We start from the raw sequence: 57,671 nt of genomic DNA on the forward strand, positions 1-57,671 counted from the left end.
TGCTCAATGTGTTCGGCTGAGATCGGAAATCAACCTCGGTGCGAATAATGATTATGAGAAATTATTCTCGTCTGAGAATATAGTTTCAAGCATGCCTACAGAATGCCGTCCCCTTGGGCGCAAATAAAAGGCGGAGCAGCCGTTCAGGTCGCTCCGCCGCAGGTAAACCGCTTAGTTGGTATGTCCGCCGCCCGCTGTCATCTGAGCCGCATGCTCCAGCTGGTCCGCTATGGCCTCCCAGCTTTCGCGAGCGGCCTTCGTAGAACCGGGAAAGTTTACGACAAGTGTATGACCTCGTTGCATGCAAATAGCGCGCGAGAGCATAGCGCGGTGCGTCTTGGTCATGGAGTAGGCACGGATCGCCTCTGCAATACCCGGCACATCGCGCTCGCAAACGGCACGCGTCGCCTCGGGCGTCACATCGCGCATCGAAAGCCCCGTGCCGCCGCAGGTGAGCACGACATTGGCGTGGCACTCATCGGCGGCTTCCACAATGGCATCACCGATCTCGCTGACGTCGTCGCGCACAACCACATGTGAGGCGACCGTCCAGCCCTGCGCCTCGATAAGTTCCTCGAGTGCGGCTCCGGCCTCATCCTGGGCAAGATCGCGCGTGTCCGAACACGTCACGATCGATATCTTCAGCTCCATAGTATTCCTCCTACAACACGGCGCCCTCAGGCAGGTCGACGCGAACAATGTCCACGACATCGCCCACCTTGAGGTCGCACGGTCCTTCGTCAACACGCAACAGGCAGTTAGCCCGCTGCATCGTGCCGAGCAGCGCCGAATTCTGCGTCTTGGCCTCGGTCACCAACAGCTCACCGGTCTCGGGGTCGCGCAAAACCGTGGCGCGATCGAAGAAGCGGCGATGCTGTCGCTTTTTCACGCCGTGCGTGAGCGTCGCCTGCTGCACGGGACGCGTACCCTCGGCAAAGCCGCGCATCTTGCGGATCGCGGGGCGGGCGAGCATCTCAAAGCCCACATACGCCGCCGCGGGATTGCCCGAAAGCCCCAAATACGGCTTGCCCCCAAGCAGGCCAAACGTGATGGCTTTGCCGGGACGCATCGAGATGCGGTCGAAGAGCACCTCGCCCTCGCGCCGGACGAGCGCCGTCACATAGTCGTAATCGCCCGCCGAGGCACCGCCGCTCGTAATGACAAAATCGCACTCCTGCACGGCGCGATGCACGAGCTCGGCGATTGCCTGCTCATCATCGGGAGCGATGCCAAAGAACACCGGCTCGGCGCCGGCATCGAGTGCCTCGGCCATCAACGCCGACGAGTTGGAGTCGCGAATCTGCCCGCGCGCCGGCAGCTCACCCGGCGCGACCAGCTCCGTGCCCAGCGAGATAATGCCCACACGCGGCGCGGCATGCACCTTCACGCTCGCATACCCGGCGCTCGCCAGCAGGCCAGCGCCGGCCGGGGCCACAACCTCGCCGGCGTGCATCACAACATCGCCGACATGGGCCTCCTCGGCGGCAGAGCGAACGTTCTCCCCTACCTTGGCAGGCGCCGAGAAGCTCACGTGCGAGCCCTCGTTGCCGTCGCCGTCAAGCACCTCGACGATCTCGTATTTCACCACGGCATCGGCACCTTCGGGTACCGGCGCGCCCGTCATGATGCGGACCGTCTCGCCCACGCCGACCACGCCCTCAAAGACATGGCCCGCGGCCTCGTGTCCGACAACGTCGAGCGTCACCGGCGCCTCGCCAGATGCCTGCGCCAAGTCCGCCGAGCGCACGGCATATCCGTCCATAGCGCTGTTGGCAAACGGCGAAATGTCGATATCGGCCACCGCGTCCTCTGCCAAGGGAAGACCGGCGGCCTGCCACACGGGAATCTCGACAACTTCGGTGCGATTCACGTGCGACAAGACGATCGCCTGCGCGTCCTCCAACGGAATGAGTTTCTCAACCATATACACCTCTAGCATGCTGCGGCGCGCAACAAAAGCGCCGATTCTTTATGTTTCTCTCAGTATAATCCCTCGACGCGCGACCGCGACTTGGCCTGTACCCGCAAATACATCTGTCGGCCGCAAGCCGCGAAACAAAACCAAAACCAACCCACCGGCTCGTCGCGTTTACCGCGTTTTATAATGCTCGTGTTGCAACCCAAAAGAGGAACGTATGACTTTTACCGACAAACCCGAAAGCGCAAACGAGGCGCAGGATCATTCCCAGCCGCTCGACGACGGCGGCCTTTTCTCCCTTAACGACGTCATCATGGCAGGCAGGCAACAGCTCACCCGCTCCGAGCATCTCTTGGCTGCCGACACGCGCCGCAACGCCCGCAACCTACTCGCGAGCGCCAAGCTGCTCGTGCTCGTAGTTATCGTCTCGCTCGCCATGGGCGTTGCCGCTTGGGCGTTTTTGGCCTCGCTGAATATCGCGACCGACTATCGCGAGCACCATGAGTGGATTTACGCGCTGCTCCCCGTTGTGGGCGTTGCCACCGCATGGGTGTACAAAAACCACGGCCTCGCCGCCAAGCGTGGCAACAACCTGGTCATCGACTCCGCTCTGGGCACACGCCTCATCCATATGCGCATGGCCGTCCTCACCTTCGTCTGTTCCACGCTCACGCACCTAACGGGCGGATCGGCCGGTCGCGAGGGAGCCGCGGTGCAGATTGGCGGCACCATCGCCAGCAACATCTCGAACCTCGCCCACCTCAAAAAGCATGACCACCACGACCTCATGCTCGCCGGCATCTCGTCGGCCTTTGGCGCCGTATTCGGTTCGCCCCTTGCCGGAGCTTTCTTTGGCATGGAGATGTGCTTTATCGGCAAGATCGACTACACCGCGGGCATCTACTGCCTGGTCGCCTCGTTTACCGGCTACTTTACATCACTCGCCCTGGGTACCGAGTACGAAGCGAATGTCATTGCCAACGTTCCCAACATGACGCCCAAAACGGTCGTTATCGTTGTTATCAGCGCAATTATCTTCGGCCTGACGGCACGCCTCTTTGCCTGGTCGGTTCGAACAGTCAAGAACCTGTACGGTCGCTTTATCACCAATTACCTCATTCGCGCACTTATAGGCGCACTCGTGGTTTTGGCCGCCTATGCCCTCCTCGACGCCTGGGACTACGCCGGCCTTTCCACGTGGCTTTCCGGCGCCGGATTTGCAGGCAACACCACCCTGGCGGACGCAGTCATCAAGTTGGTCGTCACAGCGCTTACCCTGGGCGCGGGCTTCCAAGGCGGCGAGGTCACGCCCCTGTTTGGCATCGGTGCGGCACTCGGTGGCTGGATCGGTTGCCTTACTGGGCTCGACCCCAGTTTTCTGGCGGCTCTCGGCATGCTCGGCGTGTTCTGCGCCGGCCTCAACGTGCCCATCACCACCTGCATGATGGCCATCGACCTGTTCCACGGCACAGCCGCCGGGTTCTTTGTCATCGTGGCCTTTATCAGCTACCTAACCGGCGGACACCGCGGCGTGTACCCCGCCCAGCGCATCATCTCACCCAAGCGCCGTTCGCTTATTGTGGATGAGGGCGGTACGGTAGCGGATGCTATCGAGCGCCACAACGACCTGATAGAGTAGACGTTAGTATTCGCCGTGCAGCCACAATCGGGGGCAATTCGACCTGAGCGCGACCGCACCGTCACGTCATACGCCAGGAGTCGCCCCATGCACGCAACTGATTTTGGTCGCACGCTCATCATCGCCAACCCCACCGCCCAGTCGGGTGCGGCGCGCGAAGTCGCTGAGCGCCTGCAGCGCTTTTTGGACATGACTGCACGCGCATCCCAGTTTGACCTGGTGCTGACCGAGCGCATGGGACACGCCAAGGAGCTGGCCGCCCAGGCTCAGGGCTATCGCACCGTTATCGCGCTTGGCGGTGACGGCGTAATCCACGAGGTCGTCAACGGGCTTATGACGCAAAAGGAGGACGCACGCCCCGCTCTTGCCGTCCTGCCCGTGGGCTCCGGCAACGATTTTGCCCAGACGCTCGGCATCGACGATTTCTCCGGCAAAGATTTTGGCGCGCTGCTCACCTGCGAGCTGCAGCGTCAGGACATCGGGCGCATTCGCTCGTGGAGCCCTGCGAGCGGCAGCGGCGAGGCTGCCGTTGAGTACTACGATCAGACGCTTTCGGTCGGCATCGATGCCGCCATTGGCCTGGGCACCACCGAGCTGCGCAAAAAGACCGGCTTGACGGGCGCTCCGCTCTACACCCTCTCGGGACTTGAGCAGTTTGGTCTGCGCTACCGCAACTACCCCATGACCATCAGCTTTGATGGCGCGCCCGCCGAGCGCGTGCGCGCGATTATCATGGCCATCCAGCTGGGACCCACCTATGGTTCGGGCTATCGCATCTGTCCCGACGCCGACCCCTGCGACGGCATGCTCGACGTCTGCTACGCCTGCGGCCCCGTCCCTCGCGCGGTAGCCCTGCCTATGTTCCTTTCGGCCAAGGACGGCCACCATACCAAGTTGCCGCCGGTTCGCATGCGTCGTTGCCGTCACGCCGCGCTCACCTTTGAGGAGCCCGACTACCCCATTCAGGCCGACGGCGAGCCCATCGTCGCCTCGCGCATCGAGGTCGACGTCCTCGGCGGAGCCCTCCACGTCTGGCGCCCCACCCACTAGCCATCCCTAAGTTGCGGTGAAATAGGGACTGTTTATGCAGCCGCACCCCCAAAACAGTCCCTATTTCACCGCAACGTATTGAGGGGATCATTCCTCCCCGCCCGGCTTGCGACGGTTGGCCTTTTTAATCGCGTTGAAGTGCTTGTCGTTAAGCCTGCGCTGGCGCGATCGCTGAGGCACCTTGGTCTTGACGCGTCGGCGCGGTGGACGCCCGCGACGCTCAAGCTCTGCCCTCAGCTTACGCAGACAGCAGCTGCGATTCTGAAACTGACTGCGGCTCTCACGCGCCGTCACGACAATCCCCGTGGGCCCATGCTTCATGCGTACCGCCGAGTCCGTCGTGTTCACGCCCTGTCCGCCCGGACCCGTCGCGCGAAACACCTGTACCGCGCAATCGCGTGCCAACTCCTCGACCGACATCTCGGCATAGCGCGCATACTCGCGCCATCCCATCTTGTTCTCATCCATATCAAAACCTCCCCTCATACAAAAAATGTGACAAAGGGACAGTCCCTTTGTCACATCGCATACCAATCGCTTGTGCTGCGCGCCTAGGCGAACGTGATCTCGCCGTTCTCGCAGTCCATTTCGGCGATACGGGCCAGGCTCTCAACGCGGAAGCCGCGCTCGCGGAGCTTATCGCCACCGCCCTGGAAGCCCTTCTCCACGGCAATGCCTATGCCGGCAACCTCGGCGCCCGCAGCCTCACAGATCTTGATGAGACCCTCAAGCGCGCAGCCGTTGGCCAAAAAGTCGTCGATAATCAGGACCTTGTCGCCCTCGGACAAGAAGCGCTTGCCCACGATAACCGGGTACTCCTTCTGCTTGGTAAAGGAGTAGATGGTCGTGGCATACTGCTCGCCGTCGAGGTTGATGGACTGTGCCTTCTTGGCAAAGACCACCGGCACGCCGCCAAAATGCTGAGCTGCGATGCAAGCCATGCCAATGCCCGAAGCCTCGATCGTCAGGATCTTGTTGATCTCGACACCCTCGAACAGACGGGCCCACTCGGCACCCATGTGGTCGAACAGCTCAACGTCGCACTGGTGGTTGAGGAAGGCATCAACCTTAAGGACATTACCGGCCTTTACGATGCCGTCATGGCGAATACGATCCTCAAGCTCCTGCATGGCGCAACCCCTTCTCGCGGCAACGATACCGCGCGATTAATAAACGTTGTTCGATAGTCTACCACGGACCGACCCCCGCCCGCCCCACAAGCCACATCGCACCATAAAGCTGCAAGACCAGTAGATAGGTCCGATTCGTGGCAAGCCTGCCACTACACGCTAATGACGGGCGCGCATCCTCACCAAACGTACCAATGTGAGCGCAAAGCCCACGGTAGCAACGGCCATCAGCACGTAGAATACCAAACGGAAGCCAAAGAGGAACACGTCCGGACGACCCGCCACATAGCTCGTGACCGTCTTGCCCATCGCCGCGCTCGTCTGTCCATACAGGATGCGCGACGCCGCCGTAATACCCAGCGCTATGCCCGCATAGCGCGCCAAGCTGCTCAAGCTGCCCGCAAAGCCAAGCGCCTCACGCGGAGCCGAACCCATATACAGCGAATTATTGGGACTCTGGAAGATCGACGTGCCGCACGACATAAACGCGACGCAGCACACAATCATCAAGACGGAAGAGTGCTCGTCAAGCGTGCTCACCGCAAAGAGACCGCACACGTACACGCCCAGGCCAACGGCCGTGGGCGCTTCACAACCAACACTGTCGGACACCGAGCCCGAAAGCGGGCCCACAAAGGCATTCACGACCGGCATCGCCAAAAACAACAGGCCGGAGATATCGGAGCTAAAGCCGTGGGCATCCTGAAAGTAGAACGGCAGCACAAACTCGGAGGCACCGATACCCACGAACACGATAAGCATGCAAGCCAGGTTAATCGTGAAAGCCGAGCTCGCAAAGCAGCGACGCGCCGCCTCTGTCAACGGCATAGGGCGTTCGCCAGCCTCCGGCTTCACATGCGGCAGCGTATAGAGTCCCACGATAAACGAGATTACGCCAATGGGCAGATTGATAAGGAAGATGCTCTCCCAGGGAAAGCTCGCCACCAGCACGCCGCCGAGCACGGGGCCGCACATCATGCCAAGAGCCACAAAGGTCGCCAGAATGCCCATGGCACGGCCGCGCTCACGCGCCGGAAACGACTCGGTGATGATGCCCATATTGTTGGCCATCGCGGCGGCACAGCCAATGCCCTGCACGAAACGCGCCAAGATAAGCACCTCGAGCGAAGCCGAAAGCCCGCAAAGCAACGAGCCACCCGTAAAGACGATTACACCAAGCTGGAACACATTCACCTTGCCGCGCACATCACCCAAGCGGCCAAACGGCAGCATGGCGACGCACGTCGCGAGCAGATACACCGAGCTCACGAGCTGAATGCGGTCGAGACCCACCCCCAGCTCCTTTTGCATCACTGGGAGCGCCACCGTCACGATGCTCGCATCCAGACACGCCATAAAGGTCATGACGAGCACGGTGAACAGAATCGCCCATTTATTCTTACCGTGGGTGTCGCCCTCTAGGGCAATGTGTTCGCGGCGCAGCTGCTCGGCAGTTTTCTCCATGTATATCCTTTCTATCGTGCAACGCAAAAACGGGACCCCAATCGCCTACAAACGGACACGATCGGGGTCCCGCCTACGGAATCGGAACTATGAGGACGTCGTCAGCCGAAAAGCCATCCCACGCCTCGCACGCACGCTAGCCTAGCACTGCTCGAGTGCCTGCTCAAGGTCGGCAATCAGATCGGCCGTGTCCTCGAGGCCGCACGACAAGCGCACCATGTCGGCGGAAATGCCACAGGCAATGAGTTCCTCATCGTTCATCTGGCGATGCGTGGCATTAGCGGGATGCAGGCAGCAAGTGCGGGCGTCGGCCACGTGCGTGGCGATCTGGGCGAGCTTGAGGCTCTTCATAAAGGTCTCGGCCGCCGCACGGCCACCGTTAAAGCCAAAGCTCACAACGCCGCAGGTACCGTTGGGCATGTACTTCTGAGCGAGATCATAGTACTTGTCGCCCTCCAGGCCCGGATAGCTCACGAAGCGTACCTTGGGATGACTCTGCAGGAACTTGGCAACGGCCAGGCCGTTCTCACAATGACGCGGCATGCGCACATGCAGGCTCTCGAGCGAGCTGTTCAAGAAAAACGCCGCATGCGGGTTCTGCATGGGACCAAGATCGCGCATAAGCTGAGCGGTTGCCTTGGTAATGAAGGCACCCTCGCGACCGAACTTCTCGGCATAGGTCACGCCGTGGTAGCTCTCATCGGGCGTGGTAAGACCCGGGAACTTGTCCGCATGGGCCATCCAGTCAAACTGGCCATGATCGACGATCACGCCACCCAGGTAGGCCGCATGGCCATCCATGTACTTAGTAGTGGAGTGCGTGACGATGTCGGCGCCCCACTCAAAGGGACGGCACATCACGGGCGTCGGGAAGGTGTTGTCGACCATCAGCGGTACGCCGTGGTCGTGCGCGGCCTTGGCAAAGCGCTCAATATCGAGCACGGCAAGGGCGGGGTTGGCGATCGTCTCGCCAAAGACGAGCTTAGTATTGGGTTCAAAGGCTGCCTCGAGCTCCTCGTCGGTGCAGTCGGGAGCAACAAACGTGCAGGTCAGACCCATGCGCTCCATAGTATGGGCGAGCAGGTTGTAGGTACCGCCGTAGATGGCAGAGCTCGCGACCACGTGATCGCCGGCACCGGCTACGTTAAAGATCGCGAGGAAATTCGCCGCCATGCCCGAGCTCGTGAGCATCGCGGCAGTGCCGCCCTCCATCTCGCAGATCTTGGCGGCAACCAAATCGCACGTAGGGTTCTGCAGACGGCTGTAGAAATAGCCCGACTCCTCTAGGTCAAACAGCTTGCCCATGTGCTCCGACGTGTCGTACTTCCACGTGGTGGACTGGTAGATGGGCACCTGGCGCGGCTCCGCATCTCCCGGGTGATAGCCGCCCTGAACACATGTGGTACCGATGGTCTGCTCGCTCATATCTTGCTCCCTTGCCTGGGTTACGTTTTATTCGGTTCACGATACCGCTACCCCGCACCCCTCTCAACCCATCCACAAGGTAGGTTATGGGACAAATTGATCCGGGGCATTTATCTCAAGCCTTGGACATTTGCTCGATAGATAAAAATGAGGCATCCATGAAGCTCTCGATGATTACACGCACCGTCACGGGTACCATAAGCGGGTACACCGTGACCAAGGAGACAACGATGAAGCAAATCGATACGGCCCAGCTCGACATCACCGCCTGTCAGGCTCAAGCTGCCGAATACCACGCCCGTGGCTTTAACTGCGCGCAGGCCGTCGCCTGCGCGCTCGCACCTGCCGTCGGACTCGACCCTCAGATCGCCTTTACCCTCACCGAGGGCTTTGGCGCCGGCATGGGCGGCATGACCGAAACCTGCGGCGCCATCTCGGGCGCCGTGGCCATCATGGGCTTCGTGATGAGCGACGGCATGGAAAACCCCAAGACCAAGGGCCAGACCTACAAGCTGTCGCGCGAAATCGCCAAGCGTTTTGGCGAGAAGAACACGACGACCGTCTGCGGCACGCTCAAGGGCATCGGATCGGATAAGGGTCCGCTCCGCAGCTGCCCCGGTTGCATCGACGATGCCATCGAGATCGCCTGCGATGTGCTAAAGCAGCTCGCCGAGTAGACGGCATCAACATAAAACGACGGCCGGCGCGCTTGGGATCCATCCAAAAGCACGCCGGCCGTCGCCGTCAGAACTCGGCAAATTCGGGAGCGCCGACCTCGATCTCCTCGCGTCCCGCCATAAGCTCGCGCATCTTGGCGCAAAATGGCTCCTGCTCCCCCGCCTTAAACACCAAGTGAAGTGTAACGGTATCCGCGTAATCGGTATCCGAAACCTTGGCACCCGAATCCTGGGCCAAGCGAAGCACCTGCTCATACTGTGGATAGGCCACATACACGTCAACCGGCACGACGCTTGTCATCTCGACGATCTGCCCGGCCTCCTGAGCCGCGGCCACCGCCGTCTGCGTCGCCGCGGTATAGGCGCGCACCAAGCCACCAGGCCCCAACAGCGTGCCACCAAAATAGCGCGTCACTACGCAGCAAACATTTTTGAGCCCCGCGCCACGCAGCACCTCGAGCGTCGGCATACCGCTCGTGCGGCTCGGCTCACCATCATCGCTCTGGCGCTCGCGTCCATCGACCAAAATCCACGCGGGAACATTATGCCGAGCGTCATAATGACGCTTGCGAACCATCTCGATAAAGGCATTCGCCTCATCCTCGGACTCAATATGGACCAGCTGGGCAATAAACCGGCTCTTGCGGTCAACGAACTCGCCCGTAGCCTCAATATTCGATTGCAAAGTAAAATAGCTGTCCAACAAAGCCCCTCAACAAAATAAAGCGCAGCAACAAACAGCCTCAATAATACGATAACCCTAGTAAAAAGAATGACAACGCCGATGATTCCGTCAACGAAAGCGAGAACCCGTCAGCGCGAGCAAGGTGCCTTGAAAGCCGAGGGCATTGACCTTATGGTCATGCCCGAAGGCTTGAAAGGCAGATTGCCGCGCTGACGGGTTCGCAGCGTCAACAAAGTGCCGAGTGGGCCGATAAGCCGGGTTCTGTCGTGAACGGTCATTTATCTTGTCTGCACGTTACCATGCAGCTCCACGCACGCTACCCGAACGCGGACCGGGCCGGCCCATAGCGTTCCTATTCGCGCTTGCTCCGGATGGGGCTTGCCAAGCCGCCGTGTTGCCACGACGCTGGTGGTCTCTTACACCACCGTTTCAGCTTTTCCCTTTACGCCTTGCGGCGCAGGTGGGAGTCTTCTTTTCTGCGGCGCTTTCCGTCGGATCACTCCGCCCGGCCGTTAGCCGGCATCCCGCCCTCTGGAGCCCGGACTTTCCTCACGCGTGCTGCAAGCAGCACATCGCGCGACCGTCTGGCCCACTCAGCAGTGCAAGAGTGTAGCACACCGTTGCCGCAGGCAATGGCACAACACAAGCGTTCGACACGATAAACCAAGAACCGCGCTATGCAGTACAATAGGGTTGTTGATGGGCAACGTCGTCAGTCGAGACGCGACCGCGCTCCGCACCCCTCCGTCTACTCGGTGCGTTCCCGCCTCCTCCCCGAGGCGGGATGTCGGCATTTTTCATGCACCGACAACCCAATAGTCTGCGAACAGCCAGGGCAGCATCGCGCACGGGCAGCATCGCGTACCTCAGCAACAAATGCAAAAAGGGACCCGTCCATTGCGGACGGATCCCTTAAAACAAGTGATCTTAAAACAAGTGATCGTCAAACCGATTTACTCGGCGTCGGTCTCCTCGTCCTTCTTCTCGGAAGGCAGCGGGGTAACCTCGATCTCGACGCCCAGAGTCTCAGCAGCAGACTTCATGGACAGGGAGATACGACGACGGTCGAGGTCGATCTCCATGACCTTGACCTGAACCTTGTCGCCCACATGGGTGACCTGAGAAGGCTGATCGACGTGCTTGTTGGCCATCTCGGAGATGTGCACCAGGCCCTCGATGCCCTCGCCCAGGTCGACGAAAGCGCCGAACGGGACAAGCTTGGTCACAGTGCCCTCGACGATAGCGCCGACGGGGTACTTCTTGACCAGTGCACGCCACGGATCCTCGGTGGTCTGCTTGAGACCCAGGGAGATGCGCTCGCGGTTGAGATCGACGTCGAGAACCTCGACCTCGACCTCCTGGCCGACCTTGACAACCTCGGAAGGATGGTTGACGTGGTTCCAGGAGAGCTCGGAGATGTGGATGAGGCCGTCGATACCGCCGAGGTCGACGAAGGCGCCGAAGTCGACGATGGAGGAAACGGTGCCCTGGAGACGCATGCCAGACTTGAGCTTGGACAGGATCTCGGAGCGCTCGGCCTTACGGGACTCCTCGAGCACGACGCGACGGGAGAGGACGACGTTGTTGCGGTTGCGGTCCATCTCGATGACGCGGGCCTCGATGCGGGTGCCCATGTAGGAGGTGAGGTCCTTGACACGACGGAGGTCGACGAGGGAAGCGGGCAGGAAGCCACGCAGGCCGATGTCGAGGATCAGGCCGCCCTTGACAACCTCGATAACCTCGCCCTCGACGTTCTCGCCGGAGTTGAACTTCTCCTCGATGCGGTTCCAAGCACGCTCGTACTCGGCACGCTTCTTGGACAGGACCAGACGGCCGTCCTTGTCCTCCTTCTGGAGAACCAGAGCCTCGATGGGATCACCGAGTGCAACGATGTCTGCAGGGTTAGCGTCCTTGCGGATGGACAGCTCGCGGACCGGGATAACGCCCTCGGACTTGAATCCGATGTCAACGAGCACCTCGTCATGCTCGATCTTAACGACAGTGCCGTTAACGAGATCGCCCTCATCAAAGTCGGTAATCGTACCGTCGATGAGGTTGTTCATCTCCTCCTCGTTGACATCGTCAAGAGAGAAAATGGACGAGTTCTGAATCTCACTCAAAGGTGGACCCCTTTCGAACTACGGGGCCCCGATTGCTAGGACCTACAGAAGGGTGCGACAAGCACACAACGTTTAGGAACACTCGGGAGCCGACAGATACTAATGTGACGCTTATGCAATCACGTTCGTATAGGTTACGGGGAAATCATTTCGATTTCAAGCGTGAACTGCGATTTTTTACTCGTGTGGAGACTTTTTCGTAATCTTATGAACACACGTCTCCGCAACTTGACGATAACCAGCCAGGCATTCGGCTTTGGGGTAAAGTATCCGGAGCCAACAACTCTAGATCGATTTTTCGAGAAAGGTGCCCGCGTGCTCAAAGCAGTCGTTTTCGATATGGACGAGACGCTTCTCAGCATCAACCTCAACGCGTTCATCCTTCGCTATTTTAAGGATGTCTCTTCGATGCTCGCGGATATCGGCCGCCGCAGCCGTGGTGGCACGATGGCACGCCTCGGCACCATCCTGGTCGACCTCAACGCCAACCGCCGAAGCGGCACGGACAACCGCACCAATCTTGAGTTTTACCGCACCGAGGTCGAGCGCCGATGCGGCATCTGCCTCTCCGATCCCCTCATCTACGAGGCGTTTACCTACTATGATCGCGAAGTTCTTCCGTACAAGAACGACGATGTCATTAACGCCCACGCCATGCCGGGCGCGCACGCCGCGCTCCAGGCCGTACAGGACGCTGGACTGCGTTGCGCGCTCTTTACCAACCCCAGCTTTCCCCAGGGGGCCATCGAGTGCCGCATGGGCTGGGGCGACCTGGCCGATGTTCCCTTTGAGCTCGTCACGCACATGGGAAACACCACCCGCTGCAAGCCCGATGCCACCTACTATCTAGAGCAGCTTCAGGTGATGGGGCTCGAGCCGCACGAGGTCCTTATGGTGGGCAACGATCCCAAGCGCGACTTCCCGTCCCCCGATTGCGGCATCCAAACCGCCTTTGTGGGCCAAGGCAAGCCCAGCCGAGCCACCTGGCGCGGAACCATGGAAGACTTCGCCCGCGACTTTAACGCCGTAGTAGAAGCCTTCTACGAACACCAAGTAGCCGACGAACTGTCTTAACAGACCTGGGTTTTGCCGATCATGATGTTGAGGATCTCGACGTCGGTATCCTTCATACCCACACGGCCCACGTAGCCCATGCTGGCGATCGTCTGCTCGACGGTATCCTGGATCAGGCCCTCGCCGGCACGGAAGCCACGGCCCTGCATAGCCATATCGTGGCCCAGAATCGCAGCGTCCACGGCTGCCGAAATCTTAGCCGCGCAACTCGCCTTGGCGCCATCGCACACGATGCCGCCCACGTTGCCGAGCGTGTTCGAGACCGTCGCGCCAATCTGCTCACGCGTGCCACCGCACAGCCAGGTAATCGCGGCACCGGCACCGCATGCGGCGCAAATAGCACCGCAAAACGCCGAGAGCGCACCAATATAGCTCTTGATATGCACGGCGATCAGATCGGACAGCATCACGGCGCGAACCAGGCGATCATGGTCGCAGCGCAAATACTCGGCATACTCCATAACAGGCAGCGCGCAGGTAATGCCCTGATTGCCCGAGCCGCACACGATGGCGACCGGCAGCGCGCAGCCGTTCATGCGGGCGTCGGACCCGGCGGCTGCACGGGCACGGGCACGGCAGGCGACGTCATCGGCACGAGCGCCCAACAGCGTACGGCCAACCTCGGCGCCCCAAGCGTGCGCCAGGCCCTCGGCACTGATCGCACCGTTCAGCTCAATCTGACGCTCAACGGCAGCGCAGGCGTCCTCAATGTCACCGTCCTCGATAAAGTCGATGATGGTCTCAATCGACATGGGCGTATCGGCGTTATCTGCCGCCCGCTCGGCCACGACGCGCTCGGCGCAGGCGGCACACTCCCCCGCCGACTTGCCGCACACCGGAATACCGTCGAGGGTATGGCACGTGACATTGGTGTGGTGGTCGGTAATCTCGACGACCGCGGTATGGCCCCCGGCCGTCGCAGTCACCTTGATGTAGAGGTTGGGCACACCCTCGACAAGCGACACATCGCAGTAGCCGGCGTCGGCGAGGAGCTCGGTCACGCGAGCACGGTCTTCATCGTCAACGCTCTCGAGCACCTCGAGAGCACTCTTAGCGTCGCCGCCCACGGCACCCAGCACGGCCGCGGCTTCAATACCGTGCATACCGCCCGAGTTGGGCACGGTCACGCTCTTGACGTTCTTGATGATGTTGCCCGAGCAGGCGACATCCATATGATCGGGTTCGCAACCGAGCGTCTGGCTCGCCAGCGCTGCTGCATAGGCAACGGCAATGGGCTCGGTACAGCCGAGTGCGCAGACAAGCTCGCGGTTCAAAACATCGCAAAACGCGGCATCACGGATGGAATCGGTAGGCATAGGTATCTCCTGCTTGCATAACGGGCTGGGCTCTCAAGAATGGTTAGTTCCTTTATTTGATAACAATGCATCAAAAACCGCAACCATGGTTCCGGCGGACGGCGCTCAAGCACAAACTGACAGCATTCATTCATGAGAAGCCGGTCTTGTTGCATGCTAAAGCGTTTGACCAAAAAACGCCCGAGCGTTTACGCAAAAGTCGCGCTATCATGCAGTCGAACGCGGTAAACACCTTTAGCATTTGCGCCGCACAGACCAGAGAGGAACCATCCATGAAGATCGGTATCGGTAACGACCACGCCGCCGTCGAGCTCAAGAACATCATTTCCGAGCACCTGAAGGAGCGCGGCTGCGAGGTCGTGAACTTTGGCACCGACACCTCCGAGAGCTTTGACTACCCCATCGCCGGCTACAAGGTGGGTAAGGCCGTTGCCAACGGCGACGTCGACCTGGGCATCCTCATCTGTGGCACCGGTGTCGGGATTAGCTTGGCTGCCAACAAGGTCGAGGGCGTACGCGCCGTCGTGTGCTCCGAGCCCTTCAGCGCCAAGCTCTCCCGCATGCACAACAATACCAACGTGCTCGCCTTTGGCGCCCGCGTCGTGGGCTCCGAGCTCGCCAAGATGATTGTCGACGAGTGGCTCGACGCCGAGTTTGAGGGCGGTCGTCACGAGCGTCGCGTTAACCTCCTCAACGAGATCGACCACACGCGCGGCCTCAAGGTCGTCGACGAGGCCTAAACATCTCAGTGCCACAAGCTAACAGCAGGGGCCCGCTCGGAACTCATGACCGAACGGGCCCCTTCATAGATTTTGGAATAAAAGGGCGCCGCGGATGGAGTTCCGCGGCGCCCAAGCCACACGCTAACAGCTTTAAGGAGTCAAAGCTGGTTTAGCCAAAGAAGCGCTTGATCTCAATCTCGGCGTTCTCCAGGCAGTCGGAGCCGTGGATCACGTTGGCGTTGACATCGACGGCAAAGTCGCCGCGGATGGTACCAGGAGCAGCGTCAAGCGGATTAGTAGCGCCCATGAGGGTGCGCATCTTAGCAACAGCGGAGAGACCGGAAACAACCATCTTGACAACCGGACCGCTCGTCATAAAGTCGCAGAGACCGCCAAAGAAGGGCTTGTCGGCCAGATGGGCGTAGTGCTCCTCGACGGTAGAGCGCTCGAGCGTGGTCATCTCCATGCGCTCGATGACAAGGCCGCTGCGCTCGATGCGAGCAACAATCTCGCCGATCTTGCGGTCGCGCACGGCGTCGGGCTTAATCATGATGAAGGTCTTCTCGATAGCCATAAGGTAGCCTTTCAAGTAGGTTCGCGCGTGCCCAAGTCCCATTCCGGCACCCGCCTGGACTGCATCGTAACAGAGTTTTAGCTGCAGTTAAACAAAAAGCTGTTTATTGAAACGTTGCAATTTATTAAAGCGTTCCATATGTGTCACTTCTGTTTCGAAGCTCGATTAGAGTACCATCCGACTGCCCATCAACCGCATCGAGCAGAGCAGACGGTCGGTTGCCGCCCGCGAACGTACCCCCTTCACAACCTGCCCAAAGGTCCTACAGAACTTCTCGACAAGCCCCTCCCCCATAGCAACAAAATACGGACGCTCACATCAGCAGACGTCCGTAAAGCAAAAAATGATTCCTCAATAAATGGCAAAAACAGCTTCGGCCAAACCCTTACTTTATCCCGTGGCCCATCTCGACGACCTTGGTCAGCGATCCAAACACGCCCTCGTCGGCCACGAGCTGTGCCTCGGCACGCTGCAGCTGCACGGCAACGGCGGCAGGGGCGGTACCGCCCTCGGTCGTGCGTGCAGCGACAATCGACGGGATGTCGAGCGCCTCGGTAATGTCGTGCTCAAAGAGCGAGCTTGCCTCCTGGAACACCTCAAACGGCAGGTCCTCAAGATTGCAGCCGCGCTTCTCACACATCAGGACCAGATGGCCCACCACGGCATGTGCCTCGCGGAACGGCAGACCACGCTTAGCCAGGTAATCGGCAACATCGGTGGCGGCAAGGTGTCCCACGCCGCACTCGCGCGCCATGGCGTCCTCGTTGACGGTCCAAGTCGAAATCATACCGGCCATAACCGACAGGCACTGCATGAGCGTATGGGCGGTATCGAGCGCGCCCTCCTTGTCCTCCTGCAAGTCCTTGTTATAAGCGAGCGGCAAGCCCTTCATGGTCACGAGCAGCTGCACCAGGTTGCCATACACACGGCCGCTCTTGCCGCGGATAAGCTCGGCAAAGTCGGGATTCTTCTTCTGCGGCATGATGGACGAGCCGGTGGAGTACGAGTCGGAAAGCGTAATAAAGCCAAATTCGGAGCTCGACCACAGCACGATCTCCTCGGAAAGGCGCGACAGATGCATGGCCATGACTGAGCCGGCGTAATGCAGATCGAGCAGGAAATCGCGGTCGGAAACCGCATCGAGCGAGTTGGGAATCACACCCGCAAAGCCAAGTTCGGCAGCCGTCATCTGACGATCGAGCGGATAGCTCGTGCCGGCAAGTGCGGCAGCACCCAGCGGGCAGTTGTCGGCGGCATCAAAGGCTGCCTTCAGGCGCGTAAAGTCGCGCGCGAACATCCAGGAATACGCCAGCAGATGATGCGACAGCAGCACGGGCTGAGCGTGCTGCATGTGCGTGTAGCCCGGCAGAATTACCTTGTCGTACTTCTTAGCCGCATCCACCAGCACATGGCGCAGCTCAAGATTGGCCTCCATGAGCTCCTTGGCCAGCGCCTTGACGCCCAGGCGCGTGTCGGTCGCCACCTGGTCGTTGCGCGAACGTCCGGTATGCAAGCGCTTACCGGCCTCGCCGATGCGACGCGTCAGCTCGCTCTCGATGGACATATGAATGTCTTCGTCGTTGATGTCGAAGGTGAAGTTGCCGGCATCGATATCCTGTTCGATTCCGGTCAGGCCCTTGGCAATCGCCTGCTCGTCCTCGGCACTGATGATGCCCTGGGCCGCCAGCATTTTGGCATGCGCCTTAGAGCCGGCGATATCCTGCTTATAGAGATGTTTGTCGACCGGCAGCGACGCGCCAAACTCCTGCGTGACCTCGGCCACGCCTGCCTCAAAACGACCGCCCCAAAGAACCATGGAACCGTCCCCTTTCTCCAAATACCAAAACAAGCGCCCAAAGCAATGCGCCATATCGCTAAAGCGATTTTTCAACCGCTAGTTTTACACATTCCCCACCGTGTGCGGAGCCATGTAGCTAATTTGCAAAGAAGTGACGCGCCATGCACTTGGCGCCCAACGTCTCCCTCCGGATGTTGCCCTGCGAACCATCGATCCAGGCCTTCAGGCTCATAGGGACGTCCTCGACCCTTGCAGCATCGAACTCGGGCGCGAGGGCAAGTAAAGCATGCGCGATAGCATTGAACATAATGGATACTCCTCATATATATAGGCGCAGAGCCGCCAAATTGATAGAAGGAGCCCCGCCGGACAACCCCGGCGGGGCTCGGACTCAGCCGCAGACGCGGCATCATATATGCGGGCGGAACGTAGGGGCCACCGATGTTAAGAAGTGTCAGCAAGCATAACGAAAGGTAGGGACCCCGTGCGCCCGTTATGTATCACGCGGATGGGCCGCGCGGATACCAAGGGAAGGAGGCGCTAGGCCTGGGCGGCAGCAGAGCTGAGGCCCTGGACCTTTGCCCACGTCTTGAGCGACAGCGTATCGATCTCGATAAAGCCGGCGCTGGCCTTCTCGTCAAACGTGGTGTCGCGGTCGTAGGTAGCCAGACCGTAGTCGTAGAGGCTGAAGGGGCTCTTGCGGCCGACGACATGGCAGTTGCCCTTAAAGAACTTCAGACGGACAGTGCCGGTCACGAACTTCTGGGTATCGGCCATAAAGGCATCGAGCGCGTTTTTGAGCGGGCTGTACCACTGGCCGTTGTACACGGCGGTGGCCCAATCCTGCTCGAGCTTGATCTTGGTCTTGAGCAGGTCGCCCTCGACGCAGATGTCCTCGAGCGCCTTGTGGGCGGTGATGAGCGTCAGGGCTCCGGGAACCTCATAGCACTCACGGCTCTTGAGGCCCACCAGACGATCCTCGACCAGATCGAGGCGGCCAAAGCCATTGTCGCCGGAGATCTTGTTGAGAGCGATGACGATCTCGGAGAGCTTCATCTTCTTGCCGTCGACGGCGACGGGCTTGCCGGCCTCAAACTCAATCTCGGTGTAGGTCGGGGTGTCCGGCGTGTCCTCGGGATTCTTGGTCATAACCCAAGCGTCGTCGAGCGGCTCGTTCCAGGGATCCTCCAGGTGACCGCACTCAATGGCACGACCCCACAGGTTGTCGTCGATGGAGTAGGGGTTGTCGTTGGCGCCCTCGGGAACCGGCACGTTGTGGGCGTGGGCATAGGCGACCTCGTCGGGACGGCACTTCAGGTCCCACTCGCGAACCGGGGCGATAACCTTAAGCTCGGGGTCGAGGGCCTTGACGGCGGCCTCAAAACGGACCTGGTCGTTACCCTTGCCGGTGCAGCCGTGGGCGACGTAGGTCGCGCCAAACTCGTGGGCGACCTCAACAAGCTTCTTGGCAAGCAGCGGGCGAGACAGGGCGGAGAGCAGCGGATACTTGTTCTCATACATGGAGTTTGCTGCGATGGCTTTGGTCAGGAACTCATCGGAGAACTCGTCGCGCAGGTCGAGCACCTGGCAATCGAGAACGCCCAAGTCGAGCGCCTTCTGCTTTTTGGCATCCAGGCCGGTCTCCTCCTGGCCCACGTTGCCGCAGACGCAAACGACGTCGAGATTCTTCTCGTCCTGGAGCCACTTGACACATACGGATGTATCAAGACCACCGGAATATGCGAGAACGACTTTTTCCTTGCTCATGGCTGTTTCCTTTCGCCCTTGGTAGCTAGTTAGAACATCGGTCAGTTGCAAGTCACCTTGAGGTCAAAAACCGTGCAATATCAGGTTATTCAGCAGATTGCATCACAGGCATGCCCTAGAAACATGCGGCTATGTCGTGCTTAAACCCAACGACCTCAAAATGACTCTGTTGAGGCATTGCGCCCCATGGGGACAGAGACGATTGTTATCGTCGTCGGGAAATTGCGCGCTGGCGTCGGATGGCATTGTCTGCAGTGGTGATGATCTTTACGAACTGCATCTGCCTCTCCTTTCACGTATCGCCGGGCGCAATTCAAATATCGCAAACGGTACCTTTTCCTCGGTAAACGGCTCTTTTGCCGTCTCCGTTTTCGATGTTCGCTATATTACGATAAAGTGCACGCTGCGCAAGCGACAAATTCAAATTTCTGAAAAGTTTTTTCATTAGTTTGTGAATTGCAGTGCAAATACGCACCATTCCTGCGAAAATACGCTCGACTACTAGTTGATGGTTATAACGTCTGAAACAATCTCGAAACGAAAGGCGCTTTTTTATGCAAACTTACGAATCGGACGCCAACATCGGCAACATTAAGATTCTCGCCGTCGATATGGACAAGACGCTGCTGACCGACGAGCGTGTGCTGCCCCAGGGTCTTGATGAGCGCCTGGACAAGCTCGCCGACGCCGGCATCGTATTCTGCCCCGCCAGCGGACGTCCCGCCCCCAAGCTCGAGGAGATGTTCGAGGGCATCAAGAACCGCCTCGCCTTTTGTCCCGACAACGGAGCGTGCGTGATCTATCGCGGCAGCTATATCTATAAGAGCAATATTGACGTGGAGCTGTATCAGCAGGTCTTGAGCCGTGCCTCGGAGGATCCTCGCGCTGTCCCCGTCCTGTGCTGCTTCGACGAGTTCTACGTGCTTGCCCGCGACCATCAATACCACGACGAGATCAGCGTCTACTACAACACAATCAACTACGTCGACAGCTTTGAGGGCATTGATTTCGAGTCCAACAAGATTTCGGTCTTCTTCCCCGGCTACGACGCCGAGCCCGCTTTCCGCGAGACCTATAGCCCCGAGTTCTCGGACAAGCTCTACGTCACCAACGCCGGGCGCGAGTGGATCGACTTTATGAACCTGGGCGTCGACAAGGGCGCCGGCGTCGCGCACCTGTGCGAGCACCTGGACATCGATATTGCCGATGCTGCCGCCGTGGGCGATACCTACAACGACATCCCCATGCTGGAGCGCGTCGGGCATAGCTTTATCGTGGACAATGCCGAGGAGCACATGAACGCGCATGCCAAGTGGCGCATTCCGAGCAACAACGACGGGGGCGTACTGACGCTCATCGACGCCATCTTGGCGGCTCGGTAACGTAGCTCATCGGACCTGGCCGGGCGAGGCGGGTAAGTTTTTCGCTCGGTCAGGTCCTGGGCTCGCTCGGAAAGCACATTAAGTGCTTTCCGGCTCGTGCGGAATCTACGAAAAACTTACCCGCCTCGCCCGGCCAGGTCCTGCGGTGACTTGCTTGCCGCCTGGATGGCGTCTTGGCGCCTAGATACTTTGGCTGATTTTTATTGAACGAAGGACGCTCCTTGTTGATGAGGGGCGTCCTCCTGGTTTTGTATTACTTTGGAATTGTGATCATGCCCTTACTTGGCGTCTGCCCAGGTCACTCCAGTCGAAGCTTCGGCGATTAGGGGGACGCGGAGGTCTACTACGTGCTCCATGACGTCGCGGACCATGGTGGTTAGGCGCTCGACTTCGTCGACGGGGCACTCAAAGTCCAGTTCGTCGTGCACCTGTAAGATCATGTGGGCGGCAAAGCCTTCTTCTTCCAGACGGCGGCTTACGCGGGCCATGGCGATCTTGATGATGTCGGCCGCGGTGCCCTGCATGGGGTGGTTCATGGCCGTGCGCTCGCCGAAGCCGCGGAGTTGCGGATTTTTGGCCTTGAGCTCCGGAATATGACGACGGCGGCCGTACATGGTCTCGGCGTAGCCCGTCTGCTTGGCGCGTGCCACCACGTTGTCGAGGAACGTGCGCACACCCGGGTAGGCCTCGTAGTAGCGGTCGATCATGTCGCGTGCCTCGGCCATCGAGATATGCAGCGACTGCGACAGGCCGTAGGCCTGCTGGCCATACACGATGCCAAAGTTCACGGCCTTGGCGCGACTGCGCAAGTCGGGCGTTACCTCGGACACCGGCACACCAAACACGCGCGCCGCCGTCTCGGCATGGAAGTCCTCGCCCTCGTTAAAGGCGCGCACCAGGTGCTCGTCACCCGAGAGATGTGCCAGCAGACGCAGCTCGATCTGCGAGTAGTCCACCGCCAAAAAGACGCTTCCCTCGCCTGCCGAAAACGCCGTCTTGACGGTACGACCCAGCTCCGAGCGCGTCGGGATGTTCTGCAGGTTCGGGTCGCTCGAGGACAGACGCCCCGTTGCCGTGATGGTCTGGTTGTACGTAGTGTGTACGCGACCGTCACCACGGCGTAGCGGGCCCAGCGTGTCCAGATAGGTGGACTTGATCTTAGACTTCTCACGCCAGTCCAAGATCAGACGCACGATTTCGTGGTCACGGGCAAGATCGCTCAGAACCTTGGCGTTGGTTGAATAATAGCCGCGCTTAGTCTTCTTGAGGCCCTTGGTCGGAAGGCCCATCACGTCAAAGAGCACGTGCGAAAGTTGCATGGGGCTGCCGATGTTAAAGGTCTCGTCACCCGCCAGGTCGCGAATGCTGCGCTCAACCTCGGCAATCTGGGTCGCCAGACCCTCGGACAGACTGTGCAGGCGGTCGGGGTCCACAAGCATGCCCGCGCGCTCCATCTTGGCAAGTACCGGAACGAGCGGCATCTCGATACCATCGAACACGTTGGCGGCGTTCTCGCGGGCCATGCGGTCGCGCAACGGCGCCACGAGCGCCAGCGTCAGGGCCGCAGTACGGGCGGCAGGCGCCGGAGCGTCCTCACCGGCACCCTCTGCACCGCGCGCCGCAGGCAGCGCCATCTGCAGATAGGTATCGGCCAGATACGCCTCGTCAAACTCAGAGCGGTCAGAATCCAGCAGGTAGGCGGCAACCACGGTGTCGAAGATACGCGTGGAATCGACTGCCAGCGGATCCATGAGCTCGGGCTCAGAAGAATCGATGGGCGAAAGCTCGTGCAACAACGCCTTCGTATCCGGGCTCGCCACGCGGCCCTCCATAAACAGGCGCGCAAGCACGCCGGCAATCACGCCGTGGGCGAAGTTGAAGCCATCGACTACGGCAGTGGTACCGCCGTCGCCCTCCTCGAGCGCGAACAGGCCCTTGGACGTCGCCAACCACAGCGTGCGCGTCAGTCCAAAGAGCGCGCCCTCTTCCTTGTCGTCGTCCACCACGGCGGCGACCCACTCGCCGGCATCAATCGCGCGGGAGACCTCAGCCGCAACGGCACCAAGCGCGTCGGCATCGCCGGCGGCTGCGCGAACCATAGCAGGTATCTCAAACACACTGGAGGCAGCAGCAGCCCCGCCCTCGCCGCCGATCAACGCCAAGAAACGGTTCTGCATGGCGGTGATACCAAGCGTACCCAGTGCCGCAGACACCTCGTCGGCAGAAAACGCCGGGAAGGACGTCGCCTCAAAATCGAGCTCGACGGGCGCATCGGTGCGAATGGTTGCGACCTTGCGGCTCAGCAGCGCATCGTCGATGTGCGCACGCAGGTTCTCGCCCATCTTGCCCTTGACCTCGTCGGCATGCGCGATGACCTCGTCCAAGCTGCCGTACTGTGCGATGAGCGCGCTCGCCTTTTTGGGGCCGATGCCCGGTACGCCGGGAATGTTGTCCGACGTATCGCCCTTTAGACCGTAAAAATCGGGCACGAGCGCCGGCGTAATGCCATGATACAGGTCGTCCACGCTCTCGGGCGTCATGATCGCCACGTCGGACAGGCCCTTGCGGGTCGAGACCACGTTGACGTGCTCGGTCACGAGTTGATACATGTCGCGGTCGCCGGTCACCAGCAGCATGTCGCAGCCGGCCTCTTCACCCAGGCGCGCCATGGTTCCCAGGATATCGTCGCCTTCCCAGCCCTCGGACTGCAGAATCGGCACGTTGAGCGCGGTGAGCAGCTCCTTGATCATCGGAAACTGCGCATGCAGATCGGGGTCCATGGGCGGGCGTTGCGCCTTATACTGCGGCAGCATCTCCATGCGCACGCGCGGTTTGCCCTTGTCAAACGCCACGACCACACCGTCGGGGTTAAAGGCATCGATCATCTTGAGAAACATGTTCAGAAAGCCGAAAATCGCGTTGGTGGGGCGGCCGTCCGGCGCATTCATGGTGGGCGGCACGGCGTGGAAGGCGCGGTGCATGAGCGAGTTGCCGTCGATAACGGCAAAGGTGCGGCGCTTGTCAGACATATTGAATACCTCGCTTTGGGCTGGGCACGGTTTGCTTACTCCAGTTTACACGCTCCCCGCCCCGCGGCCACCGCACATCAAGCTCCCCCGCCACCGCGAGCCCGCGCGTGATACGATGGCTCACGGTACATCAACCAGCACGATCGATCCGAAAGGAGCCTGCGTCATGGAGCGTCCCTGCGCATGGAAAAAGTACACGCCACAGCAAGTCGAGGAGCTCGAGGGGCTTTGCCGCGGCTATAAGCAGTTTTTGAGCGAGAACAAGACCGAGCGCCTGTGCGTCAAGACCGGCATCAAGATGGCCGAGGAGGCGGGATACGTCGACCTGGAGACCGTGATCGCCGAGGGCCGCACGCTCAAGGCCGGCGACAAGGTGTACGCCGCCAACCACGGCAAGGACCTTATGCTCGTCAACCTGGGCACCGCCCCGCTCGAGCAGGGCTTTAACATCCTGGGCGCCCACGTGGACTCGCCGCGCCTGGACCTTAAGCAGAATCCCGCCTTCGAGGCCGGCGACATGGCCTACCTCGACACGCACTACTACGGCGGCGTCAAGAGCTACCACTGGGTAGCCTCCCCGCTCGCACTCGTGGGCGTCATCTGCAAAAAGGACGGTACCACCGTCGACATCAATATCGGCGACAAGGCAGACGATCCGGTCTTTACCATCTCCGATCTGCTGATCCACCTCTCGAGCGAGCAGATGGCCAAGCCCGCCAAGGACGCCGTCGACGCCGAGATTCTCGACGTGATCGTGGGCGGCCGTCCCGTCAAGTTCGATGAGGACGACAAGGACGCTTCCAAGGAGCCCGTCAAGCAGATGTTCTTGGACATCCTCAAAGAGCAGTACGGCGTCGAGGAGGAGGACTTCCTCTCCGCCGAGATCGAGGTCGTGCCCGCCGGCCCCGCCCGCGACATGGGCCTCGACCGCTCCATGATTCTGGGCTATGGTCACGACGACCGCGTCTGCGCTTACCCCTCCATGCTCGCCCAGATCAATGTGGCCAATGTCGAGCGCACGAGCATCACGCTCATCGTCGACAAAGAGGAGATCGGCTCCGTGGGCGCCACCGGCATGACGAGCCGCTTCTTCGAGAACACCGTCGCCGAGATCATGACGCTCGCCGGCGAGGACAGCCCGCTGGCTCTGCGCCGCGCGCTCGCCCACAGCCGTATGCTCTCCTCCGACGTGTCCGCCGGCTTCGACCCGGGCTATGCCGGCAAGTTCGAGACCAAGAACGCCGCCTTTATGGGTCGCGGCCTGTGCTTTAACAAGTACACGGGCAGCCGCGGCAAGGGCGGCTCTAACGACGCCGACGCCGAGTATGTGGCCCTCATTCGCGACATCATGGACAAGGCAGGAGTGGACTTCCAGACCTGCGAGCTCGGCCGCGTCAACGCGGGCGGCGGCGGCACCATCGCCTACATCATGGCCAAGTACGGCATGAACGTCATCGATTCCGGCGTTGCCGTCCTGTCCATGCACGCCCTGTGGGAGGTCGCCAACAAGGCCGACATCTACGAGGCCTATCGCGGCTACAAGGCCTTCCTCGAGCGCGCCTAATCCACCCCACCCATAACTTGCGGTGGAATACGGATTGATTTGGTCTTTCAATAGCCCAAACAGACCGTATTCCACCGCAATTTCTTTTTTGGCAGAGGAGAGTCCATGCTGCAGGTCATCATTTCGCCCGCCAAGCAGATGCGCGCGGCCCAAAATGCTTTTGAAGTCCTGGGCATTCCACCCTTTGTGCGCGAGACAGCTCGCCTCCACCGCGCACTGCTAGATATCGAGCGGAATGAAGGCAGCGGCGGCCTGCAGGCGCTGTGGAACGTGAGTGACAAACTGCTGGGACCTTGCCTCAACACCCTGCATGAGTTCGGGCCCATCCTGAAAAACGGCGATCTCGACAATCCCGCACTCGCCCGTCACTTCTCCCCTGCCATCATGTCCTATCACGGCATTCAGTACCAGAGCATGGCACCCGAGGTAATGGATGCCGAACAGCTCGCCTGGCTGCAAAGCCATCTGTGGATCCTCTCCGGCCTCTACGGGTGCGTTCGTCCCTTTCATGCCGTCGAACCGTATCGGCTGGAGATGGGCGCGAAGCTTGTCGTCGACGGTGCCCGAGACCTCTACGCATTTTGGAGCGATAAGCTCGCGCGGGCTATCGCCCCGGCAGGCTCAAACACCACGATCGTCAACCTCGCCAGCGTAGAGTATGCCAAAGCCGTTCTGCCCCACCTCGCGGGCGACGCCACGGCCGTCACATGCCTCTTTGGCGAGGGCATCCGCAACGGGAAGCCCATCCAACGGTCGACCGCCAGCAAAAAGGCGCGCGGCTCCATGGTGCGGTGGATGGCAGAAAACAAGCTCGAGGATGCAAGCGAACTTACCGCATTCAACATCGGCTATCGGCACATCCCCGAGCTTTCAGACAAAAACACCCTGGTTTTCATGAACGCGCAGGCACTATAGGCCCGCCGTTTCCAAACACCCCGTTACTCCGCCAAGCCATCGGCCTTTGCAATCTCGCTCGTCGAGCCATCTTGGTAGGTAATCTTAACGTGCTCTACGTCGGATACCGTAACGCCCGACGGAGGTTCCAGACGCCACTCCGTCAGCGCAATGTCCATGGTCGTGGGCACGTCCCCTTGATCTTTGAGCTTCACCGTCAGCGTTTTGAGCGTCGCATCAAACGTCACGCGTTCGATTTCTTCACCCGGAATAGACCCGCCGCTCAGCTGCAGCTGCACAAACTCGTCGCGCGGATACCAATAGTCGCCCGGTGCGGCAACCGTGTTGCCACCAGAAACTTTCATGGTCATAATCGGCAGGCCCTCGTCGGCTTCAAACCCCCAGGTGGCGCCGCCAGGACCGCCGAACGTCCAAATACAAAAGGCAATCACCAGCACGGCAAGCACCGCAAAACCAATCGCGACCAACCCATGGTGCGCACGGCTTTCCTCGGCCGATACACCCCATTGTGTCTCTCGATATAGATGCTTGTCTTCCATGTACGCCTCCCCACAGGCACGCTCGTTGGCCCAATCGTACCCATTCAGGCTATACTTGAGCCCATTACATAAACGGGGAGCTTGCAGGACAAGACGGCAGGCTGAGACTGGGCGCGCCCGCCCTGACCCGCAAACCTGATATGGGTAATGCCAACGAAGGGAGCCGTGCCAATGAGCGCACAGACCGAGCCCAAGCTCGTCACGCAAATCGACTTCGCCCGCGCCGGGCGGATCACACCGCAGATGAAGGAGGTCGCCGAGCGCGAGCATCGCGACCCCGAGTACATCCGCGAGCGCGTGGCCGACGGCCGCATCTCCATTCCCGCCAACATCGTGCACATCAAAAAGGGCATGCGCGCCTTTGGCGTCGGTGAGGGCCTGTCCACCAAGGTCAACGTGAACCTGGGCATCTCGGGCGACAAGGCCGATGCCGCCGAGGAATGGAAGAAGGTCAAGATCGCCGAGGACTTTGGCGCCGACGCCATCATGGACCTCTCCAACTCGGGCAAGACGCGCCAGTTCCGCCAGCAGCTCATCGACGAGACGCCGCTCATGGTAGGCACCGTCCCCATGTACGACGCCATCGGCTACATGGAAAAGCCGCTGGTCAAGCTCACCAAGGACGACCTGTTCGAAGTCGTGCGCGCGCATGCCGAGGACGGCGTGGACTTTATGACCATCCACTGCGGCATAAACAAGTCGGTCACCAAGACCTTTAAGGAGACCGGCCGCCTGATGAACATCGTGAGCCGTGGCGGCTCACTGCTGTTTGGCTGGATGGAGGTCACCGGTAACGAGAACCCATTCTATGAGTTCTACGACGAGTTGCTCGAGATTTGCCACGAGTACGACGTGACGATTTCGCTCGGCGACTCCTGCCGCCCGGGCTGCCTCTACGACTCCAACGACGCCACCGAGACCGCTGAGATGATCGAGCTGGGCAAGCTGTGCAAGCGCGCTTGGGCCGCCGGCGTCCAGGTCATGGTCGAGGGCCCGGGTCACATGGCGCTCGACGAGATCGCCGCCAACATGAAACTGCAGAAACGCCTGTGCCACAATGCTCCGTTCTATGTGCTCGGGCCGCTGGTGACCGATATCGGCGTGGGTTACGACCACATCACCGCTGCCATCGGCGGCGCCATCTCCGCCAGCTCCGGTGCCGACTTCCTGTGCTACGTGACACCGGCAGAGCACCTATGCCTGCCCAACGCCCAGGATGTGCTCGACGGCCTCATGGCCACCAAGATCGCCGCACACGCCGCCGACATCGCCAAAAAGGTGCCGCACGCCCGCGACATGGACGACAAGATGGGCCAGGCACGCCGCAAGCTTGACTGGGACGCCATGTGGGAGTGCGCGCTCGACCCGGTTACGGGCAAGAAGCGCTACGAGGAGTCCCCCGCCGCCACCGAGGGCACTTGCACCATGTGTGGCAAGATGTGCGCCGTCCGCACCGTCAACAAGATCTTCGAGGGCACCACGATCGACCTCGGCATAGAGGACTAACCCTGTCGCCGCGGCCGCCTCTGGCGGCGAGCTGGTGCCTGTCAATTGTTGACGTGTGAACATTTGCTTGCATTTGCGTAAAGATTGCATCGCCCGCCCGGGTTCGACATAGAGTCGGCCCGGGCATCTTTATAATGCTGGCTTAAAGACCCATTTGATTCCGACCGAACAAGGGAGCGAACATGGATCGTAGTAAGGTACCTGCCGTCCTGTCCATCGCGGGATCCGATTCCAGCGGCGGCGCCGGCATTCAGGCCGACATCAAGACCATCACGGCGCACCGCCTGTATGCCGAGACGGCCATCACCGCCATCACAGCGCAAAACACGCTGGGCGTCACCGCCGTACAGGATATCTCGCCAGATATCGTAGCCGCGCAAATTGACGCCGTTTTTGACGATATCCGCCCGAGCGCCGTCAAGATCGGCATGGTTTCTTCTGTCGAGATTATCGAAGTCATCGCCGACCGCTTGAGCGCCTGGAACGCAACGAACGTGGTCGTCGACCCCGTCATGGTCGCCACCTCGGGCGCGCGGCTGATTGCCGAAGATGCCGCCGAGGCGCTCACCCGCCGCCTGTTCCCGCTGGCGACGGTTATCACGCCCAATATTCCCGAGGCCATGGCCCTGCTCGACTACGAGGTCGACTCCGAGCGCACGCAGCAAAATGCTGCCATGCTCCTCACCCGCCGCTTTGGTTGCGCATCCCTCGTTAAGGGTGGGCATCTTGTCAACGAGGCCAACGATGTACTGGCCGAACCCGCGCCGCTCGATGACGAGGGCAACCATCTGGGAGATCCACTCACCACGTGGTTCCGCCACAAGCGTATCGATACCAATAACACACACGGCACCGGCTGCACGCTCTCGTCCGCCATTGCCTGCGCGCTGGCCCAGGGTATGGATCTTGCCGATGCCGTCAACGCTGGCAAGGCCTACCTGACAGGCGCTCTGGCCGCCGGCCTGAACATGGGCAAAGGCTCCGGCCCCGTCAACCACATGTGGCAGTATTAAGATTCGCAGTCCAAAACCACCGCAAAGGGGACAGGCACCCTTGCGGTGGTTCCCACAAACATCTCGATCTGTAACAGTTAAAGTCCATTTTTCGGCCCACCCGTTACAAATCGAGACATCCAAATTCCACTGAGAAGATAATCTCGATGTGTAACAGTAACTCGGCAAAATCGACCCTAGATGTTACAGATCGAGACAAACGACCGATATCGACCTAAATAATCTTAATCTGTAACATCTAGCCCGTTTTTGGCCTTACAACTGTTACAGATCAAAGCAAACCAACGAAACAAGCCGTCGCAAGGAGAACTATTGTGGTGGTTTGGGGCCGTGCTACTCACCGAGCATCTCTTGGAGCTTGGCCGCCACGGCGTGACCCAGGCTCTCATGGCTTTCGGGCATCATATGCAGATAGTCGATATCGCCCGGCTCGGCAAACTCCGCTGCATTCAAAAAGTCGCAGCCAAACTGCTCGGCTACGTGCGCGTAGTATTCAGCAAAATGCTCCGAGGCCTCGACGGAACGCTCGTCAAAATCGGTCATATATACATCGGCGATCTGCGGCTTGATCTTGATAGGAGCCATCAGCAGAATGCGCGGACAAGGCGCAGCGTCGGTCCACGGAAACGCGCGGACGGCGCGAATCAGCGCCATGGCGCCACGGGCGATATCGGCAGCCGTCACGTTAAAGACCGTCTTGCAGTCGTTGGTGCCCAGCATGATCACAATGGCGTCCAGTGGCTTATGGGCCTCGAGCAGCATCGGCAGCGCGCGGATGCCGTTAAGATTGGTGTCCAGATGGCACATGTCGTCGCGTACCGTCGTGCGGCCGTTGAGGCCTTCTTCAATTACATGCCAGCCCTCGCCTAAGTCACGTTGGGCCACGCCGCACCAGCGCACATCCCGCGCATAGCGCACCGCGGTGCCGTCGCGCATGCCCGCCGGATCGTAACCATAGGTGTTGCTGTCGCCAAAGCATAGAACGTTTTTCATCGTAAGCCCCTCGCTCAGTAAAAAGCCGACGGGAGCAGCCCTCCCGCCGGCTCGACCCATCTGTCAGCACGTACCGATTACAGGTACTTGCGCCAATCGTCCTCGTTCTCATCATCCTCGGTAGCAGCCTGGGCCTGCTCGGCGGCGCGAGCTGCCGCAGCGCGAGCGGCAACCTGGGCATAGGACTCCTCGTTGCGCTCGGGGAAGTTTGCCAGCACGTGCTCGAACTTGGCAAAATCCTCATCCCAGCGCGTAGAAGGCACGGCAAAGAAGACTTGCTTGACCTTAAAGTCGCCCGACGCGAGCTCCTTGCGGAAGAGCTCGGCCACGGCCTCGGCGTCAAAGCCGTTGTTGTCGCAGCCCCAAGCGCCCAGTACGAGCTTCTCGCGACCCAGCTCGTCGCAGATGGCAAGCACAAAGCGAATGCGGTCGCGCAGGGCATCCAGCAGAGCATCGTCGCTCACGCGATACTCCTGGCGGGCGCGCTTAACGTTGGGCGCGGCGGCCACGATCACGTCGGCGTATGCATGCACGTGGTTGCGATCGAAGCGCACCGCAGGCACCACCAGCGCACGGTTTCGGTAAAGCTCGCAGTTGATGTTGCGGCGACGGTTCTCGCCGTACCATTTGCGCTGCTTATCGAGAACGTTGTACAGATACGAATCGGCGCACAGCGTGGCCTCCTGGCCCAGATAACCCTGAATATAGCCACCGCCCGGATTGGTGAACGAGGCAAAGGCGAGCACGGCCATGTCGCAGAACTGCGCATAGCCACGACCGTTGTCCAAGATGGCCTGCGTGGCGGAGGCATCGAGCACGGTGACCTCAGGCAGGGACGCAGCAGGCTCCTCAGCAGGCGCGGACTCAGCTTCGGCGATTTCCTCGGCAGGCTCCTCGACGGGCTCAGGAGCTGCCTCGGTCTCGGGCGCTGCCTCGCTCTCGGGTGCCGCCTCGGTCTCGGCAGCCTCCGCGCCCTCGACGTCCTCGGCAACCTGTTCTTCAGCGGCCACAGCAGTCTGAACCTTGGCCTTCATCGCCGCGACAAAGCCGGCAGGCATACCGTCAAACTCGCGAACACCGGCAAGCGAACGCTCGATATCCTTGGCGCACGCTTCGGACACAGTTGACACGTGACGCTCGGCGGCCTTGGCACGGGCCTCGCGCTTGGGATTGGGCTGACCCGCTCGGTTGGACCTGCGGTTACGGTTCCTGTTGTCGACGTCTGCCATACGTGGCCACCTTTCCTGTCGCTGCCGCTATCGGCTTTTCCCATCCATGATACCCCGCCGCGTACAAAAAAGACGGCCCCGAAGGACCGCCTTTCGCATCGATTTGCCCGCACGGCAAGCACCGCCGCAATTCGCCACTAGTCGCGACGGCCAAGGATGTTCAGGATGCGCAGGAACACGTTGATAATGTCAACGAACAGATTGGACGCCATGAGCACGGCGTTGGGCAGCGTAGGCGGCACCGTCGTGGCAACATAGGTGTCGTAGCCAATAAAGCCGGCGAACACCACGATCACGATCAGGTCGGTGATGGACTGCGAGACGCCCATGAACATCAGCACGATCTCAACCAGAACAGTGGCGAGCAGAATGCCAAAACCGATGCCATATACGCGCTGGAAAAACTTGGGGAAGGTCACGCCCAGCGCGCCAAAGACAAAGGTGATGGCGGCCGTGGCGATAAAAGCGGTGTTGATGGTGGGCAGGTCGTAGTTGGCAAGGCCAAACGACGCGGTCAGGCCAAAGGTACTCGCAAAGATTACGTAGCCCACAAGGGACAGGCCCACGGACTGCTTGCTGGCGGCGGCCGACATCATGACCATGCCGACGATGGTCAAAATAAACGAGCCAAAGACCAGCGGCAAGGCTGCGCCGCTCATCATCATGCGCGCAAACGACATGGTGCTCGTAAAGTAGGCGCCGGCGCCCATGGCGCAAAAGCCCAAGAAAATCAGGGCAGACATGACAAGGTTGTACGCGCGCGGCGACATCTCCTTGGCACGGCTTGCACCGGTCTCGATGGGGCCGTTCTGATAGCCCTGGATATCGTTCATACTTCGTCCTTTCACAAAGCGCCGTGAAAGACGGCGCAGCAGATGACAAGATTCCTGCCATTGTACCCGAACGCCGTGCGTCCTTACCTACGGCGCTCGCCCTCAAGCGTACGATCAAACGCCCAGACCCACCAACGCATCACGTGGGCCTGCGAGCCGTCCGGCCGTCCGCACGCCTGGTCCTCCAGATACAACTCGGTCGCGTGCCCGCCAAAACGCACCTTATAGGTTGCCGTACGAACGCCGTGGACCGTCAGGCCAAAACCAGTGGACGAGACGATCTCGTCAATCGTAAAGCAGCGACCGTCGACCCAGCAGACGGTAACCGGCACGACTTGTCCGCCCGCGAGGATGCGGGCCACGACGTCCACATACTGCTTGTGCACGCGCCGAGTTTTGCCGTCTGTCTGTCGATATTCCATGCCTCCTATTATCGAACGCATGTTTGCATGTTGTAAAGCGAACAGACTGTGGTTTTGGAGTGTCGTAGTAATCGCACGTGTCCGTATGGCGTGTTAGCAAAAAGAACACCCGCGGCCAACAGGGCTAATATTCAATTTTAGTGCCAAAAAGTTCACTTCTCCCATCAGAACTCGGTAAAGAGACCCGCAGGAGGTGATACGATTTATCATGTTTTTGTAACGTGTCTGCAAACTTCGAGAAAGCCCATATATGGACGTAACGTTCTCAACCTTCCTCGGCCAAATTGTGTCGAACCCAGTCCTTGCCGTCACCGTGATCCTCGCGTTGGGCGCCATCTTCGTCAATGGATGGACCGACGCGCCCAACGCCATCGCGACCTGCGTCACTACGCGTTGCATGCCCGCCCGCGCCGCCATTCTCATGAGCGCCGCATTCAACTTCCTCGGCGTGCTCATCATGACGCACTTTAACGCGAGCGTCGCCAACACCATCTCACATATCGTCGACTTTGGCGGAAACAGCACCATGGCGCTCGCCTGCCTATGCGCGGCGCTGTTCTCCATCGTCGTCTACGGCGCCACAGCGTCGCGTTTTGGCATCCCCACCTCGCAAAGCCACAGCCTTATCGCCGGCCTGACCGGTGCCGCCATCGCCCTCGGCGGTGCGAGCAGCGTCAACGTCCACGAGTGGATGAAGGTCATCTACGGTCTGGCGCTCTCCATCGGCCTGGGCTTTGTCATGGGCTGGGTCCTGTGCAAGCTCGTCTCGATTCTTTTCGCCGCCGCCAACAGGCGACGTGCCAATGTCTTCTTTAAATACGCTCAGATCGCGAGCGCTGCGGCCATGAGCTTTATGCACGGCGCGCAGGATGGACAGAAGTTCATCGGCGTGCTCTTTTTAGGCGTGGCCTTTGCCAGCGGCCAGACGAGCGTCGGCGATGCAGGCATCCCCATCTGGATTATGCTGCTGTGCTCGGCCACTATGGGTATCGGCACCAGCGTGGGCGGCGAGCGCATCATCAAGTCCGTCGGCCAGAGCATGGTCAAGCTCGAAAAGTATCAGGGCTTCTCCGCCGACCTGGCGGGCGCCGCAAACCTGCTGCTTGCCACCCTTACCGGCATCCCCGTGTCCTCCACACACATCAAGACCTGCGCCATCATGGGCGTCGGTGCCGTCAAGCGCCTCTCAGCCATCAACTTCGGCGTCGTCAAAGACATGATGTTCACCTGGTTCTTCACCTTCCCCGCCTGCGGACTCATCAGCTTTGTCATGGCCAAGCTGTTCATGATGTTCCTCTAGTCAAACCGAACGTCCATCCGGACTGCATTACCTCGCCCACCCGTCTTCGCCTCGAAAGGACCCACCCATGGCAAAGAAACCCGATTCGTTCTACTTCGACAACTACGTCGCCTGCGCCGACCTTGCCGTCCAGGCCGCCGAGCTGCTCACCAAGATTTTCGAGAACTTCGATCCCGCAAAGATTCACGATATGCTCAACAAGATGCACGCGATCGAGCATGCGGCCGACAAGAAGCACCATGAGCTTGAGGACGCCTTGCTCACCGCCTTTATCACCCCGCTCGAGCGCGAGGATCTGGATCTGATGAGCTGCTCACTCGACACCGTGCTCGACCGCATCGAGGGCGTCGTGCAGCGCGTCTACTTCACCAACATCCAGAGCATCCATCCCGACGCCATCGTCATCGCCCACAAGGTGACTGACGCCTGCCGCGCCATGAAAGACCTGATGGTCGAGCTGCCCAACTACCGCAAGTCCAAGACCCTGCGCGAACTCGTCATCCAGATCAACACCATCGAGTCCGAAGCCGACGAGCTCTATATCAACGCCATGCGCAACCTGCACGTTAACGGCAAGGACCCGCTCGAGGTCATCGCCTGGCGTGACGTGTACGCCTTCCTGGAGTACTGCGCTGACTGCTGTGAGAATGTGGCCGATGTTGTGGATTCGATTGTCATGAAGAACAGTTAATTGGGGGTACGTGTCCCGGCGGCGAAGGGCCGGCACCTGTTTGCTTTCTCACTCCGGCTGCATGGCAGAGTCGTTCGAAAGTAAACAGGTGCCGGCCCTTCGCCTTACGTACCACCATTGGGAACTTTGGCTGATACTTTGAAAGCGATGGGGCTTTTGTTGGCGGGGCCTTTGGACCCGATTGGGAACTTTGGGACCGCCTTAAACGTTTGGGTGGATGGGGCTTTGGGTACCCTTTGTTTTACTTTGGATTGATTCGTTGAATTTGGAGGGCTTGGTTGTGAGTTATTTGGATCTGGCTCGGTCTCGGTATTCTTGTCGCGAGTTTGAGAATCGTTCTGTTGAGCAGGCTGTGGTGGATGCCATTGTTGAGGCTGGGCGGATTGCTCCTTCTGCTTGTAATAATCATCCAACCCGTGTGATGGTGTTGGATACGCCTGAGCTTCTGGAGAAGGCTGCTGCTTGTCAGCCTCGGTTTGCTCGTGATGGGTCTATCTTTGGCGCTCCGCTTATCTTCCTTATTTGCAGCGTTACCGATGATGCTTGGGTGCGCCCGTATGATCAGATGAATTCCAGCGAAATCGATACATCCATCGTTTGCGATCAGATGATGATGGAGGCCACCGAGCAGGGCCTGGGAACGTGCTGGGTATGCCATTTTAAGCCAGAGGTGGCACAGGAGCAGTTCAATCTGCCCAAGGGCGTTTATCCCTATCACATGCTTGTCTGTGGCTATCCTGCCGACCACATCGCCGACCCCGAGCATCGCGAGGCCCGTACCATTCCCCTCCCCAACTTCCTCCTCAAGTAGTTTTTTGGCACATGCCCTAAAACCTACCTTTTACCGCTCACCCATTCGCCGAGTTCTGCGCCACAATGTGCAGGGCTCGGTTTTTTATGTTGCGCGCCCCTGCACAGTCATAAAAAAGGACCCGCAAGCTGCGGGTCCTTTCTAGGCACTAAATTGTAGGCCGAATGTTAGTCCAGGTCGTCGGCAGCAAAGTTGTCGATCGGGGCGAAGGGATCGGCCACGGGGACAACCGGGTCAGCGACGGGCAGCGGCTCGGCGGGAACAGTCACTGCAGGAGAAGCGGCAGAACCGACCGGCGTGGAGGCCATCAGATCGGCCGGGAAGGAATTCTGGGCATCGTCCATGAAGTGCTGGATGAGCTTGAGATACTCTGCCTTGAACTCCTCACGGGAAGCCTTGAGACGATCGATCTCCTCGAGCTCGGCCTGCTTCTCGGTCAGAGCCTGGCGGATAACCTCGCGGGCCTTGGCGTCAGCCTCGTTGCGGATACGCTCAGCGTTCTCGTTGGCATCGTTGACGATGGTCTCAGCGGTCTGCTGGGCAGCGATCAGGGCAGCGGAAATCTGGCGCTCCTGAGCGGAGAAGTCAGGGGCGGGAGCAGCCACGGGGGCGGCAGGAACGGCCTGGGCGGTGGCATCCTGAGCTTGGGCAAGCTGAGCCTGCGCATCGGCAAGCTGCTGCTCGGTAGCAGTCAGACGACCCTTAAGGTCGACGATCTTAGCGAGCATAGCGTCAACCTCGGAAGACAGCGTCTCCAAGAAGACGTCGACCTCAGCAGGATCGTAGCCACGCTTGGCCTCAGAGAAAGTCTGAGCCTGGATGTCTGCAGGGGTAATAGCCATAACAAGTCTCCTTTTTCATCGCCTCGGCGCTACACGCCCGACGTAAGTTACTAAGTCAGTTCTACACGAGTATACCTATAAGAAGCTGCAGAACCAGCCTCTGCACCAACTGCAACGCAATAATCGCAACGACCGGCGAAAAATCGATACCGCCCATCGGCGGGATGAAACGACGGAACAGGTTGAGCCACGGACCGCACACGCTATCAAGCACCGCGGCAATATCCTGAAGCAAACCACCCTGCTTCATGGGAATCCACGTCATAAAGCAGTAGACGACAATGAGCGTGGAATAGAAGTTGAACAGCGTGTTGACCAGCTGGACGATAGTGTAGATGTTGATGGGAATCTCCTCGTCTTGTCTTTACTTAAGGTAGCCGTCGGCACGAAGCTTCTTGAGATCGGAATCTTTGACCTCGCAACCGGCGGGCAGCACCATGAACACGCGGTCGCCCACCTCCTTGACCGTGGCACCCAGACCGCAGGCAAAGCCGTAAGAGAAGTCCAAGACGCGCTTGGCAACTTCGGTGCGTACGCCCACAAAAATCAGTGCGACAGGCTGCTTGGTGCGAACGCGGCGCACCACGGTCTCCACGTCGTCATAGCTCTCGGGGCGCAGGACATAGGCCGGCAGCTGCGGCGTGGCGTTGATGATATTGCTCGCATAGGCCGAGGCATCGCTCGGTGCAGGCGCGGGTGCAGCGGCGGCACGGGCGCGGGTATTCTCGGCGTAGCTCGACGGCGTGTCATAGGCACCAGGACGATAACCGCTCGCAACACTGTCCTGCGAGCGCGAAGGCGGGTTATACGTCGTGGCATGGCGGGAGTCATCGCCGACCAGCTGACCGGAGCGCGTATACACGGCAACCGACTCAGCTTCACCGCGGCGCGTCTGGCCAAGCAGGCCGTTGCTCGGCTCGTCTTGGGTGTAGAAGCCCTCGCCCGAAGCACCACTGTAGCCGTTGTTCTGATAGCCATCGTCGTAGCCGTCATCGTAGCCGTAGTCGTCGTCCTGGCCATAACCCTGGTCGTAACCCTGCTGGCCGCCCAGGTGCATCTTATTTTTAATCTCGTCAAGGAAGCCCATGGTTGTGTCCTCTCGCGGTTTAGTGCAGGCGCCCCGATAATCAGTGCGCACTTCAGAGCCTTATTTTACTGCAAACTCCGGGCTAAATACTACCCTGCCCAGGCGAACGAGTGTAGAGCCCTCCTCAAGGGCAGGCTCAAAGTCCTCGCTCATGCCGCAGGAAAGCTCAGGTAGGTTCAAATCGGGATGCGCCGCCTCCAGCTCATCCCTCAGCTCACGAAGCCCCGCAAAGGTGCGGCGTGCCACATCCTTATTCCCCCGGGGCGCCATAGTCATAAGCCCCTGCACGCAAATTCCCTCAAGCTCCGCAAGCTCACCCGCGGCGGCGCGAATCTCATCGGGCGAAAAGCCTCCCTTCGACTCTTCACCACTCACATTGACCTCAATGAGCACACGCTGAGGGCCGGCAAGCTCGCCTGCCCCAATCTTGCGGACAGCACGGCTCGAGATCGCCTGCGCCAGATGCAGCGAACCCACCGAGTGAATCAGCTCGGCTGAGCCCAGCACCGCATTTATCTTATTGGTCTGCAGGTTGCCGATCATATCGAAGCGCACCTCGGGCAGCTCCGGATGCTCCGCCAGACCCGCGAGCTTGCGAACCAGCTCCTGCGGGCGGTTCTCGGCAAAATGGCGATACCCCGCCTGGATGGCGGCAACGGTCTCATCGACACCAACGGTCTTGGACACGGCAATGAGGCGCGCGGCGTCGTGGGGGCGGCCCGCGCGATCGAGCGCCGCATAAAAACGTTCCAGAATCCGCTCGCGGCGAGCGCGCATCAAGTCCAAATAGTTATCCATTGCTAATCGCCTCCGCTGACAGCCAAACAAGTAGTCCCATGCTAACGCAAGAGCGCGGCCCCGCATGTGCAAGGCCGCGCTCACTTAGGTATTTACAATCTTTCGATGAACGGGGTTACTTACTCCTCGTCGTCCTCGCCATCGTCCTCGTCCTCAAGATGATCGAGCAGGTAGCGAAGACCCTCGCTGACCTCGTTAACGGGCACCTTGGCAACGTAGCGTGCATCGACGGCGGGCCTCATGATAACACCCTCGCCCGAAGGCACGCGCATGCTCTCGAGCTCATCCTCATCAGTGCAGGCGATATCACCGGCAGTCATACGCTGTCCGGTCAACAGGAAGGTCAGACGGCAGGCGGCATCGATGGAAATCGAGGCGATGCGATCGAGATAGCGCGATACCATGATGGCGCGGCGCAGGTCGTCATAGTTGCTGTCGTCGTCCATAAAATCGCCCGTGTCCATGCGGTTAAAGGTGCGGAAGAACTTCTCGTAGGCGGCGTGCACTGGCTCGTCCTCGACGGCCAAGTTGCAGATGATGGACATGTCGTTGGTGACGAGCGCAGAAAGCGAAGAGCCCAGTACCTGGTAGACGGCCTCAGCCTCGGCCTCGACCGTGCCGACAAGCTCCTTGGGCAGCGAGATGTCGGCCTTGATCATATGACGCGTGGCGCGGCAAATCTGGCGAACCTTATCGGTCATGCGCTGCAGGTTAAAGTCGACGTAGATGATCGTCTGCAGCAAGCGAAAGTCGGAGGCGACCGGTGACTGCGTGGCAATCAGGTTGTAGCAGACGGCCTCCAGGTTGGCGCAGCGTGCGTCAATCGAAAGCGTGCGCTTCTTGGTCTTGGTGGCGAGCTTGCGGTCGTCGGTCACATAGGCCTTCACGGCATCGTGGAGGGCCAGATCGACGGCCTCGTAGATGCTCAGCATCTCGTGACGGGCCTCGATGAGCTGACGGGAAAACAGTTTGCGCATGGTTCACTCCAATCAGTTGGGTGCGGTCATGCCGCCCGCACAGTGAATACGCACCGGACCAGATCCGATCGGCTTGGGACTAGTCGCACCGATCAGCCAAAGCGGCCGGTGATATAGTCTTCCGTCCGCGAGTCCACCGGGCTGGTGAAGATCGCGTCGGTTTGACCATACTCGATGAGCGTAGCGGGCTCGCCGGCAACTTCCTGCAAGAAGAATGCGGTGTAGTCGCTAATGCGAGCTGCCTGCTGCATTGAATGCGTGACGATGATGATCGTCATCTCGGGCGCCAGCTCGGCCATCAGATCCTCGACCTTAGAGACGGACGTGGGGTCGATGGCGGAGCAGGGCTCGTCCATCAGAAGAACATCGGGTTGCACCGCAAGCACGCGCGCGATGCACAGACGCTGCTGCTGACCGCCCGAGAGCGCCAAACCATCCTTGTTGAGCTGATTGGATACCTCTTTCCAGAGGTTGGCGCGCTTGAGCGATTCTTCCACGATGTCATCGAGGTCACTTTTGCTAGTCACGCCCTGCAGACGAGGGCCAAAGGCGACATTCTCGTAGATGGATTTAGGAAACGGGTTGGGCTGCTGAAAGATCATGCCCACGCGACGACGGAGATCGACCGGGTCGACACCCTCGACATAGATATCGTTGCCGTCGAGCGTCATGGTGCCCTCGACGCGCGTGCCCTCGATCAGGTCATTCATGCGGTTGATGCAGCGCAAAAACGTCGACTTGCCGCAGCCCGAAGGGCCAATGAAGGAGGTGATGGCGTTTTTGGCGATGTTGAGGTCAAGCCCCGTCAGCGCATGAAAGTCACCGTACCAAAAGTTGAAATCCTTGGCCGTAATGGCCGCTTGCTCCAACGTGGGAGCGGACTGATAAACGGACATGGGACTCCTTAACTAGCGACGCTTGCGCGACAGGAAGCGCGCAAACAGGTTGAAGGCCAGAATGATCACCATCAGCAAGAGCGCGGTGCCGTAGGCTGCGTTCATGTTGATGCCGTCGTTGGCAAGCAGATACAGGTGAACCGTCATGGGGCGGCCGGAATCGAGCGGCGAAATAGGTAGATTGATGGCCTGCCCCATGGTATAGAGCACCACCGCGGTCTCGCCAATGGCACGGCCGATGGCGAGAACGATGCCCGTGGCAATACGGCCAAAGGCAGAGGGAAGCACGATCTTGGAGACAACCTGCCACTTGGTGGCGCCCAGGCCATATGCGCCCCAGCGGATATAGCGCGGAACGGCGCGAATGGCCTCTTCGGTGGTACGCATGACGATGGGAAGCATCAAGAGCGCGAGTGCCAGGGCGGCCGAGACCATCGAAAGGCCCAGGCCCATGGCCTCGACAAACAAGGCGTAGCCAAACAGGCCCATAACGATGGAGGGCACCGAGGCCAAAGCGTCAGCAGCGTAGCGAATGAGCTCGACGACCTTGCCCTGCTTGGCGTACTCGGCCAGATAGACGGCTGCCAGCACAGCGATCGGCGTGCAGATAAGCATGGCGAGCGCCGTCACGTAGACGGTCGAGACGATCGTGGGCCAAATTCCGCCCTCGGCGTTGACGCCCTGGGGCCAACCGAAGATAAAGTCGAGCGAGATGTGTGGCAGGCCGTTGATGACCACGTAGGCGATGATAGCGACCAGCACCAGCGTGGTGATGTAGGCAGCGGCACGAAACACGCCAAGCATGATCTTGTTGGACAGGTCCTTGTTGATGCGGCCCTTCTTGCCGTGGGAAAGGGCACGCTTGATGCGCTCGCGCGACGAGGTCGTATCGACCGTCGTGTCAACGGAATCGGACATAGCCTACCCCCTCTTCTTCTTGGAAATCAGACGGACGATGCCCACCAGCGTGGCGGAGATGATAAACAGGACCACGCCCATGCCGAACAGCGCCGAGCGATGCAGACCCGAGGAATAGCTCATGTCGAGCGCGATCTGGCTCGTGAGCGTCGAGATAGGGCTCGCAACGCTGTCGGGAATAACCGGGGCGTTACCCACGACCATGAGCACGGCCATGGTCTCTCCGATGGCACGGCCCATACCCAGCACGATGGCATCCACGATACCCAGCTTAGCGGCAGGTAGCACGACCTTATAGATGGTCTGCCACTTAGTAGCACCCATGGCATACGATGCCTCGCGAATGCCCATGGGAATGGAATTGAGGGCATCGATGGTGAGCGTGGTGATGGTAGGGACGATCATGATGGCGAGCACAAACCACGCCGTCAGCGCACCAAAACCAAGGCCGCCGGTCAGTTGTGCGATAAACGGGCGGATGATGATCATGCCAAAGAAGCCGTAGATGATGGAGGGTATGCCCGCCAGCAGGTCAACGGCGGGGCTGATGAGCTTGCGCACGCGCTTGCTGGCAATCTCGACCAGGTAAACGGCCGTACCCACGCCCAGCGGCACGCCCATGGCGAGCGCACCGACGGTCACCAGACCTGAGCCGGCAAGCAGCGACATGATGCCGTAGTGGCCCTCAGAGGGCGCCCACGTAAAGCTAAAGAAGTCCGCCAGACCGATGTCGGTAAAGACGGGCAGCGCCGAGTACGTGGTAAAGACAAAAATCAGGATGACGGTAACGACCGCCAAAAACGCGCAGGCAAAGAAGATCCACTGCAGCGCCTTCTCCTTGATATAGGTACTGCGCGATACGAGCGCCAGCTCGCGCTTCTTGGGTGCCTGAGCATTCTGCTCAGTCTGGGAGTTTTCCTGTGCTTCCATGCTACTCACTCCCCTTCTCGTCGTTGGTGACGGGAATAAAGCCCGCCTCGCGAATCTGCTTGTCCATCTTTTCGGACGTCACGTAGTCGATGTAATCCTGCGCCTGCTGCGAAGGCGCACCCTTCACAAAGAAGTAAAGGTCGCGCGAGATGGGATAGCCGCCACTCGCGACCGTCTTCTCGGACGCCTCAACATGATTGACCGAGACAGCCTTGACCGAGGTCTTGGCGTTGAGGCTATCGACGAAGCCCAGCGAAATGTAGCCGATGGCCCCACGCGAACGAGATACCACGTCGCGCACCTGGCCCGTACCCGAAAGAACAGCCGAGCGGCGATCGAACGGCGTGCCATCCATCACGATGGTACGGAAGGCCTCGCGCGTACCGGACGCCTCGTCTCGGTTGATGACCTGAATCCTCAGGTCCTCGCCACCGACCTCTTTCCAATTGGTAATCTTGCCGGCGTAGATATCGCGGAGCTGCTCGGTCGAGAGGTTATCGACGGGGTTGTCGTCGTTCACGATGACCGCAATACCGTCGTGGGCAATGACGATGGGAGTCAGGCCCAGATCCTGTTCGTCGGCATTGAGTCCACGGGAGGAGCTGGCGATATCGGCCGTGCCGGCGCTGACGGCCTCGATCCCAGCGGAAGAACCCAAACCGGAAACGAGCACGTCGATGCCGGTCTCCTCCTTAAAGCCCTCGGCCGCAATCTCGGCGATAGGAAGGCAGGTCGTGGAGCCGGCCACGGTAATGGAAGAGGTAGAAGATCCCGAAGAACAGGCGCACAGCGTAAGCGTAAGCACAGCGGCGCTCAGGACCGATACGATCTTTCTCATAGCATCACGCCGATCGCAGCATGGCGCCCACAGGTGCCGTCCTCGTTACGGTAGGAATAAAAGCGGTCGTTCTGACGCACGGTCGAAAGCTGGGTATCCACGATATCATCCGCGTCGACACCGACATCTACCAGCGCCTCGCGAATGGCAGCGGAAAGATCAAGCATGCGAGAGGTATTCGCATCGATGCAAGAGAACTCGGCGGCAAAGCGATCCATGAGTTCCTGGGATACCTCATATTCGTCACCCAAGATATGGGGGCCGATATAGGCGGAAACGTCGCTCGCATCGCAACCGGCAGCATCGCAAAGCGCCTGGCACGCCTTGGCGGAAATACGTGCAATCGTGCCCTTCCAACCGGAGTGCACCACGGCAAATCCGCCGGGGGCCACCAGCACCACGGGAACGCAGTCGGCAAAGCAGAGCAGCACGGGCACGTTATGCGCCGTGCAGACGATGGCATCACAGCCCTCGGCAATCTGCTCGCGAACGTCCTCAAGGTCATCGGCGCCGTTCGAGGTCACCGCAACGATATGATCACCATGGACCTGATTGGGAACGAGCAGGTTGTGCTCGCACTCGGCGGCACCCATAGCCTCGAGCGCACGACAACGATTTTCTTGAACAGCAAAGGGGTCATCGCCAACATGCGAGCCCAAGTTGAGTGAGGAGTACGCATCTTCGGAAACGCCACCGGCGCGCTCGGTGAAGGCAAAGCGAACATCGGATGTCGCGCCCTCCACCAACGTAACTCCATCATGGTCGACACGCGAAACTTTGTCCGCACGTGCTGCCATACTAAAGCCTCCTAATAACACAAGTACCGCGGCATCGCCGCTACAGCCCGCGTTTATACGGCTGTCATACTTCTCTAAAAGGATACCTGCTGCGCTGGAGGCAATCGTAAAGGGAACGTAAAGAGATTGGAGGTTCTAGTTTACAAAGTCGAAATAAAAAGGGCGCGTCCATACGGACACGCCCCTGTGCACAACAATGCAAAGAACGACTTAGAAGCTGCCGCGCTTCAGGAAGTCGGGAAGCTCGAACTGATCGTTGCCGAAGTTAGGAAGCTCGGTGCCACCGACGTTGCGGGTCGGAGCGGCCTGAGCCGGGCTCGTGGCAGGAGCGGTGCGCTGCGGCTCAGCGGAGGCAGCGGCCTTGCTCTGAGACTGCTGAGCAGCAAAGAGCTCGTCCTGACGGTTGACGTTGGAGTCGGAGAAGCCCGTAGCGATGACGGTGATACGCACCTGATCGCCCAGGGACTCGTCGACAACGGTACCGAAGATGATGTTGGCCTCGGGGTCGACGGCGTTGGCGACAACGTCGGCGGCGTCGCTGATCTCCTGGATGCCCAGGTCCTTGGAACCGGCGATGGAGAGCAGCACGCGCGTGGCACCATCGATGGAGCTCTCGAGCAGCGGGCTGGAGATGGCCTGCTGGGCAGCGTCGACGGCACGGGTGTCCCCAGAAGAGGTACCGATACCCATCATGGCGGTACCGGCCTGCTTCATGATGGTCTTAACATCGGCGAAGTCCAGGTTGATGATACCGGGGACGGTGATGAGGTCGGTGATGCCCTGGGTGCCCTGGGAAAGGACGCCATCGGCAATCGCGAAGGCCTCGAGCATGGTGGTCTTCTTCTCGGCGATGTCGAGCAGCTTATCGTTAGGGATGACGATCATGGTGTCGACGCAATCGGAGAGGGTCTTAATGCCCTCCTCGGCGCTCTTCTTGCGCTTGCGGCCCTCGAAGGTGAAGGGCTTGGTCACGACGGCGACGGTCAGCGCACCGACCTCGTTCATCGCGATATCGGCAACGATGGGAGCAGCGCCGGTACCGGTGCCACCGCCCTCGCCGCAGGTGATGAACACCATGTCGGCGCCAGCGAGCGCCTCGGCAATGTCGTCGCGGGACTCATCGGCAGCCTTGCGGCCAACCTCGGGGTTGGCGCCGGCGCCCAGGCCGCGGGTAAGGTCGGTGCCGATGTGCACCTTGATATCGGCATCAGAGATCGCGAGTGCCTGAGCATCGGTGTTGATGGCAACAAACTCGACGCCGCGGATGCCCTCTTCGATCATTCGATTGACCGCGTTGGTACCGCCGCCGCCGACGCCGACCACCTTAATGACGGCAAGGTAGTTGTTGATCTCTGTCTCGTGCATGTCGGTCCTCCGAACAAAGGTTATAGCCATAGCATGGGTCGACCCCTGCGCACATTAACCTTCAGGTTGAAAGTAAATGCAAAGGTAAACCGTATTATGTTTGCACATTATGAACGTATCAGTCAAATAATTGACCGTGAAAACCAAACAAACCAGATAAACGGCGTGGTATGGCCCCTCAACAAAGCATCAACCAGCGCTACGAGGTCGGAGCGTTCCTAAATGTATAGTTACCCGGAGAGCGCACATTGATATACGTTACGCCCTCTACCTGCGAAAGCAGCTTGGTGACTACGCGCTCCTTCTTGACGATATCGTTCGAATCGCCCAGCGACACCTCAATGCCGTTATTGAGGTTTGCCGAGATGGCTTCGACCGAAGGCGTGGAAATATCCTTGACTTGTCCCAAGAACTCGCTCGAAAAACCACGCACATAATCCAAGCCAGCCTTAACGGCCTTGGAGCTCACCGCCTGGCCGGAAACCGGAGCGACATCCGCCGAGACATCAGTCAACAACACCGCGCCATAGTGCTTAGCGAGCGCCAGCGCGGCATCGATTCCGGTCAAGGTATTTGAGCCCTGCCCTGTCGTGATGACGTTGCCTTGGTCGTCCACTTCGACCGACGTCGACAGTGGGGCGATCCAGGTGTCATCATCCCCGATGGCCCAGGCAAGGTCATCGGAACTGATATAGGCAATTGCGATGACCTTGCGCTCCATCGGCGTAATGATGAGCGTATGCGGGAACTGACGCTGGACATCCACGCCCGAGACCCACGGATTCTGCTTGAGGTCCTCGGTAATCTGGTCGGGATCGACGTTAAAAAGCGACGTTCCCTCGGGCAAATCGATCAGCTGGATAGCATCGTGCTTCGTCACATGCTCGCTGCCTTGAATCTGAATATCAGTGGCGGTAAACAATCCAGAGTTGATCACCACGATGGCAACGACGACGAGCACGGCCAAGGCGGCCAGAACGCCGCCCACGATTTTGCCTTTGCCTGCAACGACAGAAGCGGCGTCTGATGTTTTATTTACCATCGCCCCAAGTGAAGATAACGGGTTGACGCTTTTTTTACCCGAAGGCTTCTTGGCGGTAGCCGGCACCGATGTCAGCGAGCGCGGTTTCGATGCGCCCAGCGTGCGACCTGGACGCGGCGCTTTAGTTCCCGTCGAGGGCTTAGGAGTTGCCATGGGACGGGCGGGTTTGGCGCCCATAACAGGCTTTGACGTCACCGAGGGACGCGAGGACTTTTTTGCGGCCGGACGATTACCGAGCTGCGAGCCGACAACCGGACGACTGGTCTGTCGAGCATGCCCGACAGACTTAGAGTGCGCGACGGTATTGCGTTGAGGTTTGGCAGGCGCGCCGGAACGCCCTCCGGCGCGGCGGAAGGTGGGTTTCGATGCTCTAGAAGCCGAGGAATTTAACTTCCGGTCTGAGCTCGATGCCATACGCCTCCCTCACCTTTCCGTGCACATGTCTGATAACCGCGGCAACGTCATCGGCCGAGGCAGTTCCGTTATTAACGATAAAATTAGCGTGAACGGGCGAAACTTCCGCGCCGCCAATCGAAAAACCCTTTAATCCACAATCCTCGATAAGCTTGCCCACACTCGCATCGGGCGGGTTGCGAAAGACCGACCCGCAGGATGCGCGACCCATGGGCTGCGTACGCTTGCGCCTCGTCAGGTACCGCTCCATGCGCTCGCGAATGTCGGCCTTGGGCGCCGGTTTAAGCTTGAGCACGCACTCGAGGATAATCTCATTGCGGGGAAGGCTACATTCGCGGTAGCCCCAAGTGATCTCGGACCCCGCATAATGCTTGATACCGGATGCCGGGTCAAACGTTACGACATCCTCAACCAGCGAGCCAATCCACTCGGTCCGCGTGCCGGCATTCATAGATATCGCACCGCCGACCGAACCAGGAATGCCAACGGCAAACTCAAGGCCCGAGAGGCTACGCGACAGGGCATCGTTGACCAGGCGCGCAAACATCACGCCCGCACCGACCGTCAGCGTACAACCGTCATCGGCAACAACCGTGCGCTGGAACTCACGTCCGAGCGAAATGACGGCACCGCGATAACCGCCATCGGCAACCAGCAGATTGGAGCCCTTGCCGATGATGACCCACGGCACCTGCTCGCGATCGAGCACCGCCACGGCGCGGCGGAGGGCATGATAGCTATGGCACGTCACAAAGAGGTCGGCCTTGCCGCCGATACGATAGCTCGTATGACGCGCAAGGCGCTCGTCCTCGATCACATCCGTGTCGATCATGCCCGAGAGCGCCATGACGGCGTTAAACAGACCCATTAGACTTAAGCGTCTTTCTTGGCAGTCAGATACTCAATGAACTCGGGACCGACGGTCGTAACGTCGCCGGCACCCATGGTGAGCAGCAGGTCGCCCTCGCCCACCATCTGCTCGAGCTCCTGATTGAGCTCAAGACGGCTGGAGCAGTACACGACCTCCTTGCCAGGATGCTTGGCGCGCACGGTATCGGCGAGCATCTTAGAGGTGACACCCGGAATGGGCATCTCGCCAGCCGAGAACACATCGATCAGCAGCAGTTTATCGGCATTGGCAAATGCATCGGCAAAGTCGTCGCACAGGGCCTGCAGGCGCGAATAGCGGTGCGGCTGGAACACGACGTCGACGTGCTTGTAGCCCAGCGACGAAGCGGCGGCAAGCGTCGCCTTGATCTCGGTGGGGTGATGGCCGTAATCATCGACCACGGTGATGCCATCGATATCGCCCACGTGGGTAAAGCGACGGCGGACGCCCTCAAAGCTCGAGAGCGCCTTGGCGGCGGCGTCGATGTCAAGGCCCAGGACATGGGCGACGGTGAGCACGGCCGTGGCGTTGAGCATGTTGTGGCGACCGGGATTGCTCTTGATCTCCACAGCGTGCTCAGTGCCGTCCTCAAAGCGAACGATAAAGTCACTCTGGATGCCCTTGACATCCGGGTGCACGCAGACGATGTCGTTGCTCTCGGCAAAGCCGTAGGAAAGCACGTGACGGCCCGTCGACTTGGCGAGCTCGACCAGATGCGGGTCCTCGCCGCAGACGATGACGGTGCCGTCCTCGCCCACCAGGCTCATGAATTTGGCGAAAGTTGCCTCGATCTCCTCGATACCCGAGTAGTGATCGAGGTGGTCGGCCTCGACGTTGGTCACAATGACCACGTTGGGGTTCAGGAACAGAAAGGAGCTGTCGGACTCGTCGGCCTCGGCGACAAAGTAGTCGCCCGAGCCGTTCTTGCCGTTCGTGTCATAGCCCTCAACGATGCCGCCGATCAAGAAACTCGGATCCAGACCCATGCGGTCGAGCATGGTGGCGCACATCGAAGACGTGGTGGTCTTGCCATGCGTGCCGGCAACAGCGACGGTGGTGTAGCCGTGGCCCAAAGCAGAGAGCATCTTGGCACGGGGCCACACGGGAATACCAAGCTCGCGAGCGCGAACGAGCTCAGGGTTGGACTCCGGAATAGCGGTGGAGACAACAACCACGTCGGGCTTGACCTCGTCGATCGTGGCTGCCTCATGGCCCACGTGCACCTTCACACCAGCGCGGGTAAGCTGGCGGATATAACGTGACGTCTTAAGGTCGGAGCCGGTAACGGCATAACCGCGCTCGTGCAGAACGAGGGCGATGCCGCTCATGCCGGCGCCGCCGATACCGATAAAGTGGGCGCTCTTAAACTCGGGCGCGGAGGTTGCAGTCTGGGAATCAGCCATGTGCTCGTGTACTCCTTGCGTAAACACTGCCTGTAACCCGTTAACTGTACCGCACCTACCGCATCAGCGCGAGGGCGACCGACGATATCCCGTCTAACTAACGCAAACCCTCTACCGCATCGGCCAGAAGAGCGGCGGCCCTATCCTGAGCCAGACCACGCGCCGCCTGACGCATGACGTCGCGCTCTGCCGCGTCATCGACCAGGTGCAGCAGCTCATCGGCAAAGGCAGAACCGTCGATATCGGCATCGGCACAGAGCACGCCGGCCCCGGCGTCGACCAGATAACGGGCATTGGTGGTTTGGTGGTCGGCCGTCGCATGCGGATACGGCACGAGTATCGAGGGCACGGCGAGCGCAGCGATCTCGGCCACGCTCGATGCACCCGAACGCGAGAGCACCAAATCGGCAGCAGCCAGCATATCGCCCATGTTGTCGATGTAAGGCTGGACGCGGTAACGCTTCGCCTCCTCGGGCGTCAGCGCCAAAGCGCGCTCGGTCTCCTCAAAGCCGTCGGCACCCGTCGAATGCAACACATAGAGGTTCTTGCGCGAAAGCAGCTCGTTTTTGAGCGAAACCGCGCGCTCGTTGAGGTGCTGGGCGCCAAGTGAACCGCCAAAGACGAGCAGCAGCGTAGCGTCCTCGGGAACGCCAAGTGCCTTGCGGCCGCGAGCGCGATCGCCCTCGATCACCGAGCGACGTACGGGGTTGCCGGTCATGAGCACGTGGTCAGGGTCACCTTCGCGCTCAAAGACCGAGCGCGCTGCCGGCACCGAGATGCACACGCGAGCGGCGTGGGAGTTCATCATCTTGTTGGCCAGGCCCGGAACAGAGTTCTGCTCATGTAGCAGATACGGAACGCCTGCGCCCTTGCACCACCCCAGCAGCGGAACCTCGACATAGGCACCAAAACCGATGGCAGCATCGGGCTTGCCGACCTTTGAGAAATGACTGGCGAGCGCACGCTTGGCCTTGTTGACACGCCACAGCGAGGTCAGCGCTGTCCAGGGACGGGAGCGGTCGAAGCCCGTGACCGTAATGGGCACAAAATCAAACCCAGCCTCGGGGACCAGACGACCCTCGAGCTTGCGCGACTGGCCCACGAACACAACGTGGTGGCCACGGTCATGCAGCTCCTCGGCCAAAGCGAGCGCGGGGTTAATGTGTCCTGCCGTGCCGCCGGCTGCAATAGCAACGGTCATCTTATCGGTCATGGTAGTCCCTTCGTACACGCGGTCCCTGGTCGTCGGTGCGCAAACGCGCCGACGGGTCCGAGTTCAAATCGATTCGATTATATCCGCCGCCCGCACTGCGAGGACTGGGGCGCTGCGGACGACCTTGCGGCGCCGTCCGCGGACGTGGACGAGCTGCCGGCTCGGTCGCAGAGCCATCCAGAACGGTAAAGCCGCTACGCGAAGGTCGTTCACCGCGCACGTGGGCCACGCCGGCGGTGCTCTCGTCCATAACGGCAAAGCTCTCACGGCGGCGGTCATACTCATCGCGGCGGGCGCTCTCGTACGAAACGCGCAGAATCAACCCGGCAAGCATAAGCGACACGATAATCGACGAACCGCCGTAGCTAATAAACGGCAACGGTTTGCCCGTCATGGGAAACACGTTGAGGATGCCAAGCGCGTTAATCAAAAACTGCACCGCGAGAATGACCGCGGAGCCAGACGCCATAAGCGCGCCCCGACGATCGGTCGCCTGCTCGGCAATGCGAAACGCCGAGTAGATCAGCATCGCAAACACCAAGAAGAACAGCACGGTTCCGACAAAGCCGACTTCCTCGCCAATGATGGCCAGGATGTAGTCATTGTGCGCCTCGGGCAGATACGAGTACTTCATGGTTGAGTTGCCGATGCCACGGCCGAACAGACCGCCCGAGGCAAAGGCCATGATGGCAAGCGTGGCCTGATAGCCGTCACCATACTCATCAGCCCAAGGGTTCAAGGCAACCTGAATACGCACCATACGGTACGGCTCTGCGACAAGTGCAATCACGATCACGAGAATGCCGAAGATTAGCACGCCGATGATAAATCTCGGGTCGAGACCCGCAAACAACGCCATGCACATGAGGGTCAGCAGGATGATCAGGACGGTACCGAAATCGGGCTGGATAAAGATCAGAAAGAGCGAAATGCCCAGGTAGATGCCCATCTTGCGAAGGAATTCGTTGATGTTGCCACCGGGCGAAAAGAAGCGATCAAGCATGATGGCCGAATACGCAATGGCAAATGGCTTTAAAAACTCGGAAGGCTGGAACTGAATGCCGGCGATGTTGAGCCAGCGCGTGGCGCCACGGCTGCCGCTGCCCACCAAGAACACCAGAAACAGTAGCCCTATCATGCCTATGAGGAAGATCCTGAGCACATCCTCCCCAAACCAGCTGTCCGGCAAAACGCGCACGATGGCAATCAGCGCCAGAACACCAACCACGGCAAACGCAGCCTGTCGACCCAGAAAAAACGTCGCTGAGCCATTCTCGTGCAGTGCCTCGACCGAAGACGCCGAGTACACCATCAGCAGGCCAAAACACACCAAGATAAACAGACAGGCCATGAATATCAGACGGGGGCGCATGATGCGGGCGGGAACGCCGGCAATATAGCGTTCGCTAAACGACTGCCCGCCGCGACCGGAACGCGGTGTGCTACGCCGCGAGGAAGCACGGTCCGAGTCGGGCGTCCTCATACCTTGTCGGGGGCTCTCCTCTCTCACCGGCAACCCCTATTCCATTTGCGATTTCGCTGCAGCGGCAAGCTGGGCCACATAGTCCTTAAACACGCGGCCGCGCTCCTCATAGCCCGAGAACTCATCGAACGAAGAGCAGGCAGGAGAAAGTAAGATCACGTCGCCACGGCTCGACAGCGAACGGGCAACGTCCACGGCATCGCGTAGGTCATCCGCCTGGGCGATATCCACATCGCCATCGACATCGGCCTCGTCCATAGCGGCGGTGAAGCGCTCGCGCGCATCGCCAAAGCAGACGACCGAGCGCACGTTATCCATAACAACGCGCGCGAAGTCCGTGAGCGGCGTGCCCTTATCGTGGCCGCCGAGCAGCAAGATCACGTCGTCATCGGGAAATGCCGTCAGTGCCTTCTCGACCGCGTCGGTGTTGGTCGCCTTGGAATCGTTGACGTAGCGCACACCGTCAATCTCGCCGCACGGCTCCACGCGATGCTCGAGCGGCTGGAACGAGGCCAGACCGCGGCGGACACCATCGACATCGGCACCGACGGCCAGAGCAGCCGTGGCGGCACATAAGGCATTGATGACATTGTGGTGGCCCGAAATCTTGAGCTCGGACGTGGCGACAAGCTGAGTCTCGACGCCCTTCAGGCGCACGACCATTTTGCCGTCGCGCACAAAGGCGGCGTCTGCACCCTCGGGCTCGTCAAAAGCGACCTTGCAGATGCGGCGACCCGGCTTATAGATGTACTCATCGAACTCGTGAATGCCGGCGTCTTCGACGTCGACAACCACCAGATCGTCATCGACCATATTGTCAAACAGCTTGATCTTGGCAAGCGCATAGTTCTTATGGCTCTTATGCCAGCCCAAGTGGTCGGGAGTGATGTTGAGCAGCACTGCCACGCGAGGGTGGAGCTCGGTGGTCGTAGCAATCTGATAGCTCGAGAGCTCAGCCACAAACCACTCGTTGTGGGCTCGGCCGTCAATCTCGTTGATAGGCGGCTCACCGATGTTGCCGACAGCTACACTGGCCTCACCGGAAGCCTTGAGCAGATAATCGGTCAGCGACGTGGTGGTCGTCTTGCCGTTGGTGCCCGTGATGGCAATCCAGTTATCGGGCGACAGGCGATAGGCAAACTCGGGCTCACCCATAATCTGGGCGGCATGCTCGCGCCCGGCCTTAAAGAAGCCCGAGAACTCCGAGATGCCCGGGCACGTCACGCATACGTCATAGGCGCCCTCGACCTGTTCGGTCCCATAGACAAACGACGCACCGGCAGCCTCGAGCGCACGCGTGGCGTCATTGGGCTCAGAGGTGCCGCCGCCATACACGGTAACGGCGCTTACGCGCTCTGGATGTGCCAGCGCCCAGCGGGCGACATCGAGACCGGATTTGCCCTGACCCAAAACGAGCAAGCTAAAGACATCAGCAAGAGACATGAAAGACCACTATCCCAACTGGCAGAACAGAGCAAGGCCAACGGCACCAAATGCCGCAGCGATAATCCAAAAACGGATGACGACCTTGGTCTCGGCCCAACCCTTCTTTTCGAAATGATGATGGATGGGCGCCATAAGGAAGACGCGCTTGTGCGTAAAATGGAAGTAGACAACCTGAATCATGACCGACAGGGTCTCAACGATAAACAGGCCGCCGATGATGAGGGAGACGACCTCGGTGTTGGTCATGATGGACGTGCAGGCAAACGCGGCGCCCAGAGCAAGCGAGCCGGTATCGCCCATAAAGATGCTCGCCGGATAGCAGTTGAACCACAGAAAGCCCAAGCAGGCACCGGCACACGCGGTACAGAAGATGGACAGGTTCACGTCTCCGTGCAAAAACGCCATGGCAGCCATGGCGAGCATGGCGATCATGGAGGTGCCGCCAGCAAGACCGTCAAGGCCATCGGTCAGGTTCACGGCATTAGAAAGACCGGCAATCATCAGCCAGCAAAAGACAATATAGAGCCACGGGAACGAATAGCCGCAGATGGTGGTCGAAAGCACGCCAAGGTCGATCGTCAACCCACCGGGAAAACAAATCTCGGGGGCGACGCCGCACCAGTTGACGGCAAGTACCGTAAAGGTGACACAGATAATGGTTAGGCCGATCATCTTGGCATGAGGCGTCAGACCGAGCGAGCGCCCATGCGTAACGGAGGTCAGGTCGTCGATCAGGCCCAGCACGCCGGTCGCCAGCGTGGCGAGCAGTACGAGTACGAGCTCGGTGGTGAGCTTGCCCATCAGCAGGCAGGTCAGCGAGATCGCGACGAGGATGACAACGCCACCCATGGTGGGCGTTCCCTGCTTAACCAAATGACGCTTGGGGCCGTCGGCACGAACCTGCTGGCCGATACCCTCGACCTTGAGCAGCTTGATCCACCACGGCATGAGCAGCAGCGCAATGGCTGCGGCGATGCCAAGCCCCAAAAAAGCCTGATACGTTGGATACGAGGGATTGCCGAACATGGGCTAGCACACACCTTCCACAAAGCGGTCGAGCTCAACAAAGCGGGAACCCTTGACCAGTACAACATCATGTTTTTCAAGCGCGCCGCCCATGCGGTCGAGCACCTGCTGATAATCGGAGAACACCTGGATGCGGTCCTCGTCCATGCCCATCATGCGTGCGGCATCGGCCATAAGCTGGGCCAGCTCACCACCCACGCACGCCAGCATGTCGAGCTTCTTGGCGGCGGCATAGGCGCCCACGAGCTCATGCATGCGAGGAGCCTCATCGCCCATCTCGCCCATCTCGCCCAGGATCGCCATGCGAGACCCCGTGCACGAAAGCGAGCACAGCAGATCGAGGCCAGCAGCCATGGATTCGGCACTGGCGTTATAGGAGTCATCGATGACGCGTGCACCGCTCTTGGCGCGCTTGATCTCCTGGCGGTGTCCGGTGATCGTGAGACCCCTAAAGGCAGCATCGATCTGCTCGGGCGTCACGCCCAGGCGATAGGCAACCGCGGCGGCCTTAACGGCATTAGGAACGGACTGCACGCCGGGGATGGCAAGCATGGTATCGATCGTCTCACCCTGGCCAAAATCGAGCGTAAAGACCGGACGGCCTTCGTCATCAACGCGAACGTCGCGGGCGCGGACCTCATCATCGTCCGAGACGCCGGCCAGCATCACGTCGATACCAGCAGGTTGGGCGAACGTGTCGCGAATGAACGGCGTAAAGTCGTCCTCGCCGCCCAAAACCAGCAGCGGCAAATAGTCGCCGGCGGCGCACATGCCCTGTACAATCTCGGCCTTAGCGCGGGCGATGTTCTCGCGGCTGCCCAAAATGCCGATATGAGAGGTGCCGATCTTGCTCACGATGGCAAGGTTGGGATTGGCGGACTGGGACAGGCGCTCGATCTCGTGGAAATGGTTCATGCCCATCTCGAGCACCAGAACCTCGGTATCGGCCGGAGCGGAAAGCACCGTGAGCGGCATGCCGATCAGGTTATTGAAATTGCCCTTGGTGGCCCAGACACGATAGCGCTTGGCGAGCACAGCGGCGAGCACGTCCTTGGTCGTCGTCTTGCCGATGGAACCGGTAATGCCAACGACCAGGCAGCCAAGCTCCAGGCGATACGCGTGCGCCAAACGCAGCAGAAACTCCTCGGGATCATCGGTCAGCAAGATGGCACAGCCCTTGTCCTGCGCCAGCGAGACCAGCTCGGCCTCGGGCTCACGCGTCATCACGACGGCGCCGGCACCCGACTGGACGGCACGGGAAGCATAATCATTGCCGTCGACGTTTTCACCGGGAAAGGCGACGAAAATCGTCCCTTCCTCGACCTGGCGCGAGTCGATAACGCACCCGCGGCATACCAGATCGACTTCTCCCGTCACGGTTCGGGCCCCTGTTGCGGCCGCGAGGTTGTTGACGGCGATCTCTATCATTGCAGCTCCCCTGTAAACCTAAATAATGCTATCGGCGTATTGTATCCCAGCGCCGCGCATGCGTGGTGCAGGGCATGTGAACACCCCTCATATGGGACAACAAACCACGCCCCAAAGATTGTAACCCCCTACTTCGTGTGCGGGATACCCAGCACGTCGAGCGCGTTGGCCATAATTGACTGGAACGGCACCGCAGCGGCATCTGAGCCGCTCGGCGTTCCGTCGAGCGTGATATAGCACAGCACCTTGGGCGATTGTGCCGGTGCAAAGCCCATAAAGGACGACATGTAGTTCTCCTTGAGGTAGCCGCCGTTCTCGTCGGCACGTTCGGCCGTGCCGGTCTTGCCCGCCACGTCATAGCCGTCAACTGCGCCGCCAACGCCCGTGCCTTCAGACACGACCGTCTGCATGCACGATGTCACCTGGGATGCGGCGTCCTCCGAAATCGCGCGCTCGCCTTCGCCCCAGTCCTTCTCGTCGCCTTTGCTGGACTTATAGAAGTGCGGGGTCATCATCACGCCGCCGTTGGCGATGCCGCCCACGGCACGTGCGATCTCAATCGGCGAGACAGACAGCGCCTGTCCAAAGCTCATCGAGCCCAGCGTGGCGCCGTCATACTGGTCACGCTCCTTGACGATGCCCAGGCTCTCGCCCGGAAAATCGACACCAGAGCTGTGACCGATGCCCCACTTGTCCACATAGGCGGCAAAGTCGTCGGCACCGATCTTGCGCCCCACCAGGACAAAACCCACGTTGGACGAACGGCGCATCATCTCGCGCACATCCATGGTCATGGCGTAGTCACGCTTGTCGGCATCGGTGACGGTATCGTCGCCCACCTTGATGCTCGCCGGCACCTCAAACGACGTACTCGACCGCACGACACCCAAGTCGAAGCCGGCGCCCGCCACGAGCGTCTTAAAGACCGAGCCGGGCTCGTAGGCGTCGGTGACCAGGCGCAGGTTCATATCCTCGGTCTTGGCGTTTTCCAAATTGGTCTGGTCGTAGGTCGGATACGAGCAGGCTGCCAAGATCTCGCCTGTCGTAGGATCGGTGACCAGCGCCGAGCCGTTCTTGGCCTTTGTCTTCTCCACAGCCTCTGCCAGGGCATCCTCGGCCGCACGCTGGATATTGACGTCGAGCGTCGTCACGATATCAACGCCGTCGACCGCAGCCACCTTTTTATAGGCACCGCCCGCGATATAGCTGCCGTCCCTCGCGCGCTCGCGTACGAGAGAGCCGTTCGTGCCGGTCAGAAGCTTGTTGTATTGCTTTTCGAGACCCGTCAAGCCGTCGTTGTCTACATTCACTACACCCAGCACCTGCGATGCCAGATTGCCGTATGGATATACGCGCTTCATGGCCTGCTCAAAAAGCACGCCGGGCAGGTTCTTCTTCTCCAGCGCCGCAGCGTCGTCTTCGTCCACCTGGCGCTTGATATACACCCAGGTTCCATCGGACTCAACGAGCTTGCGGCAGGTCTTTTTATCGATTCCAGTTGCCTTGACCAGCGCCGACACCGTCTTGTCAACATCCTCGACAAGCTGGGGGTTCACGGCGATGTTGCGACATTCGACCGACGACGCTAGCACGTTACCGTTGCGGTCGTAGATGGTGCCACGTTTGGCATAGAGGGTCTGCGCAAGCAGGCGGCGCGCATCGGCACGCTCGCGCAGTTTATCGGCTTCGACAATTTGATAGTCGGCAAGGCGAAAGACGCCCAAGCCCAAGCCAAGCCCAATGAAGCCCATGACGGCTTTGCGGCGAGGCAGAGGCGTGCCTGTGAGCCATTCGGTCGACGAACTCTTGCGCGACCTGGTGTTATGCACTTGAGGGCCGCCCGAGCCGCGAAGTCGCGACGCCGGGTCGTTGCCACGGGACTGCCCGGCGTTGTAAGATTGCCGACCCGTTCCTTGATAACCAGAACGTCCCCGCGACGAGGGACGTCCAGAACCGCGGCCCCCATCGGAACCGCGGCGATAGTCATTTGTCATACTCAGCTACCGTCTTGCTACTGAGCGGTCGCGGTCGCGTTGGCGCCCGCGGCTGCATCCTGCGAAAAGTCAAGTGTAACGCTCTCGCTGGGCTCCACCATGCCATAAGCGCCCGCAAGGTCGCGAATGCGCGTGTCGGCGCCATAGACCGAATGCATGACCTCCAGGTCGGAGCTCTCATCGGTCGCCTTTTCGAGCGTGTTGGTAAGCTCGGCGTTGCTGTTGAGCACCTGGGCCGTAACGCCGGCGAGCGCCACGCGGGCGACGCCGATCGTCATGAAGATAGCCGCAATGATGCA

General features: G+C 59.9%; 52 protein-coding genes, 1 other RNA gene, 1 pseudogene and 1 riboswitch (1 of these 55 running past the window's edge). Of the genes and pseudogenes, 13 read left to right on the plus strand and 41 right to left on the minus strand.

Going from position 1 to position 57,671, the window contains the following annotated elements; translation table 11 throughout:
• Positions 1-171: 171 nt before the first annotated feature.
• The gene (locus DWX39_RS05005; protein WP_117758703.1) at positions 172-651 is read right to left on the minus strand and encodes a molybdenum cofactor biosynthesis protein B; all 480 of its coding nucleotides are present in this window, start codon (positions 649-651) and stop codon (positions 172-174) included.
• A 10-nt stretch (positions 652-661) separates the two neighbouring features.
• Positions 662-1,924 carry a gephyrin-like molybdotransferase Glp gene (gene glp / locus DWX39_RS05010; RefSeq protein WP_117758739.1) on the minus strand — a complete coding sequence of 421 codons (1,263 nt, stop codon included), beginning with the start codon at positions 1,922-1,924 and terminating at the stop codon, positions 662-664.
• A 211-nt stretch (positions 1,925-2,135) separates the two neighbouring features.
• On the opposite strand from glp, the gene DWX39_RS05015 reads away from it, so the two are divergent.
• Both DWX39_RS05015 and DWX39_RS05020 read left to right on the plus strand, forming a co-directional pair.
• Positions 2,136-3,557, plus strand: a complete 1,422-nt coding sequence (locus DWX39_RS05015) for a chloride channel protein (protein WP_199411446.1) — start codon at positions 2,136-2,138, stop codon at positions 3,555-3,557.
• 87 nt (positions 3,558-3,644) lie between these two features.
• On the plus strand, positions 3,645-4,607 hold the full coding sequence (locus tag DWX39_RS05020; protein ID WP_117758704.1) for a diacylglycerol kinase family protein: 963 nt from the start codon (positions 3,645-3,647) through the stop codon (positions 4,605-4,607).
• Positions 4,608-4,694: 87 nt separating this feature from the next.
• Here DWX39_RS05020 and DWX39_RS05025 read toward each other — a convergent pair.
• From DWX39_RS05025 to DWX39_RS05040, 4 genes and pseudogenes are all read right to left on the minus strand, one after another.
• A pseudogene (locus DWX39_RS05025) lies at positions 4,695-5,006 on the minus strand (peptide chain release factor-like protein); the annotation flags it as partial.
• A 152-nt stretch (positions 5,007-5,158) separates the two neighbouring features.
• The gene (locus DWX39_RS05030) at positions 5,159-5,737 is read right to left on the minus strand and encodes a xanthine phosphoribosyltransferase (RefSeq protein WP_117758705.1); all 579 of its coding nucleotides are present in this window, start codon (positions 5,735-5,737) and stop codon (positions 5,159-5,161) included.
• Positions 5,738-5,896: 159 nt separating this feature from the next.
• A complete protein-coding gene (locus tag DWX39_RS05035; RefSeq protein ID WP_117758706.1) occupies positions 5,897-7,201 on the minus strand; it encodes an MFS transporter in 1,305 nt (434 codons plus the stop codon).
• Between the two features lie 141 nt (positions 7,202-7,342).
• Positions 7,343-8,626 carry an O-acetylhomoserine aminocarboxypropyltransferase/cysteine synthase family protein gene (locus DWX39_RS05040; RefSeq protein ID WP_117758707.1) on the minus strand — a complete coding sequence of 428 codons (1,284 nt, stop codon included), beginning with the start codon at positions 8,624-8,626 and terminating at the stop codon, positions 7,343-7,345.
• Positions 8,627-8,856: 230 nt separating this feature from the next.
• Here DWX39_RS05040 and DWX39_RS05045 point away from each other — a divergent pair, with 230 nt between their 5' ends.
• Positions 8,857-9,303, plus strand: coding sequence for a C-GCAxxG-C-C family protein (locus DWX39_RS05045; protein WP_117758742.1), 447 nt, complete (start codon positions 8,857-8,859; stop codon positions 9,301-9,303).
• 67 nt (positions 9,304-9,370) lie between these two features.
• Here DWX39_RS05045 and DWX39_RS05050 read toward each other — a convergent pair whose 3' ends face one another.
• The 3 genes from DWX39_RS05050 to rpsA form a co-directional block, all read right to left on the minus strand.
• On the minus strand, positions 9,371-10,009 hold the full coding sequence (locus DWX39_RS05050; RefSeq protein ID WP_199411449.1) for a YigZ family protein: 639 nt from the start codon (positions 10,007-10,009) through the stop codon (positions 9,371-9,373).
• Positions 10,010-10,222: 213 nt separating this feature from the next.
• Positions 10,223-10,584: RNase P RNA component class A (rnpB, locus tag DWX39_RS05055), an RNA gene on the minus strand.
• Positions 10,585-10,941: 357 nt separating this feature from the next.
• Entirely contained in the window at positions 10,942-12,108 is a 1,167-nt protein-coding gene (gene rpsA, locus DWX39_RS05060; RefSeq protein WP_022095232.1) for a 30S ribosomal protein S1, read from the minus strand.
• A 315-nt stretch (positions 12,109-12,423) separates the two neighbouring features.
• Here rpsA and DWX39_RS05065 point away from each other — a divergent pair, with 315 nt between their 5' ends.
• Positions 12,424-13,182 carry an HAD family hydrolase gene (locus tag DWX39_RS05065; protein ID WP_117758709.1) on the plus strand — a complete coding sequence of 253 codons (759 nt, stop codon included), beginning with the start codon at positions 12,424-12,426 and terminating at the stop codon, positions 13,180-13,182.
• Here the strand turns inward: DWX39_RS05065 and DWX39_RS05070 are convergent.
• Positions 13,179-14,498 carry a serine dehydratase subunit alpha family protein gene (locus DWX39_RS05070; protein ID WP_117758710.1) on the minus strand — a complete coding sequence of 440 codons (1,320 nt, stop codon included), beginning with the start codon at positions 14,496-14,498 and terminating at the stop codon, positions 13,179-13,181. The genes DWX39_RS05065 and DWX39_RS05070 overlap by 4 nt on opposite strands.
• A gap of 272 nt (positions 14,499-14,770) precedes the next feature.
• On the opposite strand from DWX39_RS05070, the gene rpiB reads away from it, so the two are divergent.
• Positions 14,771-15,238 (plus strand): ribose 5-phosphate isomerase B, encoded by a 468-nt coding sequence (rpiB, locus tag DWX39_RS05075; protein WP_006234151.1) that lies wholly within the window; start codon positions 14,771-14,773, stop codon positions 15,236-15,238.
• Between the two features lie 151 nt (positions 15,239-15,389).
• On the opposite strand, the gene ndk is transcribed toward rpiB, so the two are convergent.
• The 4 genes from ndk to DWX39_RS05090 all read right to left on the minus strand — a co-directional run bounded on the left by ndk (position 15,390) and on the right by DWX39_RS05090 (position 19,359).
• Entirely contained in the window at positions 15,390-15,794 is a 405-nt protein-coding gene (gene ndk, locus DWX39_RS05080; protein WP_117758711.1) for a nucleoside-diphosphate kinase, read from the minus strand.
• Between the two features lie 385 nt (positions 15,795-16,179).
• Positions 16,180-17,610: an argininosuccinate lyase gene (gene argH, locus DWX39_RS05085; protein WP_117758712.1), complete on the minus strand. Its 1,431-nt coding sequence runs from the start codon at positions 17,608-17,610 to the stop codon at positions 16,180-16,182.
• Between the two features lie 118 nt (positions 17,611-17,728).
• On the minus strand, positions 17,729-17,899 hold the full coding sequence (locus DWX39_RS10980) for a hypothetical protein (RefSeq protein ID WP_158550218.1): 171 nt from the start codon (positions 17,897-17,899) through the stop codon (positions 17,729-17,731).
• Between the two features lie 233 nt (positions 17,900-18,132).
• Entirely contained in the window at positions 18,133-19,359 is a 1,227-nt protein-coding gene (locus DWX39_RS05090; RefSeq protein WP_117758713.1) for an argininosuccinate synthase, read from the minus strand.
• A 554-nt stretch (positions 19,360-19,913) separates the two neighbouring features.
• Between DWX39_RS05090 and DWX39_RS05095 the strand changes: the two genes are divergently transcribed.
• Positions 19,914-20,741 (plus strand): Cof-type HAD-IIB family hydrolase, encoded by an 828-nt coding sequence (locus DWX39_RS05095; protein ID WP_117758714.1) that lies wholly within the window; start codon positions 19,914-19,916, stop codon positions 20,739-20,741.
• Between the two features lie 278 nt (positions 20,742-21,019).
• Here DWX39_RS05095 and polA read toward each other — a convergent pair whose 3' ends face one another.
• Complete coding sequence (gene polA, locus DWX39_RS05100; protein ID WP_117758715.1) at positions 21,020-23,770, minus strand: DNA polymerase I; 2,751 nt, start codon at positions 23,768-23,770, stop codon at positions 21,020-21,022.
• A gap of 166 nt (positions 23,771-23,936) precedes the next feature.
• Here polA and DWX39_RS05105 point away from each other — a divergent pair, with 166 nt between their 5' ends.
• Both DWX39_RS05105 and DWX39_RS05110 read left to right on the plus strand, forming a co-directional pair.
• Positions 23,937-25,334, plus strand: coding sequence for an aminopeptidase (locus DWX39_RS05105; RefSeq protein ID WP_117758716.1), 1,398 nt, complete (start codon positions 23,937-23,939; stop codon positions 25,332-25,334).
• Positions 25,335-25,439: 105 nt separating this feature from the next.
• Positions 25,440-26,249, plus strand: a complete 810-nt coding sequence (locus DWX39_RS05110; RefSeq protein ID WP_117758717.1) for a YaaA family protein — start codon at positions 25,440-25,442, stop codon at positions 26,247-26,249.
• A 23-nt stretch (positions 26,250-26,272) separates the two neighbouring features.
• On the opposite strand, the gene DWX39_RS05115 is transcribed toward DWX39_RS05110, so the two are convergent.
• Positions 26,273-26,788 carry a hypothetical protein gene (locus tag DWX39_RS05115; protein WP_118072001.1) on the minus strand — a complete coding sequence of 172 codons (516 nt, stop codon included), beginning with the start codon at positions 26,786-26,788 and terminating at the stop codon, positions 26,273-26,275.
• 63 nt (positions 26,789-26,851) lie between these two features.
• A riboswitch (TPP riboswitch) is annotated at positions 26,852-26,967 on the plus strand.
• Here DWX39_RS05115 and thiC point away from each other — a divergent pair.
• Both thiC and thiD read left to right on the plus strand, forming a co-directional pair.
• Positions 26,960-28,294 carry a phosphomethylpyrimidine synthase ThiC gene (thiC, locus tag DWX39_RS05120; protein ID WP_117758719.1) on the plus strand — a complete coding sequence of 445 codons (1,335 nt, stop codon included), beginning with the start codon at positions 26,960-26,962 and terminating at the stop codon, positions 28,292-28,294. It overlaps the preceding riboswitch by 8 nt.
• A 182-nt stretch (positions 28,295-28,476) precedes the next feature.
• Entirely contained in the window at positions 28,477-29,307 is an 831-nt protein-coding gene (gene thiD, locus DWX39_RS05125; protein ID WP_117758720.1) for a bifunctional hydroxymethylpyrimidine kinase/phosphomethylpyrimidine kinase, read from the plus strand.
• 333 nt (positions 29,308-29,640) lie between these two features.
• Here the strand turns inward: thiD and DWX39_RS05130 are convergent, their stop codons facing one another.
• The 4 genes from DWX39_RS05130 to DWX39_RS05145 all read right to left on the minus strand — a co-directional run bounded on the left by DWX39_RS05130 (position 29,641) and on the right by DWX39_RS05145 (position 32,784).
• A complete protein-coding gene (locus DWX39_RS05130) occupies positions 29,641-30,300 on the minus strand; it encodes an SGNH/GDSL hydrolase family protein (RefSeq protein ID WP_158556905.1) in 660 nt (219 codons plus the stop codon).
• A gap of 77 nt (positions 30,301-30,377) precedes the next feature.
• Entirely contained in the window at positions 30,378-31,529 is a 1,152-nt protein-coding gene (locus DWX39_RS05135; RefSeq protein ID WP_117758722.1) for a TIGR02452 family protein, read from the minus strand.
• A gap of 137 nt (positions 31,530-31,666) precedes the next feature.
• Positions 31,667-32,362, minus strand: a complete 696-nt coding sequence (locus DWX39_RS05140) for a Bax inhibitor-1 family protein (protein WP_117758723.1) — start codon at positions 32,360-32,362, stop codon at positions 31,667-31,669.
• 83 nt (positions 32,363-32,445) lie between these two features.
• Entirely contained in the window at positions 32,446-32,784 is a 339-nt protein-coding gene (locus DWX39_RS05145; RefSeq protein WP_117758724.1) for a hypothetical protein, read from the minus strand.
• Positions 32,785-33,034: 250 nt separating this feature from the next.
• On the opposite strand from DWX39_RS05145, the gene DWX39_RS05150 reads away from it, so the two are divergent.
• From DWX39_RS05150 to DWX39_RS05160, 3 genes are all read left to right on the plus strand, one after another.
• Positions 33,035-34,084, plus strand: a complete 1,050-nt coding sequence (locus tag DWX39_RS05150) for an inorganic phosphate transporter (RefSeq protein ID WP_006234237.1) — start codon at positions 33,035-33,037, stop codon at positions 34,082-34,084.
• Between the two features lie 67 nt (positions 34,085-34,151).
• A complete protein-coding gene (locus DWX39_RS05155) occupies positions 34,152-34,775 on the plus strand; it encodes a DUF47 domain-containing protein (protein WP_006234238.1) in 624 nt (207 codons plus the stop codon).
• Between the two features lie 280 nt (positions 34,776-35,055).
• Complete coding sequence (locus tag DWX39_RS05160) at positions 35,056-35,586, plus strand: nitroreductase family protein (RefSeq protein WP_117758725.1); 531 nt, start codon at positions 35,056-35,058, stop codon at positions 35,584-35,586.
• 167 nt (positions 35,587-35,753) lie between these two features.
• Here the strand turns inward: DWX39_RS05160 and DWX39_RS05165 are convergent, their stop codons facing one another.
• The 21 genes from DWX39_RS05165 to DWX39_RS05265 form a co-directional block, all read right to left on the minus strand.
• On the minus strand, positions 35,754-36,428 hold the full coding sequence (locus DWX39_RS05165; protein ID WP_006234242.1) for a DivIVA domain-containing protein: 675 nt from the start codon (positions 36,426-36,428) through the stop codon (positions 35,754-35,756).
• Positions 36,429-36,489: 61 nt separating this feature from the next.
• Positions 36,490-36,777, minus strand: a complete 288-nt coding sequence (locus DWX39_RS05170) for a YggT family protein (RefSeq protein ID WP_040358293.1) — start codon at positions 36,775-36,777, stop codon at positions 36,490-36,492.
• Positions 36,778-36,792: 15 nt separating this feature from the next.
• Positions 36,793-37,515 carry a cell division protein SepF gene (locus DWX39_RS05175; protein WP_006234245.1) on the minus strand — a complete coding sequence of 241 codons (723 nt, stop codon included), beginning with the start codon at positions 37,513-37,515 and terminating at the stop codon, positions 36,793-36,795.
• A gap of 60 nt (positions 37,516-37,575) precedes the next feature.
• Entirely contained in the window at positions 37,576-38,313 is a 738-nt protein-coding gene (locus tag DWX39_RS05180; RefSeq protein ID WP_117758726.1) for a YggS family pyridoxal phosphate-dependent enzyme, read from the minus strand.
• A 119-nt stretch (positions 38,314-38,432) separates the two neighbouring features.
• A complete protein-coding gene (locus DWX39_RS05185; protein ID WP_006234247.1) occupies positions 38,433-39,290 on the minus strand; it encodes a PhoU domain-containing protein in 858 nt (285 codons plus the stop codon).
• A gap of 92 nt (positions 39,291-39,382) precedes the next feature.
• Positions 39,383-40,186, minus strand: a complete 804-nt coding sequence (pstB, locus tag DWX39_RS05190) for a phosphate ABC transporter ATP-binding protein PstB (protein ID WP_117758727.1) — start codon at positions 40,184-40,186, stop codon at positions 39,383-39,385.
• A 12-nt stretch (positions 40,187-40,198) separates the two neighbouring features.
• Entirely contained in the window at positions 40,199-41,104 is a 906-nt protein-coding gene (gene pstA, locus DWX39_RS05195; RefSeq protein ID WP_006234250.1) for a phosphate ABC transporter permease PstA, read from the minus strand.
• Positions 41,105-41,107: 3 nt separating this feature from the next.
• Entirely contained in the window at positions 41,108-42,034 is a 927-nt protein-coding gene (pstC, locus tag DWX39_RS05200; protein ID WP_117758728.1) for a phosphate ABC transporter permease subunit PstC, read from the minus strand.
• 1 nt (position 42,035) lies between these two features.
• Complete coding sequence (locus DWX39_RS05205; protein WP_055251678.1) at positions 42,036-42,872, minus strand: phosphate ABC transporter substrate-binding protein; 837 nt, start codon at positions 42,870-42,872, stop codon at positions 42,036-42,038.
• Positions 42,869-43,669: a polyphenol oxidase family protein gene (locus DWX39_RS05210; RefSeq protein WP_117758729.1), complete on the minus strand. Its 801-nt coding sequence runs from the start codon at positions 43,667-43,669 to the stop codon at positions 42,869-42,871. Before DWX39_RS05210 ends, DWX39_RS05205 begins: the two co-directional genes overlap by 4 nt.
• Before the next feature lie 210 nt (positions 43,670-43,879).
• Positions 43,880-45,034 carry a cell division protein FtsZ gene (gene ftsZ, locus DWX39_RS05215; RefSeq protein ID WP_022094491.1) on the minus strand — a complete coding sequence of 385 codons (1,155 nt, stop codon included), beginning with the start codon at positions 45,032-45,034 and terminating at the stop codon, positions 43,880-43,882.
• A 199-nt stretch (positions 45,035-45,233) separates the two neighbouring features.
• A complete protein-coding gene (locus tag DWX39_RS05220) occupies positions 45,234-46,022 on the minus strand; it encodes a cell division protein FtsQ/DivIB (RefSeq protein ID WP_227790121.1) in 789 nt (262 codons plus the stop codon).
• A gap of 424 nt (positions 46,023-46,446) precedes the next feature.
• Entirely contained in the window at positions 46,447-47,358 is a 912-nt protein-coding gene (gene murB, locus DWX39_RS05225; protein WP_006234257.1) for a UDP-N-acetylmuramate dehydrogenase, read from the minus strand.
• Between the two features lie 5 nt (positions 47,359-47,363).
• A complete protein-coding gene (gene murC, locus DWX39_RS05230) occupies positions 47,364-48,782 on the minus strand; it encodes a UDP-N-acetylmuramate--L-alanine ligase (RefSeq protein WP_099431529.1) in 1,419 nt (472 codons plus the stop codon).
• A 97-nt stretch (positions 48,783-48,879) separates the two neighbouring features.
• Positions 48,880-49,995: an undecaprenyldiphospho-muramoylpentapeptide beta-N-acetylglucosaminyltransferase gene (gene murG, locus DWX39_RS05235; protein WP_117637519.1), complete on the minus strand. Its 1,116-nt coding sequence runs from the start codon at positions 49,993-49,995 to the stop codon at positions 48,880-48,882.
• On the minus strand, positions 49,985-51,478 hold the full coding sequence (ftsW, locus tag DWX39_RS05240) for a putative lipid II flippase FtsW (RefSeq protein ID WP_117758731.1): 1,494 nt from the start codon (positions 51,476-51,478) through the stop codon (positions 49,985-49,987). Before ftsW ends, murG begins: the two co-directional genes overlap by 11 nt.
• Before the next feature lie 36 nt (positions 51,479-51,514).
• Positions 51,515-52,921: a UDP-N-acetylmuramoyl-L-alanine--D-glutamate ligase gene (gene murD / locus DWX39_RS05245; protein WP_117758732.1), complete on the minus strand. Its 1,407-nt coding sequence runs from the start codon at positions 52,919-52,921 to the stop codon at positions 51,515-51,517.
• 9 nt (positions 52,922-52,930) lie between these two features.
• Positions 52,931-53,950: a phospho-N-acetylmuramoyl-pentapeptide-transferase gene (mraY, locus tag DWX39_RS05250; protein ID WP_117758733.1), complete on the minus strand. Its 1,020-nt coding sequence runs from the start codon at positions 53,948-53,950 to the stop codon at positions 52,931-52,933.
• Between the two features lie 3 nt (positions 53,951-53,953).
• On the minus strand, positions 53,954-55,378 hold the full coding sequence (gene murF, locus DWX39_RS05255; protein WP_117758734.1) for a UDP-N-acetylmuramoyl-tripeptide--D-alanyl-D-alanine ligase: 1,425 nt from the start codon (positions 55,376-55,378) through the stop codon (positions 53,954-53,956).
• 128 nt (positions 55,379-55,506) lie between these two features.
• The gene (locus tag DWX39_RS05260) at positions 55,507-57,207 is read right to left on the minus strand and encodes a penicillin-binding protein 2 (protein WP_332068160.1); all 1,701 of its coding nucleotides are present in this window, start codon (positions 57,205-57,207) and stop codon (positions 55,507-55,509) included.
• Between the two features lie 182 nt (positions 57,208-57,389).
• Positions 57,390-57,671: the 3' portion of a hypothetical protein gene (locus tag DWX39_RS05265; protein ID WP_117758735.1), read on the minus strand. Its footprint extends 189 nt past the window's final position; only the last 282 of its 471 coding nucleotides appear in the window; its start codon lies beyond the right edge, outside the window; its stop codon occupies positions 57,390-57,392.

The organism is Collinsella sp. AF19-1LB (assembly GCF_003459655.1).
GTDB lineage: Bacteria > Actinomycetota > Coriobacteriia > Coriobacteriales > Coriobacteriaceae > Collinsella.

Coding starts and splice junctions, on each gene's coding strand:
- DWX39_RS05005 (WP_117758703.1), bottom strand. CDS start 651: ATGGAGCTGAAGATATCGATCGTGACGTGTTCGGACACGCGCGATCTT.
- glp (WP_117758739.1), bottom strand. CDS start 1,924: ATGGTTGAGAAACTCATTCCGTTGGAGGACGCGCAGGCGATCGTCTTG.
- DWX39_RS05015 (WP_199411446.1), top strand. CDS start 2,136: ATGACTTTTACCGACAAACCCGAAAGCGCAAACGAGGCGCAGGATCAT.
- DWX39_RS05020 (WP_117758704.1), top strand. CDS start 3,645: ATGCACGCAACTGATTTTGGTCGCACGCTCATCATCGCCAACCCCACC.
- DWX39_RS05030 (WP_117758705.1), bottom strand. CDS start 5,737: ATGCAGGAGCTTGAGGATCGTATTCGCCATGACGGCATCGTAAAGGCC.
- DWX39_RS05035 (WP_117758706.1), bottom strand. CDS start 7,201: ATGGAGAAAACTGCCGAGCAGCTGCGCCGCGAACACATTGCCCTAGAG.
- DWX39_RS05040 (WP_117758707.1), bottom strand. CDS start 8,626: ATGAGCGAGCAGACCATCGGTACCACATGTGTTCAGGGCGGCTATCAC.
- DWX39_RS05045 (WP_117758742.1), top strand. CDS start 8,857: ATGAAGCAAATCGATACGGCCCAGCTCGACATCACCGCCTGTCAGGCT.
- DWX39_RS05070 (WP_117758710.1), bottom strand. CDS start 14,498: ATGCCTACCGATTCCATCCGTGATGCCGCGTTTTGCGATGTTTTGAAC.
- rpiB (WP_006234151.1), top strand. CDS start 14,771: ATGAAGATCGGTATCGGTAACGACCACGCCGCCGTCGAGCTCAAGAAC.
- ndk (WP_117758711.1), bottom strand. CDS start 15,794: ATGGCTATCGAGAAGACCTTCATCATGATTAAGCCCGACGCCGTGCGC.
- argH (WP_117758712.1), bottom strand. CDS start 17,610: ATGGTTCTTTGGGGCGGTCGTTTTGAGGCAGGCGTGGCCGAGGTCACG.
- DWX39_RS10980 (WP_158550218.1), bottom strand. CDS start 17,899: ATGTTCAATGCTATCGCGCATGCTTTACTTGCCCTCGCGCCCGAGTTC.
- DWX39_RS05090 (WP_117758713.1), bottom strand. CDS start 19,359: ATGAGCAAGGAAAAAGTCGTTCTCGCATATTCCGGTGGTCTTGATACA.
- DWX39_RS05095 (WP_117758714.1), top strand. CDS start 19,914: ATGCAAACTTACGAATCGGACGCCAACATCGGCAACATTAAGATTCTC.
- polA (WP_117758715.1), bottom strand. CDS start 23,770: ATGTCTGACAAGCGCCGCACCTTTGCCGTTATCGACGGCAACTCGCTC.
- DWX39_RS05105 (WP_117758716.1), top strand. CDS start 23,937: ATGGAGCGTCCCTGCGCATGGAAAAAGTACACGCCACAGCAAGTCGAG.
- DWX39_RS05110 (WP_117758717.1), top strand. CDS start 25,440: ATGCTGCAGGTCATCATTTCGCCCGCCAAGCAGATGCGCGCGGCCCAA.
- DWX39_RS05115 (WP_118072001.1), bottom strand. CDS start 26,788: ATGGAAGACAAGCATCTATATCGAGAGACACAATGGGGTGTATCGGCC.
- thiC (WP_117758719.1), top strand. CDS start 26,960: ATGAGCGCACAGACCGAGCCCAAGCTCGTCACGCAAATCGACTTCGCC.
- thiD (WP_117758720.1), top strand. CDS start 28,477: ATGGATCGTAGTAAGGTACCTGCCGTCCTGTCCATCGCGGGATCCGAT.
- DWX39_RS05130 (WP_158556905.1), bottom strand. CDS start 30,300: ATGAAAAACGTTCTATGCTTTGGCGACAGCAACACCTATGGTTACGAT.
- DWX39_RS05135 (WP_117758722.1), bottom strand. CDS start 31,529: ATGGCAGACGTCGACAACAGGAACCGTAACCGCAGGTCCAACCGAGCG.
- DWX39_RS05140 (WP_117758723.1), bottom strand. CDS start 32,362: ATGAACGATATCCAGGGCTATCAGAACGGCCCCATCGAGACCGGTGCA.
- DWX39_RS05145 (WP_117758724.1), bottom strand. CDS start 32,784: ATGGAATATCGACAGACAGACGGCAAAACTCGGCGCGTGCACAAGCAG.
- DWX39_RS05150 (WP_006234237.1), top strand. CDS start 33,035: ATGGACGTAACGTTCTCAACCTTCCTCGGCCAAATTGTGTCGAACCCA.
- DWX39_RS05155 (WP_006234238.1), top strand. CDS start 34,152: ATGGCAAAGAAACCCGATTCGTTCTACTTCGACAACTACGTCGCCTGC.
- DWX39_RS05165 (WP_006234242.1), bottom strand. CDS start 36,428: ATGGCTATTACCCCTGCAGACATCCAGGCTCAGACTTTCTCTGAGGCC.
- DWX39_RS05175 (WP_006234245.1), bottom strand. CDS start 37,515: ATGGGCTTCCTTGACGAGATTAAAAATAAGATGCACCTGGGCGGCCAG.
- DWX39_RS05180 (WP_117758726.1), bottom strand. CDS start 38,313: ATGGATAACTATTTGGACTTGATGCGCGCTCGCCGCGAGCGGATTCTG.
- DWX39_RS05185 (WP_006234247.1), bottom strand. CDS start 39,290: ATGCGCAAACTGTTTTCCCGTCAGCTCATCGAGGCCCGTCACGAGATG.
- pstB (WP_117758727.1), bottom strand. CDS start 40,186: ATGTCCGTTTATCAGTCCGCTCCCACGTTGGAGCAAGCGGCCATTACG.
- pstA (WP_006234250.1), bottom strand. CDS start 41,104: ATGTCCGATTCCGTTGACACGACGGTCGATACGACCTCGTCGCGCGAG.
- pstC (WP_117758728.1), bottom strand. CDS start 42,034: ATGGAAGCACAGGAAAACTCCCAGACTGAGCAGAATGCTCAGGCACCC.
- DWX39_RS05205 (WP_055251678.1), bottom strand. CDS start 42,872: ATGAGAAAGATCGTATCGGTCCTGAGCGCCGCTGTGCTTACGCTTACG.
- DWX39_RS05210 (WP_117758729.1), bottom strand. CDS start 43,669: ATGGCAGCACGTGCGGACAAAGTTTCGCGTGTCGACCATGATGGAGTT.
- ftsZ (WP_022094491.1), bottom strand. CDS start 45,034: ATGCACGAGACAGAGATCAACAACTACCTTGCCGTCATTAAGGTGGTC.
- murB (WP_006234257.1), bottom strand. CDS start 47,358: ATGGGTCTGTTTAACGCCGTCATGGCGCTCTCGGGCATGATCGACACG.
- murC (WP_099431529.1), bottom strand. CDS start 48,782: ATGGCTGATTCCCAGACTGCAACCTCCGCGCCCGAGTTTAAGAGCGCC.
- murG (WP_117637519.1), bottom strand. CDS start 49,995: ATGACCGATAAGATGACCGTTGCTATTGCAGCCGGCGGCACGGCAGGA.
- ftsW (WP_117758731.1), bottom strand. CDS start 51,478: ATGAGGACGCCCGACTCGGACCGTGCTTCCTCGCGGCGTAGCACACCG.
- murD (WP_117758732.1), bottom strand. CDS start 52,921: ATGTCTCTTGCTGATGTCTTTAGCTTGCTCGTTTTGGGTCAGGGCAAA.
- mraY (WP_117758733.1), bottom strand. CDS start 53,950: ATGTTCGGCAATCCCTCGTATCCAACGTATCAGGCTTTTTTGGGGCTT.
- murF (WP_117758734.1), bottom strand. CDS start 55,378: ATGATAGAGATCGCCGTCAACAACCTCGCGGCCGCAACAGGGGCCCGA.